The organism is Acidobacterium sp. FHG110202_01, from assembly GCF_059115305.1.
In genome coordinates, this window is sequence record NZ_JBZYWJ010000010.1 from 169,347 (window position 1) to 227,017 (window position 57,671).

42 protein-coding genes (2 of these 42 cut by a window edge) are annotated in these 57,671 nt (G+C 53.3%); 24 read left to right on the forward strand and 18 right to left on the reverse strand.

What is annotated here, in order from left to right:
• Together AC5S16_RS20355 and AC5S16_RS20360 are read right to left on the reverse strand one after the other, a co-directional pair.
• Positions 1–1,362: the 5' portion of an FAD-dependent oxidoreductase gene (locus tag AC5S16_RS20355; protein WP_493931948.1), read on the reverse strand. It extends 891 nt beyond the left edge of the window; 1,362 of the gene's 2,253 nt are visible here — the first part of the coding sequence; its start codon is at positions 1,360–1,362; its stop codon lies beyond the left edge, outside the window.
• A 96-nt stretch (positions 1,363–1,458) separates the two neighbouring features.
• Positions 1,459–2,163 (reverse strand): GDSL-type esterase/lipase family protein, encoded by a 705-nt coding sequence (locus tag AC5S16_RS20360; RefSeq protein WP_493931949.1) that lies wholly within the window; start codon positions 2,161–2,163, stop codon positions 1,459–1,461.
• Positions 2,164–2,506: 343 nt separating this feature from the next.
• On the opposite strand from AC5S16_RS20360, the gene AC5S16_RS20365 reads away from it, so the two are divergent.
• The 6 genes from AC5S16_RS20365 (at position 2,507) to AC5S16_RS20390 (ending at position 15,678) form a co-directional block, all read left to right on the forward strand.
• Positions 2,507–5,869, forward strand: coding sequence for an outer membrane beta-barrel protein (locus AC5S16_RS20365; RefSeq protein WP_493931950.1), 3,363 nt, complete (start codon positions 2,507–2,509; stop codon positions 5,867–5,869).
• A gap of 171 nt (positions 5,870–6,040) precedes the next feature.
• Complete coding sequence (locus tag AC5S16_RS20370) at positions 6,041–8,140, forward strand: TIM-barrel domain-containing protein (RefSeq protein WP_493931951.1); 2,100 nt, start codon at positions 6,041–6,043, stop codon at positions 8,138–8,140.
• 83 nt (positions 8,141–8,223) lie between these two features.
• On the forward strand, positions 8,224–9,522 hold the full coding sequence (locus tag AC5S16_RS20375) for a helix-turn-helix domain-containing protein (RefSeq protein WP_493931952.1): 1,299 nt from the start codon (positions 8,224–8,226) through the stop codon (positions 9,520–9,522).
• 63 nt (positions 9,523–9,585) lie between these two features.
• Positions 9,586–11,199 (forward strand): FAD-dependent oxidoreductase, encoded by a 1,614-nt coding sequence (locus tag AC5S16_RS20380; RefSeq protein ID WP_493931953.1) that lies wholly within the window; start codon positions 9,586–9,588, stop codon positions 11,197–11,199.
• A 196-nt stretch (positions 11,200–11,395) separates the two neighbouring features.
• On the forward strand, positions 11,396–14,950 hold the full coding sequence (locus tag AC5S16_RS20385) for an outer membrane beta-barrel protein (RefSeq protein WP_493931954.1): 3,555 nt from the start codon (positions 11,396–11,398) through the stop codon (positions 14,948–14,950).
• Positions 14,951–14,958: 8 nt separating this feature from the next.
• Positions 14,959–15,678, forward strand: a complete 720-nt coding sequence (locus AC5S16_RS20390; RefSeq protein WP_493931955.1) for an SGNH/GDSL hydrolase family protein — start codon at positions 14,959–14,961, stop codon at positions 15,676–15,678.
• 51 nt (positions 15,679–15,729) lie between these two features.
• Here AC5S16_RS20390 and AC5S16_RS20395 read toward each other — a convergent pair whose 3' ends face one another.
• Entirely contained in the window at positions 15,730–16,356 is a 627-nt protein-coding gene (locus AC5S16_RS20395) for a MarR family winged helix-turn-helix transcriptional regulator (RefSeq protein ID WP_493931956.1), read from the reverse strand.
• Between the two features lie 454 nt (positions 16,357–16,810).
• On the opposite strand from AC5S16_RS20395, the gene AC5S16_RS20400 reads away from it, so the two are divergent.
• Both AC5S16_RS20400 and AC5S16_RS20405 read left to right on the forward strand, forming a co-directional pair.
• Positions 16,811–20,113, forward strand: coding sequence for a TonB-dependent receptor (locus AC5S16_RS20400; RefSeq protein WP_493931957.1), 3,303 nt, complete (start codon positions 16,811–16,813; stop codon positions 20,111–20,113).
• A gap of 96 nt (positions 20,114–20,209) precedes the next feature.
• Positions 20,210–21,361, forward strand: coding sequence for an alpha-D-ribose 1-methylphosphonate 5-triphosphate diphosphatase (locus AC5S16_RS20405; RefSeq protein WP_493931958.1), 1,152 nt, complete (start codon positions 20,210–20,212; stop codon positions 21,359–21,361).
• A 6-nt stretch (positions 21,362–21,367) separates the two neighbouring features.
• Here the strand turns inward: AC5S16_RS20405 and AC5S16_RS20410 are convergent, their stop codons facing one another.
• The 5 genes from AC5S16_RS20410 to AC5S16_RS20430 are packed head-to-tail and all read right to left on the reverse strand — an operon-like array spanning position 21,368 to position 27,919.
• Positions 21,368–22,045, reverse strand: coding sequence for an LbetaH domain-containing protein (locus tag AC5S16_RS20410; protein ID WP_493931959.1), 678 nt, complete (start codon positions 22,043–22,045; stop codon positions 21,368–21,370).
• A 24-nt stretch (positions 22,046–22,069) separates the two neighbouring features.
• Positions 22,070–23,437 (reverse strand): phosphohexomutase domain-containing protein, encoded by a 1,368-nt coding sequence (locus tag AC5S16_RS20415; RefSeq protein WP_493931960.1) that lies wholly within the window; start codon positions 23,435–23,437, stop codon positions 22,070–22,072.
• Between the two features lie 41 nt (positions 23,438–23,478).
• A complete protein-coding gene (locus AC5S16_RS20420) occupies positions 23,479–24,195 on the reverse strand; it encodes a DUF1045 domain-containing protein (RefSeq protein WP_493931961.1) in 717 nt (238 codons plus the stop codon).
• 14 nt (positions 24,196–24,209) lie between these two features.
• Positions 24,210–26,105 (reverse strand): ABC transporter ATP-binding protein, encoded by a 1,896-nt coding sequence (locus AC5S16_RS20425; RefSeq protein ID WP_493931962.1) that lies wholly within the window; start codon positions 26,103–26,105, stop codon positions 24,210–24,212.
• The gene (locus tag AC5S16_RS20430; RefSeq protein ID WP_493931963.1) at positions 26,102–27,919 is read right to left on the reverse strand and encodes an ABC transporter ATP-binding protein; all 1,818 of its coding nucleotides are present in this window, start codon (positions 27,917–27,919) and stop codon (positions 26,102–26,104) included. The genes AC5S16_RS20425 and AC5S16_RS20430 overlap by 4 nt, the downstream gene beginning before the upstream one ends.
• 235 nt (positions 27,920–28,154) lie before the next feature.
• Between AC5S16_RS20430 and phnG the strand changes: the two genes are divergently transcribed.
• The 11 genes from phnG (at position 28,155) to AC5S16_RS20485 (ending at position 37,614) form a co-directional block, all read left to right on the forward strand.
• Entirely contained in the window at positions 28,155–28,622 is a 468-nt protein-coding gene (gene phnG / locus AC5S16_RS20435) for a phosphonate C-P lyase system protein PhnG (protein WP_493931964.1), read from the forward strand.
• On the forward strand, positions 28,619–29,239 hold the full coding sequence (phnH, locus tag AC5S16_RS20440) for a phosphonate C-P lyase system protein PhnH (protein WP_493931965.1): 621 nt from the start codon (positions 28,619–28,621) through the stop codon (positions 29,237–29,239). Before phnG ends, phnH begins: the two co-directional genes overlap by 4 nt.
• A 69-nt stretch (positions 29,240–29,308) precedes the next feature.
• Complete coding sequence (locus AC5S16_RS20445) at positions 29,309–30,454, forward strand: carbon-phosphorus lyase complex subunit PhnI (RefSeq protein WP_493931966.1); 1,146 nt, start codon at positions 29,309–29,311, stop codon at positions 30,452–30,454.
• Positions 30,447–31,331: an alpha-D-ribose 1-methylphosphonate 5-phosphate C-P-lyase PhnJ gene (locus AC5S16_RS20450; RefSeq protein ID WP_493931967.1), complete on the forward strand. Its 885-nt coding sequence runs from the start codon at positions 30,447–30,449 to the stop codon at positions 31,329–31,331. The genes AC5S16_RS20445 and AC5S16_RS20450 overlap by 8 nt, the downstream gene beginning before the upstream one ends.
• 14 nt (positions 31,332–31,345) lie before the next feature.
• Positions 31,346–32,185, forward strand: coding sequence for an ATP-binding cassette domain-containing protein (locus AC5S16_RS20455; RefSeq protein ID WP_493931968.1), 840 nt, complete (start codon positions 31,346–31,348; stop codon positions 32,183–32,185).
• Between the two features lie 36 nt (positions 32,186–32,221).
• A complete protein-coding gene (gene phnL, locus AC5S16_RS20460; protein WP_493931969.1) occupies positions 32,222–32,935 on the forward strand; it encodes a phosphonate C-P lyase system protein PhnL in 714 nt (237 codons plus the stop codon).
• A gap of 8 nt (positions 32,936–32,943) precedes the next feature.
• Positions 32,944–33,867, forward strand: coding sequence for a phosphate/phosphite/phosphonate ABC transporter substrate-binding protein (locus AC5S16_RS20465; protein WP_493931970.1), 924 nt, complete (start codon positions 32,944–32,946; stop codon positions 33,865–33,867).
• Positions 33,868–33,875: 8 nt separating this feature from the next.
• Positions 33,876–34,727, forward strand: a complete 852-nt coding sequence (locus AC5S16_RS20470) for a phosphonate ABC transporter ATP-binding protein (RefSeq protein ID WP_493931971.1) — start codon at positions 33,876–33,878, stop codon at positions 34,725–34,727.
• Positions 34,727–35,566: a phosphonate ABC transporter, permease protein PhnE gene (phnE, locus tag AC5S16_RS20475; protein ID WP_493931972.1), complete on the forward strand. Its 840-nt coding sequence runs from the start codon at positions 34,727–34,729 to the stop codon at positions 35,564–35,566. The genes AC5S16_RS20470 and phnE (AC5S16_RS20475) overlap by 1 nt, the downstream gene beginning before the upstream one ends.
• Entirely contained in the window at positions 35,563–36,381 is an 819-nt protein-coding gene (gene phnE / locus AC5S16_RS20480; protein ID WP_493931973.1) for a phosphonate ABC transporter, permease protein PhnE, read from the forward strand. Before phnE (AC5S16_RS20475) ends, phnE (AC5S16_RS20480) begins: the two co-directional genes overlap by 4 nt.
• Before the next feature lie 33 nt (positions 36,382–36,414).
• Entirely contained in the window at positions 36,415–37,614 is a 1,200-nt protein-coding gene (locus AC5S16_RS20485) for an alpha-D-ribose 1-methylphosphonate 5-triphosphate diphosphatase (RefSeq protein WP_493931974.1), read from the forward strand.
• A gap of 53 nt (positions 37,615–37,667) precedes the next feature.
• Here AC5S16_RS20485 and AC5S16_RS20490 read toward each other — a convergent pair whose 3' ends face one another.
• The 5 genes from AC5S16_RS20490 to AC5S16_RS20510 all read right to left on the reverse strand — a co-directional run bounded on the left by AC5S16_RS20490 (position 37,668) and on the right by AC5S16_RS20510 (position 41,501).
• On the reverse strand, positions 37,668–38,651 hold the full coding sequence (locus AC5S16_RS20490) for an aldo/keto reductase (protein ID WP_493931975.1): 984 nt from the start codon (positions 38,649–38,651) through the stop codon (positions 37,668–37,670).
• A gap of 170 nt (positions 38,652–38,821) precedes the next feature.
• The gene (locus AC5S16_RS20495; protein WP_493931976.1) at positions 38,822–39,808 is read right to left on the reverse strand and encodes an amidohydrolase family protein; all 987 of its coding nucleotides are present in this window, start codon (positions 39,806–39,808) and stop codon (positions 38,822–38,824) included.
• Between the two features lie 76 nt (positions 39,809–39,884).
• Positions 39,885–40,073 carry a hypothetical protein gene (locus AC5S16_RS20500; protein WP_493931977.1) on the reverse strand — a complete coding sequence of 63 codons (189 nt, stop codon included), beginning with the start codon at positions 40,071–40,073 and terminating at the stop codon, positions 39,885–39,887.
• Between the two features lie 26 nt (positions 40,074–40,099).
• Positions 40,100–40,876 (reverse strand): SDR family NAD(P)-dependent oxidoreductase, encoded by a 777-nt coding sequence (locus tag AC5S16_RS20505; protein WP_493931978.1) that lies wholly within the window; start codon positions 40,874–40,876, stop codon positions 40,100–40,102.
• 58 nt (positions 40,877–40,934) lie between these two features.
• The gene (locus AC5S16_RS20510) at positions 40,935–41,501 is read right to left on the reverse strand and encodes a TetR/AcrR family transcriptional regulator (RefSeq protein ID WP_493931979.1); all 567 of its coding nucleotides are present in this window, start codon (positions 41,499–41,501) and stop codon (positions 40,935–40,937) included.
• Positions 41,502–41,666: 165 nt separating this feature from the next.
• Between AC5S16_RS20510 and AC5S16_RS20515 the strand changes: the two genes are divergently transcribed.
• Positions 41,667–43,154 (forward strand): hypothetical protein, encoded by a 1,488-nt coding sequence (locus AC5S16_RS20515; RefSeq protein WP_493931980.1) that lies wholly within the window; start codon positions 41,667–41,669, stop codon positions 43,152–43,154.
• 26 nt (positions 43,155–43,180) lie between these two features.
• Here AC5S16_RS20515 and AC5S16_RS20520 read toward each other — a convergent pair whose 3' ends face one another.
• The 4 genes from AC5S16_RS20520 to AC5S16_RS20535 all read right to left on the reverse strand — a co-directional run bounded on the left by AC5S16_RS20520 (position 43,181) and on the right by AC5S16_RS20535 (position 46,928).
• Positions 43,181–43,606 carry a GNAT family N-acetyltransferase gene (locus tag AC5S16_RS20520; protein ID WP_493931981.1) on the reverse strand — a complete coding sequence of 142 codons (426 nt, stop codon included), beginning with the start codon at positions 43,604–43,606 and terminating at the stop codon, positions 43,181–43,183.
• Between the two features lie 162 nt (positions 43,607–43,768).
• Positions 43,769–44,689 carry a DMT family transporter gene (locus tag AC5S16_RS20525; protein ID WP_493931982.1) on the reverse strand — a complete coding sequence of 307 codons (921 nt, stop codon included), beginning with the start codon at positions 44,687–44,689 and terminating at the stop codon, positions 43,769–43,771.
• Complete coding sequence (locus tag AC5S16_RS20530; protein WP_493931983.1) at positions 44,689–46,083, reverse strand: galactokinase; 1,395 nt, start codon at positions 46,081–46,083, stop codon at positions 44,689–44,691. Before AC5S16_RS20530 ends, AC5S16_RS20525 begins: the two co-directional genes overlap by 1 nt.
• 80 nt (positions 46,084–46,163) lie before the next feature.
• Entirely contained in the window at positions 46,164–46,928 is a 765-nt protein-coding gene (locus AC5S16_RS20535; protein WP_493931984.1) for a DeoR/GlpR family DNA-binding transcription regulator, read from the reverse strand.
• 354 nt (positions 46,929–47,282) lie between these two features.
• On the opposite strand from AC5S16_RS20535, the gene AC5S16_RS20540 reads away from it, so the two are divergent.
• Positions 47,283–50,570 (forward strand): outer membrane beta-barrel protein, encoded by a 3,288-nt coding sequence (locus AC5S16_RS20540; RefSeq protein ID WP_493931985.1) that lies wholly within the window; start codon positions 47,283–47,285, stop codon positions 50,568–50,570.
• A gap of 74 nt (positions 50,571–50,644) precedes the next feature.
• Entirely contained in the window at positions 50,645–51,439 is a 795-nt protein-coding gene (locus tag AC5S16_RS20545) for a glycerophosphodiester phosphodiesterase (protein ID WP_493931986.1), read from the forward strand.
• Positions 51,440–51,489: 50 nt separating this feature from the next.
• On the opposite strand, the gene AC5S16_RS20550 is transcribed toward AC5S16_RS20545, so the two are convergent.
• Positions 51,490–52,809, reverse strand: a complete 1,320-nt coding sequence (locus AC5S16_RS20550) for a hypothetical protein (protein WP_493931987.1) — start codon at positions 52,807–52,809, stop codon at positions 51,490–51,492.
• Between the two features lie 176 nt (positions 52,810–52,985).
• On the opposite strand from AC5S16_RS20550, the gene AC5S16_RS20555 reads away from it, so the two are divergent.
• Complete coding sequence (locus tag AC5S16_RS20555) at positions 52,986–56,462, forward strand: carboxypeptidase-like regulatory domain-containing protein (protein ID WP_493931988.1); 3,477 nt, start codon at positions 52,986–52,988, stop codon at positions 56,460–56,462.
• 61 nt (positions 56,463–56,523) lie between these two features.
• Positions 56,524–57,671: the 5' portion of a metallophosphoesterase gene (locus AC5S16_RS20560; protein ID WP_493931989.1), read on the forward strand. The gene runs 265 nt beyond the window's last position; the window shows 1,148 of its 1,413 coding nt (coding positions 1–1,148); the start codon lies at positions 56,524–56,526; the stop codon falls past the right edge of the window.

Genomic DNA, 57,671 nt, shown 5'->3' on the forward strand with positions numbered 1-57,671 from the left:
GTAGCTGCTGGCCGTGACCGTGGCTTTGCGCGCCAGATCATGTTCCCCCAAGTAGCGAACGCCGGGGATGTGCTGTCCTGCTTCCAGAAGCAGTTGCTGCAGAGTATGCATGCGCTCTGGATGAAGCAGATCGCGCGGTGAAAGATTATTCCGCCTGCAAAGCACAGCGGCCATGCCGGCCACTTGCCCGTTGCAGGCACACGTTGCCATCACGCGTGTGGAACCGAATGCAATGTGAGTCGTACTGATAAGCCTGCCGCTAAGGAAGAGGTTATCTATATTGCGGCTGTACATTGTGCGATACGGAATCTGATACACGCCCTTTGCATGCCATTGTGTACAGCCGGCCTGCGCGCTGAATACGCCATCTGCCGGATGCAGATCAATGGCCCAGCCGCCAAAGGACACGGCATCTTCAAAGGTGGCTTGTTCCACAATATGATTCTGGGTGAGCGTGATGTCGCCCACAAATCGGCGACTCTCGCGCTTGCCGGGAATGGTTCCCATCCACTCCAGAGTCAGATTTTCAGCGTCAGGAAAGTTTCCGGAGTTCTTGATGTAATTCCAGACACCATAGGCAACGCTCCAGAGTTCCCACTTAATCTCTTCTGTTTGCGCTACGGTGTCGAGAGCGCCGCCATACTCAAGCCACCATAAACGGCATCCTGTATCCGAAACGCGAAAATCGCGATACCGGGGAATCCTGGTGATGTCCGTCAGCGCAAAAGCCGGAGGCACATATTTCACGGGCCTCCCGGTATCGCGGCTGTAGAAGTAGAGTGAATGACCGAGCAGGGAATGTTCTGGGATAGGAGGAGCCATCCTTTCGCCGAATTCGCTTGCTGCTTCCGCGCCCATGCGGAACTCAGCGCCTGCAAGAAAACCGAGAATGCCGTCACCTGAGGCATCGACAAACAACGGCGCGTCGATGAGATATGACGTCTGGTTCTGGCTGTTAAAAGCGCGGACACATGCAATGTTGTGCGGGTCTTTCATATCCAGTTCATGAACCGCAGTGTTCAGCAACAGCGTGATGTTTGGTTCGCGCTTTACCCACTCAAGCACAATCGAATCAAAGATGATTGGATTGCCTTCCGGGTTTCTCCATATATTCTCAACAAGAATCTCGTCGATCACGCCGCCTTCGCGCGCCCACCGATTGTTGTTGCCCATGTGCGACGTCGCGCCCAGCACCCATAGCCGGACCTCGCTCGAAGAGTTGCCTCCAAGCACGGGACGGTCCTGGACCAGAATCACTTTGAGGCCTTTGCGTGCGGCAGTAATGGAGCAGCAAACGCCTGCCAGGCCTCCGCCAACGACGGCCAGATCAGCAGAAAAAGTTACCTGTCGAGGTTTCCTCATTCGGTCTCCGCGCATAGCGGTCCTGGCTACAGCTATGCCAGATATATATGAATATCTAAATGTTAAACGATAAACCTGTCCAGTCTGCTAGGGGCTTCAGTGGTATTTTTGCAATGCCTGTTCCACAACCGGGGCAAGAAGAGCATATCCCCGGTCATTCGGATGAACGCCATCGACAGTCAAGTCCTGCTTCATGTGGCCTTCTTTATCTGACAGGGGAGCATTCAGGTCGATCAGTGTCCAATGGTTGGCTCTGCATATATCAGCCAATAACCGGTTCAATTCCTGAATATGTTCTACCGTCCGCAAACCGGAGAGCGGCTTAAAACAATCGCAGGTTGGCGTCATCGCAGCGATAAAAACATCAAGTCCATGGGCGCGGGCCAGTTCGGCCATGGTTAGCATTCGGTCGCGTATCTCCTGCGGCGTAAATCCCAGCCGCATGTCGTTCGATCCGCCCTCCAGCACAACTGCCTGGGGATGCAAGGCCAGCACATCGCTTTGCAGGCGAAGCAGCAGCTGGGCCGTTGTTTGCCCCCCAATGCCGCGATTAATCCAGCCCGGATGCTCAAACCACTTTCCAGAGCGCTCTCCCCAATACTCCGTAATGGAATCACCGAGAAAGATGATGCGTACCGGTGTCCCGCTTTTCTGCAATGCGGCATTGGAATCGCGATATCGGAGTAACTGAGGGAAATCAGCCGCAGCAGAATTAGCAGCCGGAGCCGGGCTCTGTGCGAGTGTCCACAAAGGAGCAACAGCCAGCGTACAGAGTAGAAGCAGAAGGCATCTGACAGTCATAAGGCCTCGCAGGAGTTTCGCATCAAGAGGGAAAAAGGGCTGAGTAGCACATCGTTCCAAAAAATAGCTTGCCCTAGAGATTAAACGGTTGACAAGCCAGCTTTTTGCTACTTACGATTCTCGCGTCGTTTGTTTCCGGTGTCTTTTGGAAGACTTGCCTTATTTTAAGTTAAACGCTTTACATCGAGGCCGAAGCATTATGGAAGTTAAAGACGCATCTTTGCCAGCCGTTCCCCGCATTTTGTGCCGTACCACAGCTCTTAGGATCGCTTTTTTCACAGCATGTCTCCTTTTTGCAGGACCAGCCAACGCACAGCAGGACGTAGGCTATATCGGCGGCACAGTGACTGACCCAAGCAGCAGCGCCGTAGCGGATGCGAAAATTCACGTAGTGAATGACAGCACCGGGATTGCGCAGGACCTGGTCAGCAATGCCAGCGGGTACTATCAGACACAGCCAGTCGCTCCCGGCCGTTATACGGTGACCGTAACCATGTCGGGATTCAAGACATTTACGATTCACGACGTTGTGGTGGATGCCGCAGCACACGTGACATCCAATGCGCAGCTTGAGGTTGGCAGCGCAGAAACCAGCATCACCGTGGAGTCAACGCCACCAGCGCTTGATACGGTGGATGCGCAGATCGGCAACACGGTCGATACGCGCGCAGTGCAGCAACTTCCGGTAAACGGCCGCAGCGTACTCGCACTGGCTACGCTCAGCCCCGGCGTTGTTTCTGCCGCGGGAGCAACCAATCAGGGTTTCACGAACCGGGGAACGCAGGCATCCGCCATTCGTATTTCAGGCGGCGTAGCAGGCGGCAACAACAACCTGCTCGATGGCGTAAGCAACCTGCAGAACTATCTGGGCGAAGTGGCCATTAACATCAAGGCCGACTCGGTGCAGGAATTCAAAATCATGACAGGCGTCATTCCTGCGCAGTTTGGCTATACATCGGGCGGCGTGATCAATGTGGTCACGCGTTCAGGGTCGAACAGTTTTCACGGGTCGGCGTACGAATTCTTTCGCAACGATTATCTTGATGCCACCTTGGCCCTGCCCAAAACCACCAAGCCGGAGCTTCGCTTCAACAACTACGGCGGCACATTCGGCGGACCTATCCTCCGTGACCGTGCATTTTTCTTCGGGAACTATGAGGAATACCGGTATATTACCGGGGTGCCCGCTACTTACAGCGTGCCTACAGCGCAGGAGCGCAGCGGAGATTTCAGCGATGTAGGCCGCGTAGTGAATGGCACGTGCACTCCGTATACGCTTTACGATCCCAATACAGGCTCGGCATCGACCCAGCGCACAGCTTTCAATGGCAATAACATCTCTAACCGCCTGGATCCTGTCTCGGTCGCAGCGATGAACACGTTTATTCCAGCGCCGAACAATACAAATGGCGCGGATCCATGCACGCATGCCAACAACTACATCGCAAGTCCAAAATTGATTTCGAACGAGCGAACTATCCTGGGCCGCGTGGACTTCCGTGTTAGAGAGAAGGACAGCCTTTTTGCGCGTTACGCGTATTACCAGAACTACACCAACAACGGGAACCTTGGCTTCGGTCCGCTTTACTATCGAAATGACACGCTTACCAATTTCGATGCAATGCTTGCTGAGACGCATGTCTTTTCCCCCGCATTGCTCAATGACGTGCGTCTTTCCGTCCTGCGTTCGGATTTCCCGTTCCAGGCTGCTACCGCATTCCAAAATTACGCTGCAAAGCTGGGGCTGCCCGGGGTTGGCGGAGATGTCTCGCCTATTCTGAATATCTCAGGCGTTCCCGCGCTGAACGGAACTATCGGATTCCGCGCTTCCACCACAATTGAACTGCTTGACGATATTACGAAGAATGTTGGAGAGCACACACTCCACTTTGGCTTTGACGGGCGATTTGTAGAGGGCTACAACAATCAGTCCGGCAATGCAGCCGGCGCATACACCTTTACCGCAAACCAGACAGCACAGGGGACCGATACGGCCCTCACATCCACACCCCCGAATACGAATCTTGGGAACCCCTTTGCAAGTTTCCTGATTGGCTCAGTGCAAAGCGCCAGCGTTGGGCTGGCACGCGGCATTGCTTATCGTCAGTATCAGTTTGCCGGATACATCCAGGACGACTGGCATGCCAGCCAGCGATTCACTCTGAATGCCGGTCTTCGGTGGGACTATCAGCAGCAGCCCTATGAAAAGAAAAACGGTCTAGCCGACTTTGACATAACTCGCAGAAATCCGGTGACGGGATATCTGGGAGCAGTGCGATATGCAGGCGTCAATGGAGAAGGCAGCAACTTCGTTAAGGAGAACTGGAACGATTGGGGCCCGCGCCTGGGCTTTGCTCTTGTTCTTACAGAGGACAACAAGACGGTCATGCGCGGCGGCTATGCCATCTACTATCCAACCGTTGCCCAGGCGTCATACGACCAGGCCGCCGGAAATCCAAATGGATTCGGCACTGCAACCACGTCTTATTCTGCGCCTACGCCTTATGGCCAGGATTTCCAGTTTGCGAATGGAGTGCCTTCTCCTCCAACACCGCCTCTGGGATCTGCGGCAGGTCAAATTGCATATCGCGGACAGGTTGGGTACTACATCCTTCCTTCTGCCAGGACGCCTCAGTCCATGCAATACACGCTCACGATTTCGCGCGAGTTGCCATTCAGCACAGTGCTCGATGTTTCGTATCTTGGAAACCATGGCCGGTATTTCAACCTGGGCAATCTCGAGATCAATACACTCGACCCATCGTACTTCCCGCTCGGTCCTGCCTATCTCAATGCATTGGTGCCGAACCCATATGCAGGACAGATCCCGGAAAATAAGACGCTGAATGCAGCAACGATCACACGAGCAAACCTGTTGAAGCCCTATCCATATATGTCCAGCGTCCAGCAGAGCGACCCGCGTGCTTCGCACTTCGACAGTAACTTTCTTTATGTCACGCTGCAGCGCCGGGCCGCGGAAGGTCTGCAGTTTCAGGGAGCATACACTTACGGCAAACTCCTGACCCTGCCTATCTACAGTGATATTGCTACAACCACAGGCATCACGCAGACCGGTGGAGGCATTCAGAACTGGCATAACCTCGATGCGGATTACAGCGTGGATGCAATTGATGTGACGCATCGCGGTATCGTTGCCGTGCTATACGATCTTCCTTTTGGCAGAGGCCGCCGGTTCTTTAAAAACAGCAGTTCGCTCGTGGACCGCGTTATCGGCGGTCTGCAGTTCAATACAACCATGACGATAGAATCAGGCCGCCCGCTTGCATTTACCGGAGCAAACAACTCAGGCATTGCAACGCGTCCCAATATCAATGAACGGGCTCTGCGTCAGAAAGATTCAGCCTGCCTCGCCCAGGGAAAACTCTGCCGGTTTGCTTATGAGGCATTCACAAACCCGGTGAACTACAGCTTCGGCAACGCGCCGCGCTATTACTCGCATCTCCGCGCACCAGGTGTCTTCAACTTTGATATGTCCATCTTTAAGACGACGCGAATCACGGATAGCACCTCACTCGAGTTGCGGCTTGAAGCATTCAATGCCTTGAACCACACAAACCTCGGCATGCCGAATACCACATTCACCGGTTCCGGCGACAATGCGCCTAATACAAATAACCAGATGGGTGTAGTGACAACATCGCTGCCCCAACGGCAGATTCAGCTTGGCGCTAAGTTCCACTTTTAGGTTTGAGTAGAGTGCTTTTGGTGACTACTGCCGGAAACGCGACGGCTTTTTCTCTCTGGAGGTAGTGTGCTTTCATTTCGCCTGTCTTGCTTATTTGGAGTCGTACTGCTTACTACTCCCCTGGCATTCGCGCAGTCTATTCGCCTTTCAAGTGGAGATATCACCTTCCGCATGGAACTGCAGAATGGCCGCTACAATTTCTCGCGCGGAACAGGAACGATTGTTGGCGACGATACCAACGCCGGAGTGCTTCTGAATGGAAGCCCTGTCACCTTTAAGCGCGCAGGAGCATGCACTCCATCGAGCTGCACTTTAAACGGCATGAGTGCTAACGGAAAACAGCTTAAGCTCGCTATCAAACTCACAAGCCAGCAGGCGGAATTCATAGCGGAACCGGCCGAAGATGGAAGTGAAATCCGTTTTCAAACAGCGGGTGCGTCTCCGACATATGGACTGGCCGACCACGCTGTATGGCGCGCGAAATTTGAAGGCGGCAGGAATGAAACGTTTAATACCGACGTTACGGGATTCAGCGATGACGATTTTCTATCCGGGCAGGGCCTTGCTCGCCTGGTCAGCAACTTCATCATTTATCCCAGACAACAATTCGCAGTGCTGCTCATCGATCCTTATACAAAGATCGTTCATACCTCTGCGCAGCAGATTGTGCAGGGCGTAAAAGCATCGCACGGCAAAGTGCGCATGATCTACTTCTTTGGCGATCCGCATGCCATCTACGCTGCATATCTGAAAGCGCGTAACGATGCGGGCTACAAAATATGGATGCCGAAGTACGAAGCCTTTGGCGTAGGCTGGGAAGCCTTCGGCGCTCTCGGCTGGAATACGAATACCCAGACAGTTCGAGACAGCGTTGATCGCTATATCCATGAAGGATACCCGCTGAAGTGGATTGTCATTGGCTCCGGCTTCTGGTCTGACAAGCCGGATACCATGCATGAAACAACAAGTTTTGGCTTATGGGATAAACAGAAATATCCAGACCCGAAGGCGCTCATCCAGCACTTCCTGGATGAGAAGCTCAGGGTGATGCTTGGCCTTCGCATCACATTCATCGTTGGCGGACCATATTCTGATGAAGGCGTAGCGCACAACTACTTTCTGATGAAAGACGGCAAGGCGCAGGTGTTCAAAGGAAGCTGGCCCAAGCAGCCTTATTATCTTCTCGATGCGCAGAATCCCGCCGCGCTCAACTGGTACATAGACCTGGTAAAAAAGTGGCAGGACTATGGCATCAACGGCTGGAAAGAAGACTTCTACGGCTATGGCGGTTATGGCCTTCGCGATGACAAGGTGGATCCCACAAACGATCGCCTGATGGCGCAGAATCAACTTATTATTGAGCGCAACGGCTACTTGTCTTCCAATGGCGACCTGCATCGCATCAATGACTTCAATTACAACCAGAACCAGGACCGCGGCCCCGTAAATGCCCTGGCGTTGGCCTACAGCGGCTTCCCTTATGTGTACCCGGACATCGTAGGCGGCACATTTGGCGAGCAACACTTCAGCACCAACCGTACTCCGCAGATGCAGACCTACATGGCGCGCAATGCACAGTGGGCGGCCATGCACAGCTCCATGGGAATGGGAGAGCCGCCGTGGACCTTCGCACCGGAAACCGCAAAAGTGATGCTGCAGACGGCACAGTTTCACGCACGCATTGCTCCGTATCTCTTCAGCAATGCACGCCGTGCTTATCAGGATGGATATCCGTGGACAATGACGCCATTGCCTATCGCGTATCCTGACGACCCACAGGCGTACGGACGTGAGAACCAGACGGACCGCGGATATGAATGGCTCATCGGTGATGCCATGCTGGCTGCTCCGCTTTACGGAGACGATTATGCAACCGCGACCTCGCGCAATATCTATCTGCCCGCCGGGCGATGGATGGATTTCGACACGGGAAAAATCTACTCCGGTAATCAGATGTTGAAGGGTTTTGCGCTGCCCATCGGCAAAACACCGCTCTTCATCGGCGGTTCAGGCATCACACTGGAAGAGATCGATGGCAAGGTGCGGATCTGTGTCTATCCAGTTGCGCAGGCTGCAACTGTAAAAGTTACTCTTCCTGAAGATGCAAATGCCATTACCGTGCGTGTGCATGGAGTGACTTCCGGAAGGGCATGGCAGAACATCCGCGTGAAAGATAGCGCAGGAGAGAGCATCGCGACCCGAAAGGAAGGGCACGGCTTCAGTTTTGTCCCCAAAGCCGGAGCTACATATACTGTTGAGGCTGTGCCTTAAACTCCAACTTGAGCGGTGCAAGAGTTGCGAAGCACCGAACAGCTTGGAAACGCAATGCAGGCAGGCGTTATAATTCGCGACGCATGGCAACCGAAATTTTGCAGCCGGAACCGATAGGGACCGAATCGCCAGATGATCTCGAAGCACACGTACAGCGTATGCTTCAAAGTCCGCATTTTGCGCGCGCCGATACGCAGCGCAAATTATTGGCTTACCTCTGGGAGCATCGCTATGAAAGTGTCAGCGAATATGCACTGGCAACGGAAGCGCTCGGGCGCCACAGCAGCTTCGATTCCACCGTCGATGCATCCGTGCGTGTGCATATCTCACGCCTGCGGAAAAAGCTCAAGGATTACTATGAGCGTGAACAGCATGAACCGGAGTTGCTGGTCATTCCCACGGGCACGCATCAGCTCATGGTTATGGATCATGCCGCTGATGCCCAGGAAACAGATGCGAGCCAGGAGACCATTTCTGTTTCGGTCACAAAGCGATGGGTACCTTATTTTTTACCTGTCCTGACCGGCATTTGCGTCATATTGATGGCCACCGTGGGGATTTTGTCCTGGAAGCTGCTCGACGTGCGGCGCCGCGAGCCGCAGATACAGAAGCCGAGTGTCTTCTGGAATTCCTTCCTTCAGGGAACAACACCCATCAAGATCATTCTTCCTACACCGGTCTTTTTTGGTTTTTCTGGTGCTCCTTCGATTCGACTCCGGTCTACGCAGGTCAATGATTTCCATGAAATGGAGAAGGACCCCCGTTTTATGGAACTGGCAAAAACACTGGGGAAGCCGACCTTCGAACAGTCTTATACCGTAACCTGGGATACCCTGGCAGCCATCGATATGGCCCGCTATCTGGATTCCATCGGGGCCCAGCAGCGAGTCTCATTCGAAGTGACCCGCGACTCATCCATGATGATTCTGGAGCAGGCGAATGTCATCGCCGTGGGCACGCATCAGACCTTGCAGCCTCTTCATGAATATCTGGAGGCAATGAACTTCTCGCTTACTCTGAATGAGGCGCGCGTCACCAATGCGAAGCCATTGCCCGGCGAAAAGGCCAGCTATGAAATTATCAACGAATCATCCAAGGAATCACAGGAGCGCATCGTCAGGCCATCGATCATTGCTCTTCTGCCGGGCCGCGCACCGGGGCTGAAAGTCCTCCTGCTTCAATCACGCGACACGCGGGCATTGGTGAATCTTCTCTCCTCAAGCGCGGGATCACATTCGATTGAAGAGATGTGGAAGCAACATGGCCAGCCGGAGTTTTTTGAGATGGTGACAGAAACGGAACTCGAAAACAATCACCCATTGCGGACATGGCCGGTCGCCATGCATGCATTTCGTTCCCAGGCTCCTGCAAATTCTATGTAACAGTTCGTAACGCTACAGGTCGAAACGTGTCAAAAAGCTGTGTGTAATGGCAGGATAACTGCCATGATCTTGAAAGCTCTTATTGTTTCGTCCTTGCTTATTGCCTCTGCATTTGCTGTTAACGCTCCTGCAACATCTTCTCCTACTGATTTAGTCGTATACGGCGGTACAGCCTCCGGCGTCCTGACTGCCTATGCTGCCGCGCACGAGGGCCTGCACGTTGTCCTGCTCGAGCCGGGTAGCCACCTGGGAGGCATGGTGACCGGCGGCCTTTCTGCCACCGACGTTGCTCACTTTCAGATCATCGGCGGTTATGCGCGCAATTTCTATCGTGAAGCCGCCGCTCATTATGGAGTGCACTCGCTTGATACGCATGATGACTGGCTCTCTGAACCACACGTAGGTGAGGAAATCTTCAATGCATGGCTGAAAAAGGCCGGGGTAGAGGTCCATTTCCATGAACGGATCAAGGAAAAAGGTGGAGTAGCAAAGAACGGCACTCACATCAGCGCCATTACAACCGAGAACGGAAAAGTATGGAAGGGCAAGATCTTTGCCGACTGTTCGTATGAAGGCGATGTGATGGCTGAAGCAGGTGTGACGTACACCGTTGGCCGTGAAGGGATTGAAAAGTATGGCGAAAATCTTGCCGGAGTCCGCGTCGACACACCCAAGCACCAGTTCCTGTGGACGGTGTCGCCATTCGATCAACACGGCAAGCTTCTGCCAGAAGTTGACCCAGGCCCGCTCGCTCCCAACGGATCAGGGGACAAAAAAGTGCAGTCCTATAACTTCCGCATGATCCTGACGAATGACCCTGCCAACAGGCTGCCATGGACAAAACCGGATGGATATGACCCATCGCATTTCGAGCTGCTGGCAAGATACCTGCAGCAGTGGAAGGAGCACATGCATCGTGAGCCCACCTTCCGGGACGTGATGAATCCGGTGATGATTCCGCACAAGGAGGCCGATTTCAACAATAACGGCGCTTTCTCCAGCGACTATATCGGCAAGAGCTGGACATATCCGGATGCGAGTTACGCCGAGCGCAAGCGAATCTGGGACGACCACCTGCTCTATACAAAGTCATTCCTCTGGTTCCTTGCCTCTGACCTCCGCGTTCCGAAACCCCTGCGTGACGAGGTCAATTCCTGGGGGCGAGCGAAGGACGAGTTTCCCGACACAGACCATTGGCCAAACCAGCTTTATATCCGCGAAGGCCGCCGCATGGTCGGGCAATATGTCATGCGCCAGGCCGACCTGCAGACGGATCGCACCAAGCCTGACTCCATTGCGATGGGATCCTACAACAGCGACTCACACAATATTCAGAGAGTGGCCACTCCGGATGGAGGAGTGCGCAACGAGGGAGACGTGCAGGTTCCGGTTCAACCTTATGAGATCTCCTACCGGGCCATCCTTCCCAAACAGAATGAAACCGAAAACCTGCTGGTCCCGGTCTGCTTATCGGCATCGCATGTAGCTTATTCCTCCGTTCGCATGGAGCCGCAGTACATGATGATCGGAGAGGCGGCAGGCACTGCAGCTGCCATGGCGATCAAGAAAGACACTTCCATCTCTCAAATCGATATCAGTGCACTCCAGGAAAAGCTGCGTTCCCAGGGAGCCATTCTTCATCTCGCCCAGGAAGTGAAGATTGCTGCCTCGCACTGAAAGCGGCAAATGGCTCCTGCAACTTATTCAAAACATTAAAACTGTTACGTAACGTAACAACTTGGAACTGGACGAGTCTTCCTCCGGAAAACGATAGTGTCAACCCGTAATGCCAAAGGGCATGATGTGGCTGCCCGAAATAAATACAGATGTTCCCCAAGGTGAATTCTCTGAGGTTTTTTCCATGAGGCCAAACATGACCTATCTCAGGCTCTGCGCCGTTTTTCTCCGGCTGTTCCTGCTTTTGCTTTTCCTTTCACCGGCCATGCTGGAGGCACAGGTTGCGAACGGCATTCTTACAGGCCGGCTGACGGACACGTCCGGCGCCGTGATTCCAAACGCTCAAGTCACGCTTACAAAAACCGACACCGGCCTCGTGATCAAAGCGCAGTCGAATGCCGACGGAATTTATAACTTTCCGTCATTGCAAACCGGACCATACAAATTGCAGGTGGCGCAGGCGGGGTTCAAAAGCTCCGAAACAGAGCTGACGCTGGGGGTAGGGCAGACAGCCACGATTGACCTGACACTCGAAATCGGCTCCAGCAATGAGACTGTCACGGTGGAGTCGGCGGGCATGGCCGATCTGGAAGTCAACGATGCCACCATCAGTTACACGATCGGAACAAGACAGGTCAGTGAGCTCCCGCTCAATGGACGGAATCCTTATGGGCTGGCGGCGCTTTCGCCTGGAATTACGCCTGGAGGATCCTTCGGAGCCGGCGTGGCCACGGTCCGAGGCGCGGTGGTCGCAGCAGCAACAAATAACTTCGAATCGAATGGCGGCCTGAGCGGATCGAACGAAATCCTACTCGACGGCGTTCCGATTACCGTCTGCTGCCAGGGGCAGCCTGCCCTGACGCCTTCAGTTGAAGCGGTTGACCAGTTCAAGGTCATCACCTCAGTACCCTCGGCGCAGTTTGGGCGATCCTCTGGCGGCTTCTTGAACATCGTCACCAAATCCGGAACAAACTCGCTGCACGGCACGGCCTATGAATATTTCCGGAACGATAAGCTGGATGCCGCGAACTACTTCACCAAACGTACCGGTACCTATCCAATTCCCGGCAGGAAAGACTTCCGCCTGCCCCACCGCTACAACCAGTATGGCTTCTTCGTGAATGCTCCAGTATGGATTCCGAAAATCTATAACGGGAAGGATAAGACTTTCTTCACGTTCGGCTGGGAAGGAACACGGAATACAACCAACGCTTTTCAGACAGTGACTGTGCCAACTGCACTCATGCGCCAGGGCATATTTACAGAGGCGCCCAACCCGATCTATGACCCCTATAGCACCTCAGGGTCATCGCGCCAGCCTCTGGCGGCAGGCTGCAATAATTCCGGCTGCTACCCTGCCGGGACTCTGGTGCAGAACATCAATCCGACAGCGCAGCAGCTTTTAAAGTTCCTCCCCATGCCGAATGCCGGCGGTACATCGAACAACTATAGTTATGCAAACACCTATGCCGATAAGGAAGATCAGTTCAACTTCCGCGTAGATCAGAACTTCTCTTCTTCACAGCGTATTTTCGTGCGCGGCACACGGGATACGAATAACCACCATGAAAACGATCTCTTCAATGAGCCAAATGGTCCCAGCGGAATCAATCAGGCCCTGCGCGGTTATCTCTTTGCTGCGGGACATGCCTGGACAATTTCGCCAACTCTTCTACTGCAGACCAACTACGGATTCGCATACCAGAAGAATTTTCAGATCCCGCAGAATTACACAGGCTATAAGGCATCGGACTATGGCTTCGATCCCGCACTGGATGCGCAGCAGCAGCTTGAAGGCCTGCCATTCGTTTCAATCAATGGCTACGCCAATTTGTCCTATGCGGCCAATACAAACCGGTGGGAGCACTATAGCCATTTTCTGGAGTCCACTGCCGTATGGCAGCGCAGCAAGCACACACTCACTTTTGGGTATGACGGGCGCCTGATCCTGGAGCACCAGCAGAGCGCTGGAAACGGCCCCGGCACAATTACGTTCGACTCAACATTGACCAACGGCCCATCCGTAAATGCAGCAGTCCCCAGCGGGCAGTCGCAATTCGATGCGCTGGCTGCATTCATGATGGGGACCTTCTCATCGGCCTCAGTTACGCGCCAGGTTCTGCCGGCATATGACCAGTGGTATCACGCTGTCTATTTCCAGGATGACTGGCGCGTGTTGCCAAGCCTTACATTGAACCTTGGACTGCGCTATGAAATTGAGACAGGCGTTCGTGAGCGCTATAACAGATGGGCAGATATTGATCTGAATATCGATAACCCTCTATCGAGTCCGGGGCTTCCATTCACCGGAGGCGCTCGTTATCTGGGTTCAGACTTTCCCAACCGGACATGGAAGACTTATTACAACAAATTTGCGCCTCGTTTCGGGCTTGCTTACCAGCCAACCAACAAAACGGTGATTCGCGCTGGTTATGGCATTCTTTATCTGCCTACCTCCCAGCGGTTCTACAGTTCGAGCACGCTCGGCTATGCCCAGGCAACGTCGACATCCTATACAGCAACAAGCGTTCCTGACACGACGATGACCAATCCGTTTCCGAACGGTGTGGTTCTGCCGGCCGGTCCGGCTGCCGGTGTGACAGCAGGAACAGGAACCAGCGTGGCTGGAGTTCTGTATAACACGCCGCTGTCCTACTCGCAGCAATGGAACCTTGGAGTAGAGCAACAAGTCGCGAACGGAATTGTCGTGCACCTGAACTACACCGGAAGCCACGGCGTGCATCTTCCCATCAATTACCGCCCTGACGATCTGCGCGACCAGTACTGGGGCGCACCGGGAAGCACAAGCCAGATTGCGTACTTGCAGGCTTCGGTTCCCAACCCACTCTACGGCGCGGCCACAACAGGACCGCTGGCATCGCCCACTGTGCAGCGCGTCCAGTTGCTCTCGCTCTATCCGCAATACACTCCCAATACCGGCATGCAGAATAACTCCATTACCGTGAACCAGTACGGTAATGGAGCTGCTATTTTCAATGCGGCGCAGGCATTCATCACGATCCAGCGAACTAAAAATCTCTCAGCCACGTTGAGCTACACCTTTTCCAAGCTACTGGGAAACATCTCGCCCCTGCTTACAGGGTTTCTGAATGCGAATGGAACACCTAACATTCAAAACAGCTATCACATCCGCGATTATGAGTGGTCCACGCTTGCAACGGACATCACGAACCGCTTTGTCGCCAATGCAAATTACTCGCTGCCTTTTGGGCGTGGACAACGCTTCGGAGCAAATGCAAGCGGTGTGGTGAACCAGCTCATCGGAGGCTGGAAACTGAACACCATTGTTATGGTGCAGTCAGGATATACGCTGGGCCTCACACAGACCGGCGGACAAGCCTTTTCCGGATCGCGCCCCATGTTTGTGCCCGGAGTAAAGCCGCTTACGTCAGGCGACACACACAAGCGGCTCGGAGGTGCGGGACAATCGCAGGCTTACTTCAATCCTGCCGCGTTTCGCCTGGCGCAGGCATTTGAATTGGGAAATGTGCCGCGTTCCTCGGGCAGAATGCGCGGCCCCGTAGGCTTCCAGGATGACCTGTCCTTGATTAAGGATTTCCCCATTCATGAGTCGTTAGGCCTGCAGTTCCGTCTGGAAGCATTTAACGTGCTGAACAAAGTACAGTTTGGACTTCCGAATACAACCTTCGGTTCTACCACTTTTGGATACATCACATCGCAATACAACCTGCCGAGAAATGTCCAGGCAGCGCTGAAGCTTACGTTTTAAGTGCAGTCGTGACCGGAAGATTATCAGGCTATAAACATTTCCGACTGTGTCTCGTTTTCAGCGCCCTTTTTGCTTCTACAGCATTAGGATGGTCAGGCGTGCGAGTCATCAATGACGGCATACCTGGACAGAACAGCGCTGAAGTGGACGCTCGCATCGGAGTTTCTCTCAAGAAATATCACCCTGGTGTTGTAGTTCTCTTCGCGGGAATGAATGACGCCGTGAATGAACAGAAGTTCCTCGCGCCCGAGATCACGGAGCAACACATGCGCTCGATGATTCAGCAGTCAAAGCAGTCGGGCGCGAAAGTAGTATTGGTCAGTGTGCATGAGCCGGATATCACGCGCCTCCTCCAGAGACATTCAATCGAAGCCTATGGAGCTGTGCCTCCGCGAGAAAGAATCGAGTTCCTTGATCGAATTCTTGCTTTATTGGCAGAGAAGGAATCAGTCCAGTTTGCCAATTTTCACCGGGCGCTCCAGAAGGCCGGCGGCGCTACCACCGCATTGAGCCCCGACGGCGTTCACCTGAATGCGAAGGGGTATGCTCTTTTGGCCTCCGTTGTCAGAAACGCTATGCCCGCTTATGTTCCCAACAACACAACAATCCTCTGCATAGGAGATAGCCTGACCTATGGAATTGGTGTGCGCAGGAAAGATCAGATGGATCAGGGACAAAATACTTATCCCGCGCAACTGGAGGGGCTGCTTCGCCAGTCGCAGAGATAAGCGCCTGATTCACAGCCAGCACCCGGACATGCACCTGACTATTCTTCGCGATTAGCTTACCTCCTCGGTCGGCTGTTGAAGGCGTTTGCCATTCAATTTTGAATTTGTTTTCCGTTTTGGTTTTGACTTGTTTGAATTCAGAGCAGGATGAATCACGTCCTCGGCCAGGAGCTCATTTTTTGGTTGGCCTTCAACTTGGACTTGTTTTTCGGCTATTTCATATGGCTGCCAGAGTTTTTTTCGCGCCTCGCTCATTTCTTCGTATACGCGATCCAAAATCGCAAGCGCCTCCAGACCTTGTTCACCAGAAAAGCAGTCATTCAGCCGCTTACGCATCGGATCCCAATCTTCTGACAGTCTTTGCATGAGAGCCTGCCCATGAGCTGTCAGATAGAGTAACCGGGCGCGCTTATCAGTAGGGCTTGGTTTTCTGCGCAGAATACCGCGCTTCTCCAACAGGGAAACCATGGCAGTTACTGTATTGGGTTCGGCAAATATCAGATTGGTTAAATCGGCCTGGCGAATGCCCTGGTTGCGCTGCACCGCATGTATAAGCGCATATTGATCTGTTGTGATGCGATACGGACTGAAAAGCGTGTCACCGCACCGGCAGATAGAGAGAAAGGCCCGTCGCATCCTGTGCACTACACGGAGCCTTGAATCGTGTTCTTGTGGCATTTTCGTTTCTTTCGATCGATATTTTTAACAGTCCGCAGCCTACCCGCCCAGATACCACAAGCATTTCATTCTCATACGAAGAGAAAATAGGACCTCGTCAGCTAACAATCAGTAAAAAGCCTCCACCATTCCATGGTACAGGGCTTCATCACTGTAGTGCACATAATTTAATGCAATCCTGACTGCAGTCGTAATCAGTGACAACTCTCTCCTCTCATTCAATTTAATTCGTATACGAATCTTTTATCTTAACGTCACGTTCCTGAAACATTGGGGTGCGTACACTGCGCTTGTTCATGTCGGAATGTCATAGCAAAACGCATGGCCGACTGGCTTCAAGTCTGATTTCTCAAAGTAACGCTGCGTGAAAGGAGGCCTGACCTCTATGCGGACGTGTGCCTTGGCCCCCTCACCAGTCACCTTGTTTACAGGTACAAGCCGGAGATCAAAGTAAATGAAAAAAATAATGTTATGTCTATTCGCAGTACTTTCGGTCAGTAGCCTCTACGCGCAGTCCGATCGCGGACGAATTGTGGGAACTATTTATGACTCGTCCGGCTCAGTAGTGCCCCATGTGCAGGTGACAGCGTTATGTAAGGAGACGAATTCTTCGCGACAAGTCACAACAGACGGAAATGGCGATTATGTCTTTTCGGATTTGCTGCCGGCTACTTATACGGTCACAGCCAATGCAACAGGGTTTGCTGCTTCCTCCATAGAGGGAATTGATCTGGCTGTCGGGCAGCAAAGAAATATTGATCTGCATGTTCAGCCTGCAGGCGCGAACCAGACAATTACTGTAGATTCCGGTGCGCAGACACAGCTTGATACAAATACAGCCGCTGCAGGTGGTCTTGTCAGCACGCGTGAGGTCGACAATCTTCCCTTGAATGGACGCATGATGTCGCAGCTCTACATCCTTATTCCTGGCGCATCCATGTCAGGGGCGGGAACCTTCGATGATATGCGCTTCTCTGGCCATTCCAATGAGCAGAACACCATTCGTTATGACGGAATTGAAGCCGGTACGATGATTGATTCGAATCCCGCGGACGTGAATGGCGCCAGTACCTCGCAGTTTCGTCTCTCGCAGAGCCTGGAAAGTGTGCAGGAGTTCAATGTTGCTACCAGCAATTACGATGCCGAATATGGGCGCGGCACCGGCGGACAGGTCACGGTCATCACCAAATCCGGCAGCAATCAGTTTCACGGCGGGCTCTCCGAATATCTGCGCAATGACCTCTTCGATGCCCGCAATGCCTACAACACGAAACCTGCCGCAGCCGCGCCTCTTCGCCTGAACCAGTTCGGAGGAACGCTCGGCGGCCCGATTCTTCGTGACAAGTTATTTTTCTTTGTCGGCCAGGAAAACTTAATGCAGCGTGTCTACGTTAACTTTACTCAGAACACTCCCAACGCTGCTGCGCGCGCCAGGGCTGTTCCTTCCATCCAGCCTGTACTTAACGCAGCATATCCAGTTGGCCAAACACATATCCCTGATTCCGATTACGACATCTTTTCCGGTACTTTTCCTTCTTACGTGAATGAGTATTTCGGCAATGTCCGGCTCGACTATCACTTCAACAACCGGAACAGCGTCTATGTTCGCTACTCCCGCGACCAGGGATACGCCAATACTCCCAACGACGGCAGCGGCAGCAGTACCTTACAGACAAGCGTTCCTCAAAATGCCATTGCCGACTGGACAGCCGTCCTCCGTACATCGATGATCAACGATTTCAAACTTGGCTGGAATGCGGCGAAGACCCGCGTGATCACGCAAGGAGTGGTTGCCGGAGGAATTGACCTTGCCAATCAGACATTCAACATCGGCGGTGCAGCACAATCCGGAGCAACGGGCATCATTACGCCGACAGGCGCTGGTTCCGCGCCGTTGACCCATGGCCAGCCTTATACGAATTACGAGTGGGAATTTATTGATAATCTCAGCTGGATACATAACGCCCACAGCATGAAATTCGGGACAGAGATTAACCCAAGGGTCTTCTATGTTGATCAACTCGGCGGCGCTGTCTACACCTACACAAATCTTGATAACTTCTTGCAGAACAAGCCTACGCAGGTGCACTTCAATGGCGACCTGGCTGAATCTCCCAGTCCATTTCATAACGGAGTCACGGGCATCCGCAAAGGACTGCAGCAGTTCTATGGGTTTTATGCGCAGGATCAATGGAAGCTGCGGCCTAATCTGACGATGAATTACGGCATCCGATACGACTATTACACGGCGCTGCATGAGGCACGCAATCTGGGAGTAACTCTGAATACGCTGACCGGTGTGATTCCACCTGCCGGAACTCCCTTTTATGCAGTATCGAAACTTAATATCGGACCACGGCTAAGCTTTGCCTGGCAACCAGAATGGCTGCGCGGCGATACGGTTGTTCGCATCGGCGCCGGTTATTACTACGGCCCCGGCCAGGAGGAAGACCAGATTCAGCCGATCCTCAACGATGTGGCCGATATTACCCTGACGACCGGCAACATCAGCTATCCGATTGATCGCGCTACGCTGCTCAAGAACTTCGATCCCAACAGCCCGACTGCCAATTATCAACCGCGCGTCTATGGCCCCGGCTATCAGTTGCCGGAGAAGGTCCTGGACTATACGTTCTCAGTAGAGCAGACGCTGCCTGATCATTCTGTCTTTACCCTCTCTTACGTCGGCAGCCAGGGTCGCAACATGTTCCTGCGCGGCATTGCGAACCTTATGACGAGTGTCACTACCACACCAGGTACAGGAGTTGCAGTGGTAAACCGCCAATTCGGCAATCGCTTTGCCGAACTTGACGTCAAAACCACCGGAGGCGCGGATCACTATGATTCGCTGCAAGCAAACTGGAATCGCCGCTTTTCCAGAGGCCTGACAGGGGTAGCAAACTGGACCTGGTCGCACAGCATCGGCAATACCAATGGTTCCAATGAAGCGACCACATCACAGAACAATTACAACTTTGACGGCGAGCGCGGCAACAACAGTTCAGATGAGCGTCATGTGGTCAACTTTGCGGCACTCTATGATCTTCCCTTTGGCAGGGGACATATGTACGATTTCCATGGCAGCCGTTTGCTCGATACCTTGCTCGGCGGATGGAACCTGGGCGGCATCTTCAATTACCACACCGGAACTCCCATCAACATTACTGTCAGCCGTGCAAACGCGCTGTACTTCGATACGGCTAATGGCCACTATTACACCAATCCTGTTATCCAGAATGGAATTGTGCAAACAGTTGGTGTCGTCAACATTCCTGGAGGAGGCAACTCACGCGGGACGCAGCGCCCAAACCTTATTCCACACGTCAATCCATTCCTGAAGGTCAGTTCCTCTACTGGCGCATCCGTCCACTATGCTGTCAACCCGGCGGCTTTCTCCCTGCCTCTGCCTGGAGTCTATGGCAATCTGGCGCGCGATGCATTCTACGGTCCGGGATTCGCGCAGCTTGATATGACGACTTCGAAACAGTTCTCCATAACGGAAGGAATAAAGTTGGCATTTCGGGCAGATGCCTACAACATTCTGAACCACCCGAATTTCTCGAATCCGCCAACCGTTCTTGGCGCAGGCATTCCATCATCGCCAAGTGCAGAAACTGCTTCCACGTTGCAGCCCGGACAGGCATTTACTCCTGCTGCAGCCGGAAGCGCGTTCGGAGTGCTGAATGCCACTGTGGGTAAATACATTAATATGGGAACTTCACGACAATTGCAGCTTGCTCTGAGGCTTACTTTCTAAAACACGCCTCTGTATAGGGCCAGGCTCAGTGGACCAGCACCACTGGGCTCGAGCCATTTTACAAAACGCATGTGCGCCTCGTTGCAGGAGAGATGAGTGACTAGTTCCGCAGTTGAATTTGCTTTCAAGAACGCACGGATCGTTACTCCAAGCGAAACCTTTACAGGCTTTGTTCGCATCTGTGGCGGATATATCAAAGATGTTCAGCGCGGCGCATTGAACTCAGACACGGCGCTCGATTTCGAAGGGGATTATCTCGTTCCCGGGCTCACCGATATTCATACTGACAACCTCGAGCGCCATGTAAAGCCGCGGAATAATGCCGAGTGGCCGCTGCTTGCTGCATTGCTCGCGCACGACGCACAGATGGTCTCATCGGGTATCACGACGATTTTCGATTCACTATCAGTCGGCATGATGGGAACAGGGCTGCGGAACTTTGAAACCCTCAAGGGAGTAGTCGCCCAGCTGGAAATCGGCCGCGGACAGCAGATGTTTCGTGGCGAACACCTGCTTCATCTCCGCGCAGAGGTGTCAAGCGAAGAGCTGCCGCAGATGTTTTCCTGTCTTTATCAGAATTCTGCAGTCCGCCTGGTTTCTGTCATGGACCATACTCCCGGACAACGGCAGTGGCGGAACCTTGAGAAATATACTGCGATGGAAAAGCGCGATTTTAATCTCTCGCAGAAAGAGATCGATGATTTTTTAGAGAAGGCCTTAGCAAGGCATCAGAAATTCTCGATGCCAAACCGCCGTCTGGTAGTTTCTATGATGGAAAATTTTCCTGTTGCGCTCGCCAGCCACGACGATACAACAGTGGAGCATATCGAAGAGTCTCACAGTGAAGGCATACTCATTTCGGAATTTCCAACGACTGTAGCAGCCGCGGAAGCAGCAAGAAAATGCGGCATGCAGGTTGTCGCCGGTTCTCCCAACCTTGTGCTCGGCCGTTCTCATTCAGGCAATGTGGCTGCAGAAGAGCTTGCCCGCCTCGGACTGCTGGATGCACTGGCTTCCGACTATGTGCCGTCAAGCCTGCTGCATGGCGCATTCCTGCTTGCGGAATGTATCGGCTTTCCATTGCATGAAGCGATCAATATGGTAAGTCTTGCCCCATCCCGCATGGTTGGCCTGCACGATCGCGGCAGCATAACGACAGGCATGCGCGCAGATTTAGTGCGGGTGAAAAAAGTTGAAGGCCTGCCGCTGCCTCTCATGGTGTGGCGCGAGGGGCAGCGCGTTGCATAGATCAAATCAGGCTTGAGTTTCGACTGCGGCAGCGTACTTTTCGACGAATTCTCTTGCGCTGAGCGTCCGCAGATCGGGAAGAGCCGATTCCAGCTTTTCCCGGGACCAATCCCACCAGGCGAGCGCAAGCAATTGCTGCTGCACGTCTTCTTCGAAGCGATAACGAATCAGTTTTGCCGGTACTCCAGCCACGATGGCAAATGGCGGCACATCTTTTGAGACAACTGCTCCTGCTCCGACGGCTGCGCCTGTGCTGAGCTTTACTCCCGGCAGGATCGTGGCGCCGTGTCCGATCCACACATCATTGCCCAACACCACCTTGTGAGCTCTGCGCCAGTCGAAGAAATCATGATCGTCTTCGATGGCAAAGCCATACGATTCGCTGCGATAGGTGAAGTGATGCAGTGCAGCACGCCACATAGGATGGTTGCCGGGATTAATCCTTGTATGGGCAGCGATGGAGCAAAACTTCCCGATCTCCGCATACATGATGCTGCTGTCATTCACAACATAGGAGTAGTCGCCAAAAGTGGTTTCGCCCATCGTTGTGCGCGGGCCGACTGCGGTGTAGATGCCCAGTTCACTCTTATGAACACGGGCGGTGGGATCGATACGCGGCTCTAACCCCAGAGGTTGTTTGCCAGGCGCTGGAGATGCTGATGACTCGATTTGTTTTGTATCCATATGAGTGTTCTCGTTGAATCTGGTTTAATTGGAAATCCCATCCTTCACCTGCTGCCACAACAGCGGAGCTGCCGCGGGTATGGCAGCGAAGCTCTGAGCGAGGACCTGTTCTAATTCAGCCTGACTGTGCCCCTCGATGCGCAGCGAAACTACCGGTTCCGTGCCCGATTCACGGACAAGGACGATTCCGTTATGTGTGATAAGGCGTGTTCCATCGAGAGTCATCGTCTGAGCATCAGGAAATGCGGCTGAAAGACTCCGTGCTGCTTCTGTATAAGAGAGCAAGCTGATAGGAATACGTAACTCAGGTGTCGTGAATATCTGTGGCAAAGTAGAGCGTAGTTCTTTCAAGGTGTGCCCGCTGTTCTGTATGAGATCGAGCACGAAAAAAGCGGAGAACAGTCCGTCATCTCCACCACGAAGTTCACGATGGAAGTAATGCCCGCAGGCATCGAGACCGAGCAGAGCATCTTCCGCTGTCATTCTGCCGCGCATAAAGGCATGGCCTGAGCGCTCCAGCAGGGGAATGCCCCCGTACTGTATTACCTCGCGCTGCACGGCATCGGGAAACTTGAGATCGATCACAACATGAGGGCTTGTTGAAAGACCGGAGGCTTTATGCCTTTCCAGAACCGATCGAGCCATCAGGATGGACAACTCGTCTGCAGAAACATAACTACCGTCTGCATCGACAAAAGCAACACGATCGCCATCGCCATCCCACGCAATTCCGAGAGCACCAGTCTGTTGCATGACAGTCTTTCTGAGGTTTTCCAGATTTTCCGGACGCGAACAATCCGGTGAGCGATCAGGAAAGCTTCCGTCGATCCTGCAGGAGATGCAATCTACCTTAAATCCCAGCTTGCAAAAGATTTCCGGAGCGACCTCTGACCATGCTCCATTTCCCGCATCGAGAACAATGCTGTGGTAGATAGTGCTATCCAGATGCTTCCAGCGCGACAAGATTGTCTCTTCATAAGCAGGAAGAATTTCCACCCGTTCGTATTTTCCGGCACCCGAACGGAAGTCTACCGCTTCGCTTCTCCGGCGAATTTCGTCTATCTGCTGCGGGGTGACCGCAGTATCTCCCAGCATCAACTTCAATCCGTTGTATTGGGTCGGATTGTGTGAAGCCGTGATCATCAGCAGCGCGTCAGCCTCTGTCCCTGCCGCAGCGAAATAGGCTAACGGGGTTGGCCCCATGCCGGCATCAAGGACAGTGACTCCGGTTCCCAGCAGTCCTTCAGTGAGTGCATGTTTCAGGGTTGGAGTACTCAGCCGAAAGTCGCCACTTATCAGCACACGCGCATGCAGCGGAAGCATGGAGCCGACTGCGGCGCCAATCCGGCGAAACATATCTTCTGAAATGGCGTCGGGGTAAATGCCGCGCACATCGCAAGGCTTCCACGGACTCGATATGGTTCCGGTATGGATCACAGAGCAGGCCCCAGCGGAAATTGTTCGATAATCCGGAAGTCAGAGCCGCGTTCTGGTTCCTCGAAAAGGCAAATAGCGTCTACGACAAATCCTTCATTGCACACGCGGGCAAAACGTTCACGTAGATGTGACTGAAAGAATGGCAGCCTTTCTCTTTGGAGTGAATTGGTCAGCGTCATATGAAATTTCCAGGTGTCGAAGACGTAGGGATAGCCCCAGCGTATGAGGTTCTCTTTTTCTCGCCGAGGCATGTCGTCGCGAAAACGGAGTGCCATCTCCTCGGAGGTCTCAGGCTCGCGGAAATGGTCTAAGTCCTCCACGGAAGCTGCAGCCAGGTCTTCAAAATTCCTGCTTGGCTCTGCCAGAGTCAGCGCAAGAAAGCGGCCTAATGTTGACAGGTGAAGAAGCGGAACAGAAAAACTCTTTTGTTTCGTAGCAAAACTGCGCAGCGAGTTGCATAGCTCGTCAAGTTGAGCATCTGGAGCAAGACGAAATGGCGGCTTAAGAGTTGCATGGAAACCGTAGCGGCGGGGACTCGCTGTTACCTCTAGCCAGTCTTCCCGGCGCAATTCCATGGGAAGTTGCGGTTCGCGTACAGCTCCAGTGCCGGCATCCCGTCCGAGCCATTCGCTGCCCAGTTGATACAGCGACGTATGTTGGCCTGGTGAAAAATAAATCGCGTACCGCGGAGCTTTTCCGTTTATTTCCGTCATTCACTCATACTCTTTCAAGTGGCTGCTGCTGTATCTCTTTTGTGCAAGGCTCCTTCCGAATATGGTTCGGAAGCCTGATGTCCGAACTGAATCTGGAAGAGCCGCCAATATAGACCTCGTTCTGCAAGCAGATCTTCATGGCTGCCCATTTCGGCAACCTCACCCTTGTGCATGACCAGGATCTTGTCAGCACTCAGGATGGTAGACAGCCGGTGAGCGATCACGATCGAGGTTCGGTTTTCCAGCAAGCGGCTCATGGCATGCCTGATCCGCGCCTCGGTCTCGAGATCTATGTTCGATGTCGCCTCGTCCAATATAAGGAATGGAGGGTCGTGAGCCAGGGCACGGGCGAAAGCGATCATCTGTTTTTGTCCTGATGAAAGATTATCGCCGCGCTCATGGACCCATGTTTGCAGCCCATGCGGTAGCGCTTCGAGCGCACTCTCCAAGCCAATCTGGCGCGCAGCGCGCAGCACATCCTCATCGCTTAGTTCTTCTGAACCGAAGCGGATATTTTCGAAGATTGTTCCTTCGCGCACATAGGTGTCCTGCAGCACGACACCGAACTGGCGCCGCAACTCTGCCGAGTACATTTCTCTGATATCCATGCTGCCGATATGGATCGTTCCGCGCTGCGGCTGATAGAAGCGCAAAAGCAGATTGCTCAAAGTCGTTTTGCCCGCGCCAGTGTGACCTACAACTGCCAGCATCTCTCCGGCATGGATACTGAAGCTGACATCTTTCAGAACCCAGCGGTCCTGTTTATAACTGAACCACACATTCTTGAATTCGACACCCGCCGGCGCAATCGTTTTTACAGAAGAAGATTCTTCCTCTGCGAGGACTTCCGTATCGAGTAAGGCAAAAACCTTTTCTGCAGAAACGATACTGGTCTGCATTACTCCATAACGCTCGCTTATTTCCTGAATAGGGCGCAGAAACCGGCTTCCATATTGAAGGAACGCCACGAGCGTGCCAATGGTAAGCCGGCCGTTGTGCAGCAGATACGCTCCTGCAATCAGCAAGCCGGCCTGTGAGATGGTTCCCATCAATTCGATCGAAGGCAGAAACCACGCATTGGCACTGACCCATTCCTTCGATGCTTTCATGTGCGCGAGATTGATCTCGTCAAAGATGGCCAAGCTCATCTGCTGCCGGTTGAAGAGATGCACGACGGAGATTCCGTTCACATGCTCGGCAATATAAGCGTTGATACGGGCAAGAAGAATGCGGACGCGCTGCTGGCTGCTGGTAATGAGCCGCCGGAAAACCGATGTGAGCGCAATAAATACAGGCAGAATGCAGGCAAGCACCAGCGTCATTCTCCCGTTGAGCTGAAGCATCGCTGAGAGAAAGAAGAGCGTCATGACCACGTTGGCGAGAATGGCCACGATGCCGTTTGAGAACAGGTCGCTCAGTGCCTCCACATCCGTTGTAACTCGTGTAACGAGACGGCCAATCGGTGTCACATCATAAAAGTGAATCGGGAGTCTGTGCAGATGCTGCATCAGCTTTCGCCGCAGGTCGGCCATGGCTGACTGGCCGATCCATTGCGCCAGATAATTCTGTGCGCTTTCAACGATGAGAGAAGCCAAAAGCACGCAGAGATAGAGGAGCGAAAGCAGCATAACGCCGCGCACGGGATCCGTCGGCAACCGGGCTGCAAGGATGTGTGAGTGCGGAGCACGGCGCAGGAAATAAACATCGATGGCAACGGAGAAAATCAGCGGATTGAGTATCTGCAGAAGCGTTGCCGCCAATGAACAGAAAAGCGATGTCAGCATCTTTGCCCAATAGGGCTGAAGAAGCTTCAGCAGACGCGAAAGCAGATACCCGTCGCGAATTTTTTCCGAAGTTTCGTGGAGACCATCGAAGTTCTGCTGGCCAGCAGCGATTGCGACAGAACTCACATAACCTCCAGTTCTTCTTCAAGCGCCTGCAGGCGGGTTAGACGCGAATATTGCCCATCCAGATACGTCAGTGAATCGTGCGTCCCCTGTTCGAGGACGCGTCCCCGATGCAGAACGATGATATGGTCGGCCTGCATGGCTGTCGCTACACGATGGGTGATGAGAATGGTAGTGCGTTCTGCCATCACTCCCTTCAGGTGGTCGAGTATGCGCTGTTCTGTTACGGAATCTACACTTGAGAGAGCATCGTCGAGCAGAAGAATGCGTGGGTTCTTCAGGATGGCCCGGGCTATAGCAATGCGTTGCTTCTGGCCGCCGGAGAGCATGATGCCGCGCTCGCCAACGATTGTCTCGTAACCCGCGGGCAGGGCAGCGAGGTCGGGGCCGAGCCCAGCGATCTCTGCCGCCCGCCGAATGTCTTCTTCAGAAGCTCCACGCACGCCCAGAGCGATATTTTCCGCAAGAGTCGCGCTGAAGAGGAATGTTTCCTGGGGCACAACTCCAACCAGGGAGCGCAGGGTTGTCAACGGAATCTCGCGACAATCGATGCCATCAAGAAGTACGCTTCCAGCCGTGGGATCGATAATGCGCGTGATCAATCGCGCCAGCGTGCTTTTGCCTGAGCCAGTCTCGCCCAGAATTGCCAGTGTGGAGCCGGCGGCGATTTCCAGATCAATTGAATCCAGCGCAGCATGCGGACCGTAATGTACGCTCACCTGCTGCAGAGTAATTGCGCCACGCACATTCTGCTCCGCTGGTGTTGGACCAGCGTCCGTAGCCAGCCATTCTCCAGGCTCGATTTCAGGTTCCTCAGCGAACAGCGTCTGCAGACGCCCGACAGACGCCATGCCGCGCTGCACAAGATTGACGACGCGGCCCAAGGAGGCAATCGGCCGCACTAGAAGCGCCATATACGTAGTGAACATGACGAAGCTGCCCACGCTCAGGGTATGTGCCAGCACCTGCCTACCGCCATAGCCGAGAACAATCAATACTGAAAGACCGGTAATGAAAGTAAGAAGCGGATCAAGGGAACTGACGTATATGCCGAGGATGCGGTTGGCATGCATATAAGACATGCTCATCGCTTCAAACCGGTGCTGCTCTGAGTCCTCGCGGACAAATGAGCGGACGACGCGCGCTCCCGCAATCGTCTGCTGTACGGCGGCGCTCATGTTGGAAAAGATCGCCTGTATCCGGTCAAAGCGTGAGCGAATGATCCTGCCAAAGCTGATGAGAAGGATGATGGCGAGCGGAGAGGGTAGCAATGCCGCGGCTGTTAACCGCCAGTCCACCCAGCCCATGACGATAAAAGCAACCGGCAGCGATACGATGGATTCAAACAACGAAGTGAGCCCGGGACCGAGCATCATGCGGACTGCATTCAGGTCATTGGTCGCTGAAGCCATCACGTCTCCAGTGCGCGTCCGCGCCCAGAATGAAGCATCCAGCCGGAAGAGATGTTTCAGCAGGTCGCGCCGCATCGCATACTCTACGTTCCGCGATGTATTCATCACGTTGAGTCGCGCGAGTGTCTGAAAAGCCGATCGGGGAACAGCCACCCCGATCATTGCCAGCCCGATCCAGGTAATGGAGAAGCGATGAGCCACATGCGGGTGCGTCAGGTTATCGATCCCCGCGCGAATCAATAGCGGAATGCAGAAGGCGACCGCATCGCGTCCTACCAGTCCGAAGATGCCGACCGCAAGCTGGCTGGAATAGTGCCGCACGTATCCCCAGACAAAAGCGCACCTTTGTGAGATGGGGACAACGGACTCATCTACCTGTAGCTGGCCGGCCGGGCTAGTTCGCACAAGGCAATATTAATTCGTATACGAATTAATGATTGTAAATTTGCATAAAAATTGCTGCTTCTGAATGAAAGCAGCGCATAATCACCAAAAATAAACACTCCTGTCACATGGCATACACATTTGGGGGGTGGGATCTGTGACAAGCTAATATTGTTCGTACACGTATTATTTTATCACGTTGGGCAACATACAGAGATGCGGATCGTTTCCTAATACCTGCGGGGTGGATTTTTTCATGGCGCATGATTTACCGATGGACGGCTCAACGCTTCACAGCATGAAGTCCCTTACTGCGGACTACATCCTGTGCGAATGCGAACTGAGGCCGTTGCAGCAACTGGTTACAGAACTGGAACCGGCTTACGCTATTACCGTCCAGAAAGCTCCATCGATTTGCCTCACCATGGTCCCAGCCGAGGATTCTTTGGAAGGGCAGAAGTTTTACCTGGGAGAAGCGCTTACTACTGAATGTGAAGTCCTCGTCGGCCAATATCCCGGCTATGGTCTCTGTCTGGGAGATGATCCAGCGCGCGCCTACTGTCTTGCCGTGCTGGATGCGTTTCTGCAAAATGGCCAGCCTCTGGCCGCAGAAATTGAAAGCTTTCTGCGTAAAGAGGAACAGAACATCCTTCACCGGGAGAGGGAAGAATTCGATCTGATCCTCCGGACGCAGGTGGATTTCAAGTTGATGGAGGAGGCATGAGCACGACAGCAGCGCTTAAACCTTACGATCAAGTTTTCGATGGACAGAAGCATTACAGGGCTCTTTTGCAGAGCACGGCTCGGCCAGGAACGATCGGTCAACTGGATGACGTGCTTCTCAACGCGCCGGCTCCACTCAATCGCGCAACAGCTCTGCTGGTATTGACGCTCTTCAGCGGAGACACTTCTTTTTATATCGAGGCCGAGGGAGGTGCGGCAGCTCAATTTATCCGGAGCGAAACACTGGCTGTTCCTGCGAAGGCTGAACAGGCCGAATTCTTGATCTTTACCGGTACAGTACAGCCTGGCGGTATTCGGCAAGCACGGACGGGAAGCCTGGCATATCCCGATCTTGGTGCGACTGTCGTTCTCCAGGTGGAGGCCATCTCTCCTGCGCCGATTCATGGCTCACATCGGCTGTCACTCTCGGGGCCTGGAATCGAGTCGGAATCGATTGTCCATGTGCTGGGTGTCTCTGATGAAGTTTTCGCGGTTTTGCGGGAACGCAATTCCGAGTTTCCACTGGGCGTGGATACTTTCCTGACCTGCGACAGCGCCTCTGCGGGACCTTGCGTGCTGTCATTACCGCGCACAACGAACGTGCGCTGGGGACACTAAGGACGGAGAATGTCTCCGCAGCGGCAGGGAAGGCGGATTCGCTTTAATCGTGAAGGAATGGTGGCTTAGATGGGATATGTAGCGGTAAAAGGCGGGCAGGACGCGATCGAAAATGCGAACAAGCTGGTCGAGTATTTCCGCTGGAAGGGAATGACCAGGCCGATAGAAGTCGATCAGGCGCGCACGCAGATGCGCCTCGCTGTGGACAGGGCCATGGGAGAAGGCTCGTTATATGCGCCGGAGCATGCGGCGCTTGCATTGTTGCAGGTAGAAGGCGATTCATTTGAAGCGGCCTTTCATCTGCGCGCCTATCGCGCCACGCTGGAGCGCAGATATACAGCCGAAGTGCTGAACACGCGCGAGATGTTTGTGCACCGTCGCATCTCTTCCACTTTTCGGGAGATTCCAGGCGGGCAAATTCTAGGGCCAACGCGCGATTATTCATTTCGGCTTCTCAATCCGGCACTGCTTGATGCCAGCCTTGGATCCATCGAGAAGTTCATTGCCGATTTGCAGGCTGAGGGCCATCCGGATGCTGAGAGATTACACGGCGCCACCACCTATAAAAAAGTCATCGACATTTTTCTGCGAGAAGGCCTGATGAGCCGGAGCGGCCGTCCGGATGAGGACAGGCGTCTCTTCGATGTCACCCGCGAAGCAATCAAATTCCCCGTGCCGCGCTCTGCAGTTCTGCAGATGCTAGCGCGTGCCGATACCGGCGCATTGATGTGCATGGCATACAGTACCATGCGCGGTTTCGGGACCTCGCATGGAACTGTAGGTGAGCTTCGCATTGGCGAAGTTCCGGTTAGAGTCGTGGATAAGCGCGGCCGGCTGCGCTATGTAGGACGCATCAAGGTGACAGAGACTGAGATGGTCGGCAAGATCCGCAGTCCGAAGAAGGGTTCTCTGCCGGAACTCTCCGTAGGCTACGGACTGTGCTTCGGGCAAAACGAAACGAAGGGCATCTCAATGGGGATGGTGGAGAGCGCGCTGCGCAGTCCCGACCCGAATAATCCAGCGAACAATCAGGAGTTCGTCCTCTATCACACAGAGGTGATCGAAGCCTATGGCTTCACGAATCATCTCAAGCTGCCGCACTATGTCACTTTCCAGGCCGGCCTGGAGAACCTGCGCAAGATATTGAAGGCGAATGCAAAACAGCCTGAGGAAGTGACGGTTGGCGCGGGCGATGAGGAGGACGACGATGATTGAGAACCGGAAATTCCGCGACAGCTTCAACTACGCGTTCATTGATGAGGCGACAAAAAGAGAGATTCGGCGCAAGACGCTGAAAGCCATCTGCATTCCTGGATATCAGGTGCCATACTCCTCACCGGAGATGCCGATTTCGCGCGGATGGGGTACTGGCGGACTGCATCTTACTCTTTCGCTTATCGGACCATCTGATGTACTGAAGGTCATCGATCAAGGCAGCGACGCCAGCGTCAACGCCTGCAACCTGCGTCTCTTCGTCAAGGAGATGACCGGTTGCGGTGTGACTTTTGATACGGCGGCCGCAACCATTATTCAGACCCGTCACCGTGTGCCTGAAGAGATCCTTACCGAGGAACAGATTCTCGTGATCCAGGTGCCGCAGCCGGAGATTCTGCGCTCCGTTGAGAGGCACGAAGCGAAGACGCGGCAGATGCACGCTGAAGCTGACTACGCGAAGCTTTGGGTTTCGCTCTATGAATCCTATGTCCGGAATGGAGTCATGATGGGCGGCTCCGGGTATCCCATCATGGTGAATGACCGCTTTGCGGCCACGCCATCTCCGGTTCCTTGCTGGGATGTGCCGAATCTGAGCATGGCATGCTGCCTTTACCTCTTTGGCGCGGGCCGCGAAAAGCGCATTCACGCTATTCCGCCATTTACCAAGGTTGAGCCATTGGAGTTTGAAGATATCCGCTTCAAGGTGGAGGAGTTCGATGGCGCCCGCTGCTCCTCATCCGGTGGGGACCGTGCTTTTATGGATGAAATCTATGCGGACGACTTCAGCCGTTCGCACGTGATCAACGACAGCAACTTTATGGACAAAGTGCGGGAAGGTCGCCGTCCGTCGCAGCGGCTGTTCACAAATCCTGAATAGAAATGAGCGAATCGATGGATCAGAACTGGCTGCTGCGCGTCCGCAACCTGACAAAGATTTACGGCGAAGCCAATGCGGGCGTTCTTGAACGAACAGGTCCCGCATTCGGATCGAATATCTGCCCGGAAACGGGCGCAATTGTTGCGTGCAATAACATCAGCTTCGATCTCTTTCCCGGCGAGGTGCTCGGCATTGTAGGCGAGAGCGGCTCAGGCAAGAGCACGCTGGTGCAGATGCTTTACTTCGACCAAGACGCTACCGCAGGCGAAGTGTATTTCCGGCCATTCGAAGATGCTTCCACAAACCTTCTTCATCTCACCAGCCAGAAGAAGCGCTACATCCGCAATCATTTGATGGGCATGGTCTATCAGAACCCGCGCGATGGCCTGAATTTTCGCTTCACCGCGGGTGGCAACGTTGCTGAAAAACTGCTGATGGCCAATGTCTTTCATGTCGGTAACATCCGCCTGCGCGCCAGCAATCTATTTACGCATACTGAAGTTCCTGTTCGCCGCATGGATGAATCTCCGGCCCGCTTCAGCGGCGGCATGCAGCAGCGGGTGCAGATTGCCAAGGCCATTGCGAATAACCCGCCACTGCTTCTTCTCGATGAAATCACCAGTGGGCTCGACCTCTCCGTGCAGGCGAAGGTACTTGATCTCATTCGCGGCCTGCAGCAGGAGTTGGGCATTTCAATGATTGTAGTTTCACACGATCTTGGCGTGATCCGGATGCTGACGGATCGCACGATGGTGATGAAGCACGGGCACATGGTCGAGCACGGGTTGACCGACCAGATATTGCAGGATCCTCAGCATGCTTACACGCAGCTGCTGGTTAGCTCTCTGCTTTAGAAGCATGGAAAAGTCTTAACCGGAAAAGAGGAGTGCATGAGTCATCTGCTCGAAATTGTGGAGTTACGGAAACGCTTCGAACTCCACATCCTCAATGAAAAAGAAATTGAGGCGCTCAACAATGTTTCCTTTGAACTGAGCGAAGGCGAGATTCTCGCTCTTGTTGGCAAGTCCGGCTCAGGCAAATCGACGCTGATGAAGTGTATTTATCGCACATACCTCGCCAGCGGCGGTCATATCCACTACCGGAATGCGCACAACAACATTGTTGATCTGGCAACGGCGTCGGAGCACGAAGTTCTGAAAATACGTAAGAGTGAGATGACCTATTGCTCGCAGTTCCTTCAGGTAATTCCTCGTGTGCCGGCCCTGGATGTAGTAGCCTCTGCGCTGCTGTCGCGCGGACATTCTTTAGAGGAAGGCCGCCGTCAGGCCGGCGAGTGTTTCGATCGGCTCGGGCTCCCCACGGAGTTGTGGGATGCGTATCCTGCGACTTTCAGCGGCGGCGAACAGCAGCGCGTCAACATTGCCCGGGCGATTATCGCACGGCCCCGTTTCCTGCTTGTAGATGAGCCGACAGCGTCTCTCGATCTGAAGACCAAGGATGCTGTCATTGAGATGATCCTCGACCTTAAGCAGGCTGGAACCTCCGTCATTCTCATCACGCATGATCCGCATACGCTGCAAAAAATGTCCGACAGGACATTGCATCTGGAAAATGGGTGCACGAAAGAAGCGATCTACGCCTAGAAGGAGAAATGATGAGATGCTTCCAGCAATTTCTCTCTTTGGTGGTTGTAGCTCTGGCTTGCATTCCATTCACGGCTTGCAGTCGAAGCCAGGGCGCAAACAGCGGTGCTCTGCATTATGCTTTCGCTCCATCAGAAGAGGAGATGCAGGACAGCTCTCTCCGCGCCGATAAGATGAAGAAGTACCTTGAGTCGCAATTGCACATGCGAGTGGAAATCGTGCGTGTCGCAGGCTATGCGCCCACCATTGAAGCAATGCGTGCCGACAAAGTGGACATTGCTACGTTTGGTCCGCTCGGTTACATCATTGCTTCGCGCAAAGCCGGAGCACAGGCAATTATTGCTCCTGGACAGCCTGACGGAACCCTGGGCAATTATCGTTCTATTATCGCGGTACCCAAAGACAGCCCAATCCATTCGATCGATGATCTGAAAGCGCATGCGAAAGACATTATTTTCGGCTTTACCGATCCAGCATCTACTTCCGGCAACCTGATTCCGAGAGCTTATCTTCAGAGCATAGGCATCGATCCGGACAAGGACTTCAAGAAAGTCGTCTTCTCCGGCTCCCATATTGCCGGCGCGCTCACAGTAAAAGCAGGCAAAGTCGATGCTGGCGCCATGATGCAGTCAATTGTTCCGCGGCTAACAGACCTGGGAAAGATGAACAACTCTGATCTGCGTGTTCTCTGGACTTCCGATCCAATTCCGAATTCGCCGATCGCTGTGCGCAGCAGATTGCCTGAGACGCTGAAGAAGAACATACAGCAGGCAATGCTCGCCATTCCCGAACGGGACCCATCGCTGTGGGAAACCCTGAAAAAGACATATCGTCGCCCTGATATGAGTTTCATCGCTGTCAATGATTCCACATACGATGGCCTGCGCAAGTTTGCTGCACAGGTCAAAGACTTCAATGTCATAGAAAAGTAGGTCCCCCGATGCTCTCTGTTTCCGGAATTACAAAGACGCTTTCCAATGGTCGTTGCCTGCTCAATAGGATCAGCTTCACCGTTAACCGTGGGGAATTTGTTTCCATTCTCGGTTCGAGCGGGGCAGGGAAGTCGCTTACATTGCGTTGTATCACCGGGCTTACGACTCCGGATAGTGGAGACATCAAGTTCACAGCGCCGGGCGGCGAGACCTACTGCACGACAAATGTGAACGCAAAAGAACTGAGGCTGGCCCGTCGCAATATTGGCCTGATGTTTCAGGGGTCGAACCTCGTCAAGCGTCTGACGGTGCTGGAAAACGTCATGCTGGGTCGGCTTGGTCATATTCATCCACTGCGCAGCTGGACGCTTGGCTTTAAGGACTCCGAAGCACGCGAAGCCGCTGAGGCGCTCGACCGGGTGGGAATGGTCAACTTTATGTCGCGTCTCGCAGGATCATTAAGCGGCGGCGAGATGCAGCGCGTCGCTATTGCCCGAGCTATTTATCAGCGCCCTCTAGTCTATCTTGCCGATGAACCTATCTCGAGCCTCGACCCTAAAAACGCGGAAATCATCATGGCTTTACTGCAGCCGCTGGCTCGCGAAACGCCAGTGATCGGAGCATTTCATCAGCCTGAGCTCACGGCAAAGTACTGCACGCGCGTCATTGGCATGCGACACGGAAATGTCATTTATGACGGTTCTGCAAAGCTCAATAAATCTGAACTCGAGCAAATTTACAGCGATCAGGAATCCAGCACATTCACGACGATGCAGAAGTCGGATTCGCAACCGCCCTTTCCTGGACCTGGTCTGCGTCCGGATCTGCGGCACGGAATAGGCGCCGGAGTGGGAGTTTGATGCAGGCTCCTGTTGTTCCAGTAGTTCAGCAGCAACACCCCCTCGCCGAATGGAAACAGGGTGTTATGCAGCGCCGGGGCAGGAAGGCGCTGATCGTAGTGATCTTCGTAACGCTTTTTCTCTTTTCGATGTGGCGTTGCGGAGTCAGTTTCAAAGTGCTGCTCGAGGGCATCAGCAAAGGCCTTGGCCTCGTTGATATGTTTGTTCCTCCCGAGTGGTCAGCATTGCCTCAAATGCTGTCACCCATCGGTGTCACCATTGTTATGGCCTTTGCGGCCACAATCCTGGGAACAATTTTTTCTTTTCCCTGCGCTCTCGGCGCATCCTCTAACATCGCGCCGAAATGGCTGCGATACACGATGCGCACTTTCATCGCATGCGAACGCGGGCTGCCGGAAATTATTCTGCTTCTACTGCTCGTTGCCGCTTTCGGGCTGGGAGCGTTTCCCGGCCTTATGGCACTGTCCATCAGCAGTATCGGCATGCTGGCCAAGCTGCTGGCTGACTCTATTGAAGAGATTGAACCACAGGCCCTCGAATCCATTGTCGTTACTGGCGCGACGCAATCGCAGGTGATCCGCTATGCTGTTGTTCCCGAGATATTGCCGTCTCTTCTGGCAAATGCGCTTTTCCGTTTTGAGGTGAATATTCGCGCCTCTGTATTGCTCGGTGCTGTCGGAGCAGGCGGCATTGGGTATGAACTCAGCATCGCCATGTCGTCGCTCGAATATCGTCGTGCGACAGTTGCCATTGGTGCTTCGCTGCTGCTGGTACTTATCTCTGAGCGAATATCGGATCTTTTCCGGGCGCGCATCCTGAAGAAAGGAAATCTGGAATGAGTGTCACTGTGCTGGCCAGCGCGCTGCCTTCGCGCAAGTTCCGTCAGCTCGCATTCTTTGTTCTGGCAACCGTTGTTTCCCTTGTCGCACTCATTGCTTATCTGGGAGTGAATCCACTCGTCATCTTTAGTGAATTCCACTACGTTCAGGACACCGCCCGGCAGATTTTCCCGCCCAACCTCAGTTTGCTCTGGACCAAAAAGACGCTCTACGTCTCTTTGGTCGAAACTCTCTCGATGGCTTTTCTGGGCACGATCTTCGGCGGTTTCATTGCTCTTGTGTTGGCTTTTCTTGCCGCACGTAATACTTCTCCGAGTCCATGGCTGCGCTTTGCGGTGCGAGGCCTGCTTGCTGTTGAGCGTTCCCTGCCGAACTTCATCGTTCTGCTGGTGCTGCTGATCGCTGTCGGTATCGGCCCCTTTGCAGGAATGCTGGCGCTTACCATAGGTTCAGTAGGCATGTTCGGAAAGCTCTTTGCTGATGCGATTGAACAGTCCGACGCGAATATCACCGAATCAATTCAAAGCGTAGGCAGCACCCGGCTGCAACTGATCCGCTATGCGATCCTGCCGCAGACGCTACCTTCATTTATCGCAAATCTTTTTTACGCCTTTGATGTGAACCTGCGTGCGGCGATTCCGCTTGGCGTCTTTGGAGGCGGAGGCATCGGCTACGAACTGAATTTTGCCGATCGCCTCCTTCACTACAAGGACGTCCTTGCATATGCATTGATTCTGGTCGTACTCATTTCCATCGTAGAACGCATTTCCGATTGGGTCCGCCGCGGCATTCTTTCCCAGTCGATTGCGAAGTAATCAACCTGTTTCGGAAAGGGAAGCCTCGATCGAATGATGACAGAGACAGTTCTTACTAACGCGCGTATCGTTCTGCCCAATGAAGAGATCTACGGCTCGCTGATCCTTGTGGATGGACTCATCAGCGAAATATCTCCGCGTATCTATATCAATGGTATCGACCTGGAAGGCGCCATCCTCATCCCCGGAATCATCGATATCCATACCGACTATCTTGAGCGCGAGATGAGCCCTCGTCCGGGTGCAAGATTTCCGCTTGAGATGGCGCTGCACATGATGGATTTGCGTGCCCTCAGCTCGGGATTGACGACGGTCATTTCCGCTGCGCGCATCTCCGAAGAGCGTCAAGGGCCTGCGGGCTCCTGGCGTGGAGATGGCCTCGCGCTCGCGCGCCGCTACGAGGAGTTGATTCCTTACCTGCGGGCACGCCATCGCATCCACGTTCGCTGGAGCACAAACTTCGAACCCGTAAAACACATTCTCGAACAGTTGCTCGAACTCAAGAGCATCGGCAACATCGTCTTCAATGACGATACCCCCGGAGAGCGCCAGTTTCGCAATATCGAAGCGCTTATCCGCGAAAGCGCTATCCGGCAGGAGATTTCTATTGAGGAAGCCCGCAGGAAGATGGACGAGCGCATTGCGCGCGCCCGCACTGTAAACAACCGCATGAAGGTCAGGGATACGATTGCAGGCCGTATTCCGATTGGCAGCCACGATGACACAACCATTGAGCACGTGCTTGAAGCGCACGATGCGGGAGCTACGCTAAGCGAGATGCCTTGCAGCATAGAGGCCGCGCGCAAAGCAAAAGAACTGGGCATGATGGTCTGCATGGGCGCGCCTAACTACTACCGCGGTGGGTCGCACTGTGGAAACCTGTCATGCCATGACGCTATGGCAGAGGACCTCGTTGATATTCTCTGCAGCGATTACCACTTCCCGTCCTTGCTTGCCTGCGCAACGCGCATGATGGAATCGGGTATTCCCCTGCCGTCCGCAATAAGCATGATCACGCTGAATCCTGCCCGTCATTTGCGTCTTGATTCCACGATTGGCAGCATCGAGCGCGGCAAGTTGGGGGATATGGTAGCTTTCCATGCGCGGAATGGCTACAACGACGTGGTACGCGTATGGGTCGAAGGCAAAGAGCGCTTCTCTGCCGCAGCGCGGCCGACAGAATCCTCAGACGAGCGCGTTCTGGTCCACCAAGAAGAAAGTGCGCGACTGTAGCACCGGAAAACGGTTTGTGCCATGCCGAGTGTGGAACTCGGCATGGCACAGTTCTAACGATTGACAGCTGCCTGGAACTGAGCGGGATAGCGGGCTCCTTGGATTTCGATCTCCGCTAACGCATCTCCGATGCTTCTCAGATCGTGTGCGGAAAGTTGTACTTCCGCCGCCCCAATGTTCTCCTCAAGCCGGTGCAGTTTTGTAGTTCCCGGAATGGGGACAATCCAGGGCTTCTGCGCGAGCAGCCACGCAAGCGCAATCTGAGCGCGAGTCACTTTCTTCCCTTCTGCAATCTGTCCGAGCACTTCGACAAGCTTCTGATTGGCCTTGCGAGCCTCCGGGGAGAAACGCGGAACGATGTTGCGGAAATCCGTGCTGTCGAATTGGGTGTTTTCATTGATGGCGCCTGTAAGGAAGCCCTTGCCAAGAGGACTGAATGGCACGAAACCAATTCCGAGCTCTTCGAGCAATGGCAGAATTGCATCTTCAGGCTCCCGCCACCAGAGGGAATATTCACTTTGCAGAGCAGTGACCGGTTGGATGGCGTGAGCGCGTCGAATGGCTGAAACGCCCGCTTCTGACATGCCAAAGTGCTTCACCTTACCTGCGGTGATAAGCTCCTTCACTGTGCCGGCAACGTCATCGACAGGCACATTGGGGTCGACCCGGTGTTGATACAGTAGATCGATCCTATCCGTTCGCAGCCGCTTCAGCGCAGCTTCAACATGAGCTCTGATATTTTCCGGACGACTATCCATTCCATTGGCAGGTCTGGCATCCTTGAAACCAAATTTGGTTGCAATCACAACCTGGTCGCGGAACGGCTCCAGCGCCTCGCCCACAAGCTCCTCGTTGGCATAAGGGCCATAGGCCTCAGCGGTATCGAAAAACGTTATTCCGCGCTCAAAGGCAGCACGGATGAGTGCAATGCCCGCCTGCTTCTCTACTGCAGGACCGAGCCCGAAGCTCAGTCCCATACAACCAAGTCCGAGGGCCGAAACCTTCAATCCGCTTCTTCCCAACTCACGAGTTTCCATACTTTGCTCCTTTTCTTCACACATGAACATTGCGCAGCAAACATACAGGCTGCCGAATAGCCGACATTATCCGAGCCGTCGAAACCAGCCAGGTGCACTAGCCACTTTGATCAGCGTCTGTATAACGTCCCGTGTCGGTAACGAGGAACGCGCTTCCTGTAAGAGAACGGTCACGCATGAGAGGCCGACTGCGTTAGATGCTCCCAATTACCATGAGCAAATAATGCCTTCTCTTTCGGAGCGAGAGACGCTTCATTGAGGAACGAACGTCCTGCGCCACCCGGCCGATACTGGTAGGGATAATCGGTGGAGAACAAAATGCGCTCTTGGCCAATGATTTCAAGCGTGCGCTGCAGGTATGACTGATTCCACATCCCGCTTGGAGTCACATACAAGTTTTGCCGGATGTAATCAGCAATGGGTCTTTGCAGCTTTGCGATACGTGAGAGTGAGTTCAGCCGTTCAAGGTAAAAAAGAACAACCTCGCCCCAATGGCCGAGAATAATCTGCAGATCAGGGTATTTATCGAAGACACCTGCAAGCATCAATCGTACGAATTGGATGCCAGCCTCGTAGTGCCACCCCAAAGCGAATGTCGCAAACGCTGTATCGATCAAGTCTCCGAATCCTGAGTAATAGACCTCCCTTACGGCACGTTGCGGGATCTGAGGATGCACAAACACAGGAACGCCGAGCTTTGCAGCGGTTTCCAAGGTAGGAAGGAAGTCAGGGTGGTCCAGGTTTTTGTCGCGAGTGCGACCACAGAGCATCGTTCCCACAAACCCCAGGCGAGTTATGCTCCGCTCAAGCTCACGGGCGGCCTCCATTGGCGCAGCGGTTGGCAACGTGGCGAAGCCCTGGAACCGTGTGGGATGCTTTGCAATCGTTGCGGCAACCAGATCATTCGTGCGCTGCGCCAAGACCACACTCGCTTCGGGGTCGAGGTTGTGCAGAGCTGGAGTGGTCACAGAAAGAACCTGTACGTCTACGCCGCTTTCATCCATAAGCACTATGCGTCCCTGGCTGAGATCGTCGAGCCGCTCTTCAATCTCTCCGCGGTCGAACCCGGCAGTACCTTCCTGCCCGATTGGGGAAGATGCCCACGCCGTACGAATTTCACTGGTAAGGAAGTGCTCTTCGATAGCAATCAGTTTCATGATTCCGTCTCTTTCCTGGCCTCGCGCCGGCTCGGCACGCGAATCTGGTCTTGATGAGCATGACAAGATGTATTTATCAGGACCATAGCTCGGACAGAATGCGCACGAACCTGGAAGCGAGCATGGAATGGCCCTTCTCGTCGTAATAGATGCCGGGCGCGGCGGATTGATTCAACAACGCTTTCGCAATAACGTGCGCTGCTCGACCGCCGCTCCCGACCAACACGACTGTGCCGTATTTTGCCATCTCAAATGCGTCCTGCATTCTTTGTTTCTCGTTAGTTGATCGCCCTAAACGTAGCCGCCCGTAACCTCGATGCGCTCTGCATTGATCCAGCGATTGTCCTCAGAGAGCAGTGACGCAATCATCCGACCAATGTCATCGGGAACACCTGCTCGGCCCAGCGCTGTCCCTTCGGCCACCCTTTTGTTCATGGCAGGATTGTCGCGGACGATGCCTCCGCTGAAATCCGTTTCCGTGGCACCCGGAGCAACAACGTTGACGGCGATCCTTCGCGGGCCAAGTTCCTTCGCCAGGTGCTTCGACAGCACTTCAACCGCACCCTTCATCGATGCGTAAACAGATCCGCCCGGAAAAGCGATGCGTGTCCGGGCCGTCGACACGTTGACGATCCGCCCCCCGTCATGGATGAGAGGAAGAAGCTTCTGCGTCAGGAAGAAAACACCTTTGAAATGGACGTTGCAGATGCTGTCGAACTCTTCCTCGGTCGCGTTCTCGAAAGGCATGTTGTTGTGATTATTGCCAGCGTTGTTGACCAGATAGTTGAAGTGCGTGGCTCCGAGCCTGGAGAGCGCATCTTTCACGCTCTCGACAAAGGTGTCGAACGAAGCAATCTTGCCGGTATCCAGTTGCAGGGCAATGGCTTCCGCTCCTGCGGCTTTCACTGCGGCAATGACCGCCTCCGCGTCTGTGCCATGAGTGTGATATGTGAAAATCGTATTGATGCCGCGTTTTGCGAGGCTCTCAACCGTATTGCGGCCAATACCGCGGCTGCCGCCTGTAACAATTGCGATCTTCTTAGAGGAAACATCCGTTTCTATCGGCATTTTTATGCTCCAATCTTTTATAGTGTCTGTCTAGACAGACATTTATGAGTGCGAGAAATCAAGCCAGCACTCGCCACAGCGCGTCGAAGCCAATCTTGCAATGCTTCTTCGCATTTTTGGGGTCCTGGACCATGTAGTCCATTGTTGCCTCCGCAAGAGAGTTCATGATCGTGACGACAAAACTTCTCGGCGCGTCACGCATTGGGCCATTGGCGCGACTTCGCTCCATTAACTCGGCAATTCTTGCCATCGTTTTATGGCCTGCCGTGCGAGTGGTCTGTGTGATGTCATCAGAAACGCTGAGCTGAGCCAGTGCTCTCCGTTTTTCGGGAAAGCGGACCGCCCAGTCCATCCAGTTCCGCCAGATGTGGAAGAACTGCTCACGAAGTTTTGCACCATTTGGAAAGTCCTTCATGGCCGCGGCTGCCATCTCTGCTTTCAACTCGAGATAAAGTTGATTGAAAAGTTCTGCTTTGGTCTCAAAGTAGGTGAAGAGCGAACCGTTGGCCACGCCAGCCTCTTTGGCAATGCCCATCGTCGGGGCACTCAATCCTTTCGTCACGATGACGCGGGTTGCGGCGTCAAGGATGGCGCTTCGCTTGTCATCGCTCTTTGGCCTCGGCATATTTCAAGTGTATAGATAACCGTCTAGTCAGTCAACTACGCGGTTCCGATCTAAAAGTCAGAGTGTGCCTTGAAAATGCGTCTTCGATGAGCGAGCCCAATTCCTGGCGATAAGCCGGGTTATGATAACCAATTGTCACTACTCTTGGCCGCATGGAGGTTGAGGATGGATCGCAGGTTATTTTTGCAAAATGTTGCGGGAACACTGGTCGCAGCGTCGCTGCCGGGGGGAGCTGCAGGTCTTGCGGCAGATCCGGCAACACAGGATAAGATGATCGGCATTCAAATTGGAGCCGTCTCCTTCGCCGACGAAGGCGCTTCAAAGGTGCTCGACGAGTGCCAGAAGAGCGCCTTTATCAACACACTGTTCGTTGCCACCTTTACCTACGGTCGCGGCATCGCCGGACGCCAGGTACCGGGACAGCCGCTGCCTGATCATGGCAGTCAGAAGTACGATACCGACACTTTCTTCGGAGGCTCATACACCAAGGTCAATCCGAAGTACTACACCAACACGGCTTTCAAAGATTTTCGTGCGCCCGATCTTGGAAACTTCGATGTGCTTGAACAGGTGATTCCTGAAGCAAAGAAGCGAGGCATGAAAACGATCTGCTGGTACGAAGACGTCTTCCGCCGGGGTCTGCCCAATGTTGAGAAACTGCAGGAAGTCGAGCTTTCGGGCAAAAAGGCTGCAACGCTCTGCTTCAATAATCCTGATTACCTGTCATGGCTTCAGGACATTGCCGAAGACTGGTCTCGGTCGTATGACATCGACGGCATCATGTGGGGCTCTGAGAGGCAAGGAGCGCTGTCTAATGTTCTTGGTGCGAGCCACGGTCATCCACAGCCATCGACCGCCACGTGTTTCTGCGAGTTCTGTTATGCGAAAGCGCGTCGTCAAGGTATCAATCCAGAACGTGCCAGGCAAGGCTTCCTTGAACTCGAGAAATTCGTGTTGGCAAGCCGCAAAGATGTTCGTCCTGTCGATGGCAGCTATGTCGAATTCTGGCGCCTGATGTTGCGTTACCCCGAGATGCTGGCATGGGAAAGCTTGTGGACGTCCAGCCTGCGCGCCGCCCAGAAGGCGATCTACGATCGAGTAAAGTCGGTCAACCCGAAGCTAGGTGTCGGCTGGCATATCTGGCATAACAACTCCTTCAACCCAATCTATCGTGCTGAACAGGATCTTGCCGAGATGGCTCCTTACTCCGACTTTCTGAAGATAGTCATATATCAGAACTGCGCTGGCGAGCGGATGGCGGACTATATCAACAGCGTTGGAACTTCCTATTTCTCAGATATCCCAAAGCAGGAGCTCCTAGAATTTCATTATCGTGTATTGGACTATGGGAAAGAGGTCGATCTGAAAGACCTTCCCACGGCTGGTTTTTCCGCAGACTACGTCTATCGCGAGACAAAGCGCGCTAAAGAGGCACTGAAGAACTCCAGAACAAAATTATGGCCTGGCATCGATATTGATATTCCGACCGCTAACGGAAACGCCAAGTGCACACCGGCCGGCACCAAAGCTGCCGTGCTCGCATCCTTCCATGGTGGAGCGGACGGTGTAATCCTGTCGCGCAAATACTCCGAGATGAAGCTCGAAAATCTTCGAGCGGCAGGTGCAGCACTCAAAGAGGTGAGGCTTAGCTAAGGCGAGAAACCGGAAATCTATCTTTCTTACCGAAGGCGTTCCATATAGCAATCCGGACGATCGGCAATGCGAAAGCCAAGATGGCGATAAAAATCCTGGGCGTCATGCGTGATCAAGGAGACTCTTTTGAGATTACTGACGTCCGGATGCTCGAGAATAGAACGGATCAACCATTGCCCCAGACCTTGTCTTCTTCTTTCTTCTATCAGGTAAACATCGCAAAGATAGGCATACGTAACATAATCGGTAATTACTCTGGCAAAGCCAATTTGCCTGCCGTTCTCCTGCAAGCAGAAACAGAGGGAGTTTCCCAGAGCCCGTTCCAGGGATTCCCTGGTCAATTCTGTCCACCAATTCGCCTGTTCCAGGAAACTGAAGACCGCATCCTTATCGAGACATGTTGGGTTTGTTGAGATAACAAAATCACCCTTTATTCGGAGAAAATAATTCACACCCCTAGACATCCTTTCTCATTAGCGGCATCGATGGGATAGACTCTATCTTCTATTTAACTAAGCGTAAATCAATGTGAAGACCTGGGGCAGAGGTCTTCAATCATATATGTTAAATATTAACAGCGCAGAGGTAAGGCGGGCACTCTTTACCCGCGGTTGTCAGAATGAAGTATCGCAGCGATAGAGCAGCAGAGTCGCCATAAGGACAAGGACCGATCCCAAAATGGCCATGGGAGCCAAGTGTTCTCCGAGAATATTGGAGGCAAGGAAAACTCCAAACAGTGGCACCAGGTAAAGAGAAGCAGATGCAACGATGGCATCTACCTGCTTCAGAGCTTTCAGGAAGAGCACCATCGACAAGCCGTAGAAGAGTAGCGCAAGGTAGCCGAACGCCATCCACTGCTTGATAGAAAGATAGGCCAGATTTGCAAAGAAGTGCGGCTCAAAAAAAAGAAGCACCGGCAAACTGAAAATAGATGTGGAAAGATAACTGAAGATCAAAGTCTCGATCTCGGAGAAAGCTCCAAGAAGCTGTTTGGAATAGACGTTATAGAACGCGGAACCGAGGCAGCCTGCCATGATGAAAAGGTTCCCTGCAAACTCTCGATTGCGCATCGCTGGACCGGATATCCGATGCAGGGGAGATATGAGGAAGACTCCCGCGAAGCCAAGCAGCAGGGTGCTGATACGAAGTATCGAAAGGCGTTCCCGCAATATCCAGACTGCGAGGAGTGCGCCAAAGATGGGGATCAGAAGACTCAGCACGGCTCCGCTGGATGCGGTAGACCAATTGACGCCGATGGTCATCCCTACCTGCGCTGTGAACTGACCGCAAATGCCAACAAGCAAAAATTCACGGTGAAGCTTCCAGGCGGACTTGAATTTGCGGGCAATCCCTCTCTGAATGCAAAGAATGGCGAGCCCCAACAGAGTAGCAAGATACAAGGGAAGAAGGGCAATGGCAAGGGGATGGAGCCTCCCGGCGAGTAGCTTGACGGCAATACCCTGACCCGCCCATAAGAGATTCGCCGCTACCAGCAGAAAAATTGCGGAGGGCGGATTCTTCTGTGGCAGAAGCACTATTGTTTTTCCTGTAGTGGAAGCTGAAATGTCGAAATGCCCGTAGCGTCGACCCCATCGGAGCTTCCTGCAAAGATGTGAGGGATAGCGCCTTTCTTTTCGGCATACTTTCGGACAATATTCTGGATCGCTGGCTCACTGTCTGAACGGCCCAGGATTGCCACGACTCCTCCAGCGCCGCCACCGGTCATCTTGGCTCCCGGCAGACCTTCCTCGAAAGCAAGAGCAACCAGTTCGTCGCACGCATCAGAGCCAAGTCCGCACTCGGAATATGCGACATGGGATTGCCGCAGAATCTCCCCGATGAGTTGAAGGGAAGCATCTGACAGCGGACATTGAAGAAGCGTGCTTACTGTTTGTACGCGAAGGTTTTCCTCAACGGCATATCGGACCGCGGCGCGGATTGGATAATCCAGGTCAGGTGAGACAGTCGTGAAGGCATCAATATGATCTCCTGCCTGGGAGAGGAAATCATGCCCGCTCAGGAACTCTGGAAGCCAGCGCTCGTATATGGAGCGAAACTCTGATAAGGGCAGGTTCGAGAGATAGCCGTTCCAGCGTGAATCTGTCCATCGCTGAATCTGCGATGTATGGTCTGGGAGCGGATCGATGGCTTGGTACCGGCAAATCAGCTTGTATCCCATGAAGGCTGCGGCGCGGGCCCTCTCATAGAGTGTGCCGGCAGTAGCCCGAGGCGCCATGGAGTCGATGCCCCAGAAACGAATGCCTTCGGGAAGTTGAACCAGCGGAAATGGTTTGCAAGGCTGGCAGAGAAGAGGCAGCAGCTGGTTCTTTTTTCCCAGCACGATTGCCGCCTGGTCCATGATACCGCAGGCTGCACCGACAACAACGTTCTCCACCCATTGACCGGCTGTGGCCAGGGTAATGCCTTCGAGAGAGAGTCCGCATGCAGCTGATACTGCTTTCAGCGTGGCGACTTCAAGCGCGGCAGAGGAACTGACTCCTTTGTTTGGCGGCAGGTTTGAAGCAATAAAGAGGCTGATTCCACCTTCAGTAAGGCAGCCATGGAAACGCTTCAAATAATAAAGTGAGCCGAGGACATACGCAATCCAGTGGGAGGTTTCCCTCTGTGTACAGAGCAGGCGAATGGTGGCGACATCGCGCAGATCCGAAGACGAAATTTCAAACGAGGAGTCCCAGCCAAACTGCGCAGCCCCGGGATTAAAGATACAGATGCAGCGGTCGCTCCTCAACTGGACAGCAACCCATACAGACTCATGCAGGAGCCCCTGAAGAACCATGCCCCCTGTGAAATCGACATTGCCGCCCATGATGTCAAGGCGGCCTGGGGCACGCGCTACCTGAATCGGCCGTTCCCCTGCGAAGAAATCGTAAACCGCATGGTCTATTGCCTGATCTTCAAAGAAATTCAATTTCGAATGGCTCTCAACACAAGATAGGATTTCTCTTATGTCAAGCTATCGAATTGCTGTACATGGAGTATTAATAAAGATCATTCTGCAACCTGCACTTGAGTCATTCTACGAAGTCGTGCCAGATCATCTTCCAAGATGCCTTTATCTGTCAGGATGAAGTCGCATTCTTCGATGCCGCAAAGGCGATACGTTGCTTCGGTCCCGATCTTACTGCTGTCGACTACCAGAATTTTTCGTTTGCCTGCCTGCAACATCTCACGCTGTGCATCGGGGTCATGAACCATCACTCCACGGGAAAAAGAGATGGCTGCGGCTCCGAAGATGACGGTGTCTGCATAGATAGATGTGAGACTTTTACCCACTGCATGACCGATAAGGTCATGACTGCTCGCGCGATAGACCCCTCCAGTGAGCTCGACGCGAATTCCTTCGGCGGATGCCAACTCTTCAAGAGCAGTAAGCGAAAAGGTGAAAACCACAATATTGCGCCGGTTGCGGAGTTCTCTGGCGACATAAAGCGTTGTGGTTCCTGAATCGAGGACAACCGATTCGCCATCGTGCACCATTGCCGAAGCCGCATTCCCGATGCTGCGCTTGGCATCGGACATTTTCTGCAGGCGCTCGAAAAAGGTTCGTTCGGCTCCCCTCCAATGCTCGATGCGTGCACCGCCGGGGATGCGGATAACTTGCCCTGCCTCTACCAGCTTCTGCAGGTCGCGCCGGATTGTCATCTGAGACACCCGGAAAGCTTCTGCAATCTCAGCAATCGAGGCAGAAGTGTTCGTTTTTAACATCTGAACAATCAAGTCAAGTCTGGAGTGTTCCGCTGTTTCGCTCACCATTCTCTCAATAAATAAGACAAATAAAGACTAGCACTGAATGATAGAGGACGGAAAACATTAGAGAATGTTTGTTCGGATGAAACTCAAAGCCCATATTTAGTGAAAATTTTTATCGCATTACTGTTATGTTTTGTCATTTATTAACATTGGCTTGTTAGCATCCAGAACGTTCGCAATGAAATTACTCCCTGCTGTGTGGTTCCCTATGGAGCCATAAGCCGATAGATTGCTCTGACTGCTACCTCCATTTTTCGCACACACGTTTTCATACCTGAGGTTTTAATGAACTGCCCCTTATTTGCCCCTTCTATATCTGTCTCATCACGGTGCAGTCTCGTTCGGGCGCGCTGCAGGATGCCGCATTCCTTCCAAAGTGTTGCGTTGCTGCTTGTGCTGATTGCTTTCGGTGGTTCGCTTTTCGCACAGACGTTTTATGCGTCCATTAGCGGAGTTGTGAAGGATTCCAGCGGAGCTGTTATTCCTGACGTGGCAGTTACAGTCCATGAAAGCAGCACTGCTACGGAGTACAAGACTGTTACCAGCAAAGACGGGCACTATCGCGTCTCCTTTCTCAAGCCCGGAGGCTATACAGTCCGTTTCGAGAAGGATGGCTTTGCTCAGTTCGTTACGGATGAACTGCAAATCGTGTTGAATCAGGAACTGGTTGTCGATGCATCACTGAAGCTGGGGGTAAGCTCCGAAGTGATTACTGTCTCGGGTACAGCGAGTTCGCTCAATGTAACCAATCCCCAGGTAGGCGGTGAGCTGAGCACACAGGAACTCATCGATCTGCCTGAAGTTACAAATACTCACGGCGCCAATGAATTTCTGATTACGAAGACCTTTGCAGGGGCGGGGAGTACGAGCCAGGACTATTCCAATGTCAACAACCTTACGCTTGGCGGTGGAAGGCCGGTAACCAATCCACTCATTATTGATGGCCTGCCCAGTAATATGGGGGTCGATGGAACCTATGGCTTCATTCCCACTCCAGATTCGACTGAAGAGCTGCAGGTCCTGACTTCTCCCTTTTCGGCGCAGTATGGGCAGACAGGTGGGGGAGCAGTGCTCACGACGACGAAGTCGGGGACAGACCACTTTCACGGCAGCGCTTTCGAATCTTACAGTTCACAGGACCTCACAGCACTTGGCTACTTCTTTGTGCCTGGGACCCCGGTGAATCCTTCGTCTTTTCATTACTTCGGAGGCTCTGTTGGCGGTCCAGTCTGGATTCCCAAAGTATTTGACGGTCGTAAGAGGCGGCTTTACTTCTTTACTGACTGGGAAGATACGCTGACGCATGCGGCGAATAATCCACTCCAGAGCAATGTGCCTACGGCAGCTGAGCTGAATGGAGATTTCTCAGGACCATCTCCGGAGGGTGGGCCTACACCTACTATCTATGACCCGCTGACGACGCAGGTCATCGATGGAAAAATTGTCCGTACCCCATTTCCCGGGAATGTCATTCCCAAGAATCGGCTCGATCCTGTAGGAGCAAACATTGCTGCTTTCTTTCCGAAGCCGAATTGCAGCTTCAACACATTCAACTACTGTGTCACACCTCTTGCGGTCAGCAGCTACCTTTACAATGCTGACCGCGTCGACTACAGCATCTCGGATTATGACCATATATGGGCGAAGTTTTCACGTGACGGCCCGACAAACCAGGCCACAAATAACATCCCGAATGCAGCCAATACGTCAGCCTTGAGCGGCTGGGTGGATGATCACTATGGAATTTCCTGGAGTCATATATTTTCGCCTCGCGTTTCCAATGAGGCCCGCATAGGCTATGTCTCCGAAGAAAATTTCAGCTCGCCTGTTCCCACTGATGCCAGTTCAATCGGACTGAAGGGAGTTCCGCTCACACAGTTTCCTACGGTTTCGACTTCGGAATATATCGGTTTCGGCGCCGGCTCATTTGCAAGAACGCGGGATGGTCATTACATCATCAATGACGCGCTTGCATTCCAGATAGGACACCACAGCCTTTCTGTTGGCGGCGAATTCATGAGATATGCATACAGCTACTACACGCCGGGCGTTCTCAGTGGAAAGTATAGTTTTACGGGGACCTTCACCACGGCGAATGGGCAAACTGGCAACGGCCTCGCCGATCTTCTGTTAGGGCTTCCCGCGACTACAAACATAAATACAACGAATACCATCTTCCATGAAAACCTGAATTACTTTGCCGGGTACGTTCAGGATGACTATCGTCTCTTCACGAATCTGACCGTCAATCTTGGATTGCGTTGGGAATTTGACGGTCCGTATTCCGAGGAGCACAACAACATGTACACCTTCGATCCGGATGTTATCGACCCTGCGACACATGCGCAGGGAGGGATTTTATTTGCGGGCTATAATGGCGCACCTCACAGTCTGATTCCGAATATCTATACCGGAATTTTGCCCCGCATAGGTTTCAATTACAGTCCGATGCGGAACACTGTTGTTCGCGGTGGCTACGGGATCTATCAGTTGCCGAGCATCGGCTTTGGAACAACAGGTCTGACTTCGGCATCGACAGTGAATGCGACCTTCCAGAGTCCAGACGGCGTTACTCCAGCCTACGAGCTCAATCAGGGAGTGCCGCCGTATTCACCGAATGTGGGGCCAGATGGGCAGCCTTTGATTCCGACAAGCCTCACGAAGCCGTCCTCGAATGTTGTCCAGCTTCCACGTAAGGCTGTGCTTCCGTACCTTCAGGAGTGGCAGTTCGGCATTCAGCAGGATTTTGGGCATGACTGGATCGCGGAGATTGACTACGAAGGGAACCATGGTGTTCATCAGCCTGTCTCCCTGCCTATTAACCAGATAGCGCCAACTTCCGGTTGCTGCTATGGAATTAAGGATGCTCAGGGATTGCGACCGTATCCTCAGTTCCTGACCATCAGCGCCCTTACCAACGGTGGAGCCTCTGCATATGCGGCGATGCTCGCTACGCTGACTCATCGCTGGAGCAACGGCATTTCGATGCGCGCTGCATATACGTGGGCGCACGGACTGAATGATGTGGATGCGCCCGCGCGTGCAGATGCGGCTCCCATTCAGAATGTGTACAACCTGCATGCGCAGTGGGGGACTGCGATGACCAATATCCCTCAGAGATTGTCGCTCACGGCAGTCTATGAACTGCCTGTCGGCGCAGGAGGAAGGTTCCTGTCAGATACGCCGGTGGTTTCTCAAATCATCGGGCATTGGAAGGCTAGCACTGTTGCGCAGTTCCAGAAAGGCTATCCCTACAACATTTCCCAGGGAGATACGCTGGGGATATTCTCTGGCGGACAGTACGCGACCAGAATAAGCAATCCTGATCTTCCGCGCGGTTCGCGCACCGTGCAGAAGTGGTTCAACACGGCGGCCTTTGCGGCTACACCGCAGGATACGCTGGGCAATGCGCCGCGCGCGTCTCTTTATGGGCCGGGTCAAAATGTCTGGGACATCGGCTTGATGCGGGATATTCCATTGTGGGAGCGCGTGACTTTCACCTTCCGTGCCGATGCTCATAATGCTTTTAACCATCCACAGTTTTCTGGCCTGGGAACATCTCTGACCAATCTGAAGACCTTTGGGACGGTCACAGGAGCGCAGGACCCGCGCATGCTTCTTCTTGTTGGACGATTCCGCTTCTAGCTGCGCGATGACGATGGATCTAAGCACAACCGCATAAAGGACAAAAAGAAATGCGCCATGTAATTTCGAAGGTATTGGTCGCCTGCATCTTTGCAACCAGCGTCAGCCTGGCTCAGACTGCATGGACGCCGTCAGATGACGGAACAAAGGTCAAAGTGATTGCTCACCGGGGAGAACACCTGCATCATCCGGAAAACACAATGCCTGCTTTTCAGGCTGCCATTGATGCCGGTGCTGATTATTTTGAGCTGGATGTTCGCACAACCTCCGACGGCAAGTTTGTAATCATGCATGACAATACGCTCGACCGAACGACTAATGGTACGGGTGAGGTGCATAAGCATACTTTTGATGAAATTCGTGCTCTTGATGCCGGGGTGAAGTTTTCACCAGAGTTCAAGGGAACAAAAGTGCCGACTCTGGATGAGGCCTTTGATCTGGCTCATGGCAAGATCAATGTCTATGTGGACACAAAGAATGCCGATCCTCAGCAATTGGTGGACGCCATTGCAGCCCACGATATGCAGGACCACGTTGTGATCTACGGGAATCCCTTTTTCCTATATGAAGTGCATAAGATCCGCCCAGCGCTGAAAATTATGCCGGAGGCAATCAGCCCGGATATCTGCAAATTTCTGGTGCGTGGCCTGCAGCCAAAAGTATTAGCTCTCGACGCCAATGATTTTAAGCAAGAGGTCATAGACTGCGCGAAGCAGGCAAGCGCACAGATTTACGTTGATCGTCTTGGCGATGCAGATAATCCCGAAACATGGCAGAAAGCAATCGATCAAGGCGCGAATGGCATCCAGACGAACAGGCCCGCTGACCTGGCCGCGTATCTTCGAGCACATAATTTAGCGGCTCATTAATAAGAGAGGGAATTTCTCCTGTGCAGCGGCGGCACATCGCCGGAACGCAATCAGTGTGCGGCTTCGGAAAGGCGATGACAGGCCACTACTTCGAAGGTATTAAGAGACGACGCCATAGTATTGACGCGGAGCAATATCTCAAACTGGACGTTGCGATCGTCAGCATTGAGACCATGCTCCTGGAGCATGCGAGCAATTGAGTCCACATCTGTGGCCAATCTGTAGGCTGCCTCGGTGGCTACGGCATTCGAACCAGCCAGGATCAGAATGTGTCCTGTCTGGTTTTCATTCGCCAGCAACGCGATAATCGCAAAGGCCTCGCCAGTTCCCCATCCGGGCATCGTCGGAACATAAACCGGCATTTCTCCGCGTGCGGCATGTCGGTTGTAAATAATCTCCCCGTGCTGCACCGGATCATATTTGAAGTAGAAATCGAGGCGGTCCTGAAAAAGAGCAACCCAGGGATTCGACAAAGGACTGCCAAGCAGTACAAAGTTATCTTCGGTTTTAAAATCCTGGGATTGAAGAGCCCTGGCACGGTACGTATCCATGGGGCTCGAAGGCAGTAAACCTCTAACGTCGAGGGCAAATTTGGTGTCAATAAAGGGGACGCTATTACCCTTGAAAAGGCTTGCGACAACGCTGGAAGGATGATCCAGGATCTGTTGTGCCGGTACATACTGATGGCTTGCGTAATCTGCGAGCGAAATCTGACTTCCGACTATTTCTCGAAGAGAGACGATATCGGGATCACTAAATACAATTTTTAACTCTCCTCGACGCGGCAGCATGGCCGACCATGGCAGCCGGTTCGTTCTGGTTTGGTGTGTTCGGAAGTAATAGCCGCCAAACAGAAATCCCAACACCATCAAAACTGCCGCGACAGGCAAAAAGCGGCGCCACACAGAGGATCTCGGGGTCGGCTGACTCATGATCGCTGCAGGCTGGGATGGCCGCGGCTGATTCATTTCTTCTGTTGTTTTAGGCTGCTCGTTTAACTCGATGACGTATGATCCAGGGAGCAATTCAAGACGGATGTCCGTCTCAACCCCATCATAGAAACGCTTCAGCCGCCTTCGGACGTCAGTTGCCGTGACACGTACGATCGCATCCTCGCCCGTATCGTAGGAAGGATCGCGACCGAACAACTGCACTCCTATCAGCCGTTCCTTCAACTCATCAGATTCACCAGCCAGTGTTTTATCTACAAGGTACTGTAAAAACTCACAACTTCTGCGGCTTCTTTTGAAGGCTCGGCTTGTGACGATCTCATGAATGTGCCCCCGAACCTCTTTCGCGCGAGACACGATTGCGGTGGTCCTGAAGGTAAAAGGATCCTCGCTGAACTGTTCCAATCGTCTCGATGCCATCGTGTCAATCTATCAGCCAAACATTCATTACCGTTAAAAATCCCGTTACGGATTAAATAAGTATTTTGCAATAACATACCAAGCCGTTAGGAAGCTTCTTCTAACTACCAGACCGCTCATTTGCGTGCGTACATAAAGGAAGAATTCAGCACCTTCATTGGTAGCAGGAGATGAAAATGAAGCATGGCGGGCGAAGAATCCGGCATATCGGTTTGGCACTGCTTTACTTGGTCAGCGCACATTTGCAGATGCATGCACAATCAGACACCAGCTCCATTGCAGGTTTCGTCAAAGACCCCTCAGGAGCTGTACTTCCAAACGCACAGGTCACGGTAAGGTCCGAGGCAACCCAGGAAAGCCATACAGTCAGTACAGATGGCAACGGATACTATTCACTTTCGAGTCTTCCAGCCGGCCTTTATACCGTTGATGTCCGGATGCAGGGATTCAAACTTTTTGATAGCGTCCACAATAAGCTGGATGCTGCGTCCACGTTATCGGTCAATGCTGTCCTGACTATCGGAACGCCTGAAGAGTCTGTAGAAGTAACCGCGAGTGCCAATTTAATTCAGACTGATTCCGGTGCAGTTCAGCACCAGATTACCGAGGAACAGATCCAGCATCAGGAGCTCAATGGCCGAAATCCGGTCTACATGGCTGAATTGCTGCCAGGTGTGATCACGGGAGCCACGCTTGGTGATTTCAATTTCAGCGTAAGCAAGCCGGGCTACTCTATCAACGGAGCGCGCTCGACAGACACAACAGTAACGATCGATGGTGCACCTGCTGTGCGCACCCGTGCAAACACATATGTGATTGGCGTGCCGAATGTAGATTCAACCGAAGAAATGCAAGTGCTCACTGCGGCTTATGCTGCCGAATACGGCGGGGCCGGCGGTGGCCAGGTCCGCATGGTAAGCAAAAGTGGAACGACCGACTTCCACGGAACGGCATATGAATATTTACGGAATTCGGCGTTGAATGCGAATACCTGGTCGCGCAACCAGAGTCCGGCAACAAGGTTTGCGTCGCCTTTCCGTTATAACGACTTCGGCTTTGCCGTGGGAGGACCGGTGTGGACTCCTGGTCTGCCATCAGTACTACGAAAAAAGCTTTTCTGGTTCGTTGCCGAAGATTGGATCCGTTACCGGTATACCGATACTGTATTTCAGACCGTCCCCACAGCTCTCATGCGCACAGGTAATTTCAGCGAGCTGCTTGGCTCCAATCCGTTTTATAGCTCGCCTGTAACCATCACCAATCTGAATGACTGCACGACGACCAACGGAAAGAAGACCTGCGCCCCGTTTCCGGGGAATATCATTCCGCAAAACCTGCTAAGTCAGAACGGAATGGCCATGCTGAACGCCTATCCGGCGCCAACCCCTGGCTTGCTGGTTAACGGAAATCAGAACTGGGAAGCGGTGGCTCCTCACCCAATCAACCAGCGAAAAGGCTCTTACAACTTCGACTTCGTTGTGAATGACAGGCACCGCATCTCATACCGGAGAACAGACCTCTCCTATAATGAGTACTCGGCTCTCGACCAGGGATCAGGCCTAACAGGCAAGTACAAGCTGTGGCCGAACCAGGCGAACACACTTGCCTGGGTCTGGACAATTACTCCAACCATCATTAACGAAGCAAACGCAACTTATAGCAAAGACGAGGTATCACAGCCGGCCAATGAATCGCTGGCGGGATTTCACCGGACTCAACTGGGAATTAACTACAACTACATAGTTCCCGGCGGCAAGGATCTCGACAAAATTCCCACTCTCAGCCTGCCAAAACCCTTCTATAGCTTGAGCGGCGGACCGTACCCGTCTCACTCTGGCGGTCCGATCTACACATTCAGTGACAGCCTGTCGACAGCCATCGGGAACCACATGCTTAAGTTTGGATTCCAATATGACTATCGGGGCGAGAATGATGATGATCAGATCAACATCACAACTGTTCCCGGAGGCAGCAATAATCAGAACGGAACATTTACACTCTCCGATTCCTATGCGAATGGCAGCGGTTTAGGTATCGCTAACCTGGCCCTGGGATTGGCTGATAGTTATACCGAGATCGGACCACGGGCTTACACGATTTGGCGCGGAGCCATGTATGAATGGTTTGCCCAGGATTCGTGGAAGATTACCCCAAGATTGCACGTCGACTACGGCGTACGCGATGCAATTGTTTACCCATTTCACGCACTTTGGGGGAACGCCGCCTACTTCTATCCCGCCCTGTATGACCCCGCGCAGGCTGTCAGCGTCGATCCGGGTACGGGCCTGGTTGCCCTGGGCAGCGGCAACCAATATAACGGCATGGTCATTCCGGGCCTCTCCGGCTTCCCGAGCGGAGCCGCGGAGCATGGAGTCTTTCAAGCCACCACTCCCGGAGCCTATTCTGCTCTATTTAACAAGAGTTTGCCTCGTGGGTTGATTGATGGTCAAAACGCTTTTCAACCTCGTTTAGGTATCGCATACCAATTTACCGACAAGACTGTAATCCGCGCCGGCGGTGGCCGCTTTCTCACTCGGATGGGGTTGCCGGACAACATCTTTCCAGGTGGAAACTCTCCGTTCCAGCCTTTTGTCACCGTGAGGAATATTTCGATAGACAATCCTGGAGCCGGAATAACTTCCACCACGGCGCCTACATTGGCCGTGACAACGTATGACCGCAACATTAAACAGCCGGAAGGATGGAATTGGAATGTCACGCTGGAAAGAGAGCTTCCATGGCATTCGCTTCTGTCCATCGCCTATGTAGGCCGTCGCGGATTGCACCTTTGGAGATCTGCGGACGCCAATCAAGCACCCGCCGGAACGTCGTTTGCAAATCCTGGAGTCAGCATCGCCGCTTTGGTTCCGTATAAAGGTTTTTCCCAAATCCTGATGGAACAGAGTGGTGCCAGTTCTAAATACAATTCGCTCCAGGTCTTCTGGAACCGTCGGTTCACCAATGGGCTCGGCTTCTCCGCCGCTTATACCTGGGCCAAGAGCATGGACAACAGCTCCAGTTACAGCGACATCGTTCCGGACACTTACAACACAAGCAATCTTTGGGGCCCTTCCACTTTCGACGTTCGTAATGCCTTTGTCGCCACCTCCACTTATGACTTGCCTTTCTTAAGAGAACAGCGAAATCTCACCGGCAAGCTACTCGGCGGCTGGCAGCTCAGCGTTACCGCTCAATTTTTGACTGGTGCTCCCGGAAGTGTTTACAGCACAAATGCTGACTACGCAGGAATCGGGTATGCCGGCCTGCCGCAATTCTGGATGGTGAATGGAAGGCCGCAGTATCCGCGCCAATTCTCGACCAGCGCAACAAGCTCGAATACTTACTTCAGTACGACAACGCCCTCCGGCACTCCATTGTTTACCCAACCCCAAAAGGGCACCTTCAATTTGCAGAATGGAATTCGAGATATCATCTACGGTCCCGGCTTCCAGGATTGGAACGCGGGGCTGTTCAAGAAATTTGCCATCGACGAACGCAATGTCTTTGAGTTTCGTGCCGAGGCCTACGATGTTTTCAATCACCCCAACTGGAACAGCCCTGGCCTAACTCCCGGTACTTCCACTTTCGGCAAGGTCACCAGCAAATCTGACCTTTCGAGGCAGCTCCAGCTGTCATTACGTTACTCGTTCTAAGACATGAGGAGACGGTGATTCTTCCGTCTCCCCATCCTTTATTCACGCCTGATTCGGAGGAATGCAGATCTTGCTTCAATCGTTATTCTTACGCCTTCTTGTTCTTGTATTGTTCTTCGCAGTTCCCATAAGCCTGCTGCAGTCCGCTGCCCAGGCGCCGCCCAAGCCTCCCTCGTTGCCCTTATCCGAATCAATCCTTGCGCGTATTCCGGCGGATTACCGCGCCGAGGCAAGGGCGCAGATCAGGCAGACCGAAGAGATTCAACAGCAGGCTGAGAAGATGTCTGACGATGCTCTCGCCGCAGCCGTGCTTCATGCTCTCGGCGACATGCCTTCGGAGTCCACATTTCTGCTCGATCGACTTGAAAAAGAGCCCTCTGCGACGCTTCGCATCGATCTCATTCAGGCACTCGAAAAACATTGGCACGGCGACGGCCAGGATTTATCAGTTCTTGAGAATCATGCGTCATCAGACCCCGACGTAACTGTCTCCGTCGCGGCCATCGAGATGCTTAAGACGGTCAGAATAGACTCACTCAACAACCTGCTGAAGACCAGACTCGGAGCTGCAGTGGCCGCTGGCGATGTGCATAGCGCCAGCCTCGTGCTGGATGAGCAAAAGCTGCTGCAGCAGACGCGCTACGGCATTACTCTTCCATCGTTCATGCGTGTTCCGCCACCGCTATTCTCCGCAGCCCCGGCAGGCAAGCCAATTCGTGTGCTGGCATTTGGCGACTTTGGAACTGGTTCGGCTGCACAGAAGCAGACAGCAGCGGCGATGGTTGCGTATCACAAGACCCATCCCTTCGATTTCGGTCTGACCCTTGGCGACAACTTCTACGCGCGCGGCATGACGAGCCCTGACGATCCGCGCTGGCAGACGCAGTGGGAACAACTTTACAGTCCGATGCACATCCCGTTCTATGCCGTGCTTGGTAATCATGACTGGAGCGGCGCAGACAGTCCGGCAGCGGAGATCCTCTATTCGGTCAGAAGCCAAAGCTGGCACATGCCTGCGCCGTATTACACGTTCACCGCCGGCGCTGTGCAGTTCTTCGCCTTCGATACGCCGGCGGTCGATGAAGCGGAGTTGAAGTGGCTCGATGAGGCGCTCACCAAAAGTACTGCGCGGTGGAAGGTAGTCTTCGGTCACTATCACATCTATTCGGCAACGCGCGGCGACAACAAAGAACTCATCGCGCGCCTTCT

Coding starts and splice junctions, on each gene's coding strand:
- AC5S16_RS20465 (WP_493931970.1), top strand. CDS start 32,944: ATGATGAGATGCTTCCAGCAATTTCTCTCTTTGGTGGTTGTAGCTCTG.
- AC5S16_RS20535 (WP_493931984.1), bottom strand. CDS start 46,928: ATGGTGAGCGAAACAGCGGAACACTCCAGACTTGACTTGATTGTTCAG.
- AC5S16_RS20420 (WP_493931961.1), bottom strand. CDS start 24,195: ATGACGGAAATAAACGGAAAAGCTCCGCGGTACGCGATTTATTTTTCA.
- AC5S16_RS20445 (WP_493931966.1), top strand. CDS start 29,309: ATGGGATATGTAGCGGTAAAAGGCGGGCAGGACGCGATCGAAAATGCG.
- AC5S16_RS20375 (WP_493931952.1), top strand. CDS start 8,224: ATGGCAACCGAAATTTTGCAGCCGGAACCGATAGGGACCGAATCGCCA.
- AC5S16_RS20360 (WP_493931949.1), bottom strand. CDS start 2,163: ATGACTGTCAGATGCCTTCTGCTTCTACTCTGTACGCTGGCTGTTGCT.
- phnE (WP_493931973.1), top strand. CDS start 35,563: ATGAGTGTCACTGTGCTGGCCAGCGCGCTGCCTTCGCGCAAGTTCCGT.
- AC5S16_RS20495 (WP_493931976.1), bottom strand. CDS start 39,808: ATGAAACTGATTGCTATCGAAGAGCACTTCCTTACCAGTGAAATTCGT.
- AC5S16_RS20550 (WP_493931987.1), bottom strand. CDS start 52,809: ATGGCATCGAGACGATTGGAACAGTTCAGCGAGGATCCTTTTACCTTC.
- AC5S16_RS20450 (WP_493931967.1), top strand. CDS start 30,447: ATGATTGAGAACCGGAAATTCCGCGACAGCTTCAACTACGCGTTCATT.
- AC5S16_RS20540 (WP_493931985.1), top strand. CDS start 47,283: ATGCCGCATTCCTTCCAAAGTGTTGCGTTGCTGCTTGTGCTGATTGCT.
- AC5S16_RS20470 (WP_493931971.1), top strand. CDS start 33,876: ATGCTCTCTGTTTCCGGAATTACAAAGACGCTTTCCAATGGTCGTTGC.
- AC5S16_RS20505 (WP_493931978.1), bottom strand. CDS start 40,876: ATGCCGATAGAAACGGATGTTTCCTCTAAGAAGATCGCAATTGTTACA.
- phnH (WP_493931965.1), top strand. CDS start 28,619: ATGAGCACGACAGCAGCGCTTAAACCTTACGATCAAGTTTTCGATGGA.
- AC5S16_RS20410 (WP_493931959.1), bottom strand. CDS start 22,045: ATGGATACAAAACAAATCGAGTCATCAGCATCTCCAGCGCCTGGCAAA.
- AC5S16_RS20515 (WP_493931980.1), top strand. CDS start 41,667: ATGGATCGCAGGTTATTTTTGCAAAATGTTGCGGGAACACTGGTCGCA.
- AC5S16_RS20380 (WP_493931953.1), top strand. CDS start 9,586: ATGATCTTGAAAGCTCTTATTGTTTCGTCCTTGCTTATTGCCTCTGCA.
- AC5S16_RS20510 (WP_493931979.1), bottom strand. CDS start 41,501: ATGCCGAGGCCAAAGAGCGATGACAAGCGAAGCGCCATCCTTGACGCC.
- AC5S16_RS20500 (WP_493931977.1), bottom strand. CDS start 40,073: ATGCAGGACGCATTTGAGATGGCAAAATACGGCACAGTCGTGTTGGTC.
- phnL (WP_493931969.1), top strand. CDS start 32,222: ATGAGTCATCTGCTCGAAATTGTGGAGTTACGGAAACGCTTCGAACTC.
- phnG (WP_493931964.1), top strand. CDS start 28,155: ATGGCGCATGATTTACCGATGGACGGCTCAACGCTTCACAGCATGAAG.
- AC5S16_RS20395 (WP_493931956.1), bottom strand. CDS start 16,356: ATGCCACAAGAACACGATTCAAGGCTCCGTGTAGTGCACAGGATGCGA.
- AC5S16_RS20485 (WP_493931974.1), top strand. CDS start 36,415: ATGATGACAGAGACAGTTCTTACTAACGCGCGTATCGTTCTGCCCAAT.
- AC5S16_RS20370 (WP_493931951.1), top strand. CDS start 6,041: ATGGAACTGCAGAATGGCCGCTACAATTTCTCGCGCGGAACAGGAACG.
- AC5S16_RS20490 (WP_493931975.1), bottom strand. CDS start 38,651: ATGGAAACTCGTGAGTTGGGAAGAAGCGGATTGAAGGTTTCGGCCCTC.
- AC5S16_RS20455 (WP_493931968.1), top strand. CDS start 31,346: ATGGATCAGAACTGGCTGCTGCGCGTCCGCAACCTGACAAAGATTTAC.
- phnE (WP_493931972.1), top strand. CDS start 34,727: ATGCAGGCTCCTGTTGTTCCAGTAGTTCAGCAGCAACACCCCCTCGCC.
- AC5S16_RS20555 (WP_493931988.1), top strand. CDS start 52,986: ATGAAGCATGGCGGGCGAAGAATCCGGCATATCGGTTTGGCACTGCTT.
- AC5S16_RS20385 (WP_493931954.1), top strand. CDS start 11,396: ATGACCTATCTCAGGCTCTGCGCCGTTTTTCTCCGGCTGTTCCTGCTT.
- AC5S16_RS20400 (WP_493931957.1), top strand. CDS start 16,811: ATGAAAAAAATAATGTTATGTCTATTCGCAGTACTTTCGGTCAGTAGC.